Here is a 57,671-nt window from a genome sequence, read left to right as displayed (position 1 = left end):
CGCTTGAAGATATTAAATATTTTGCTGACAATAATGCTGGTGATATGCTGCAAATCAAAACACCGGATTTAGGCGGAATTAACAATACCATCGAAGCTGTTTTATATTGTAAAGAAAAAGGCGTAGGTGCATACCAAGGCGGTACTTGCAACGAAACAGATCGTTCCGCACAGGTTTGTGTACATCTTGCGATGGCAACTAAACCAGTACAGATGTTAGCAAAACCAGGCATGGGCGTGGATGAAGGCATCATGATTGTATATAATGAAATGCAACGTATCTTAGCTGTTCGCCAGGCTCGTAAGGCATAAATATGAGAATGTTAATGCATGAGCAATTAATGTATGCTAGTTATTTTGCACCCAGAGGACGTAATCGTATGTTTGTTTTGGGGCAGCAGATTAGTGAACGTTATTTGTCGCCATTGGATCGTCTAATTGGCATTGTTGGTGGTCCTGGTGCAGGTAAATCTTCCTTAATTAAAGGTATGTTTCCTGGATTAGAATTAACAAATGATGATGATGGTGTAAATGTACGCCCCTTGCCTTTGCTCAAAAATATTGAAAAAGATTTCTTTTCCAGTCATACCTATCATATTGATATTCGTTTTGAGTTGGCATTTACTCAACTTCATGTATTAGCAGATGCTATTAAAAAAGCATTATCTCATGATAAGCGGGTCATAGTAGAACATTTTGATCTGTTATATCCTGCTCTGGGGGCAAATGCTGACGTGCTCTTAGGTGTAGGCGGCGAGGTTATTGCTGTTCGTCCTAATGTTTTTGGTCCTTTTCCCCAGGAAATTGCTGATGTGGTTGTAAAGACTTTAAAGTATCGTAAAATGGCTCATACTGCTGAAGATTTGACAGAAAGTATTTTGTTGAAAGATTATGGTGCTATCTTGCCTTTTGGTCACAGAGATGTACATCATGGTTTTGTCCTGGAATATCCTGTGGAGATTGATGCCGATCTTAAGGAAGTTGAAAAAAAGGTTAAAGAAATCATTGATGAGGGCTTGAAGGTTTGCTACTCTGACGAGGGGCATATTGAAATTGGTGATGTTTCATGGGCGTGTACGGGACCGCGGACCCATGTGCATAATACGGAAGATATTGAAGGTTTTCGTCTGCTCCATGAGTATAAATATGACCCTAAAACGAAAACCTACCTTATTATTGGCTTGGTAGGACCATTGGAAGAGAATCTTGATGGCTTTTCCAGCATGGTCTTTCATGCATCATTGTAAAAGTGTATAATTAGCTGTAAATGGGTACTGTCTTCTTAAGAGAAGGCAGTACCCATAAGAGCATCAAAATCATAATTGCACAAAGATACATATAAAGAATTTTTCATTAGGAGGTTAGAAAAATGGCAAGTATTGCAAAAACTGCTCAAGCAGGAACCTTAGAATCAAGCGATGTTATGATTACTGTAGCTCCTGGTACCCAAGGAAGCGGTATTGTTATTGAATTAGAAAGTATTGTCTTGGCTCAGTATGGTGAAGATATTAAGATCATCTTAGAGAAAACGGCGAAGGATCAGGGGGTTACGGATATCTATATTAAGGCGGTAGACCGGGGAGCGCTGGATTGTACCATCTATGCTCGGACTTTGGCTGCATTAAGCCGTGCAGGTGCTGTGCTAAAGGAGGAAATCGTATAATGGATTTAAGAAGAAGTATGTTATTTATTCCAGGAAATAATCCGGGAATGCTGCAAAATGGCGGTGTATTTGGTGCAGATTCGGTTATTTTGGATTTAGAAGATGCTGTGGCTCCCATGGAAAAAGATGCAGCCCGGTTTTTGGTTGCCCAGGCTCTGCGCACTGTGGATTATGGAGCTAGTGAAACTGTGGTTCGGATTAATCCTTTAGATACTTTTGCTGCTGTCGATATTAAAGCCATTGTTCCTTGTTGTCCGGATGCAATTTTGGTGCCGAAAGTAGAAAGTGCAGCCGATATTCATCAAGTGGCTGCTATGATTGCCGCGGCGGAAAAACCAGATCAAGCGCCTGTAAAGATTATTGCTCTATTAGAAACACCTTGCGGGATTGTCGAAGCGTATCATATTGCAAAAGCGGACCCGAGGGTAGTTGCTCTTGCTTTAGGTGCTGAAGATTATACAGCAGGTCTGGGTGCTATGCGTACCAAAGAAGGTACTGAGATCTTTACAGCACGTACCATTGTTATCAATGCAGCTGCGGCTGCAAATGTTCAATCCATTGATACTCCCTATACCGATGCCAATGATGAAGAAGGGCTGCTTGCCGATACACAGCTGGCTAAAAGGTTGGGCTTCAAGGGGAAATTGTCCATCAATCCTAGGCAGATTGATGTAATTCATACTGTATTTAACCCTAGTCTAAATGATATTGATTGGGCGCAGCAAGTCATCCATGCCATTCGTAAGGCAGAGGCCGAAGGATCAGGTGTGGCGTCATTAAATGGTAAGATGGTGGATTTGCCAATTGTAAATCGTGCAGAACGCATCTTACATTTGGCAGAATTGTTAGGTTTGATGGGGGGGAAAAAATAATGAAAAATGCAATTGGACGTGAAATACCTGAAACAATTTCTGGCATAGCAGCAATAAAGCCCTTTGCTGGTGCTTTTGCTACCTCACCAAAAATGACACGTCAGGCACCTAAAGTCAAAACCATAAAACCTACCGACCGAAAATTAGTCGATAGTTTAGTCGAAGTGTTTAAAAAAATACCTGTAACTGATGGAATGACCTTGTCTTTTCATCACCACTTCCGAAATGGTGATGGCGTTGTAAATATGGTCTTGGCAACTGCGGCGCAGTTAGGATTGAAAAATCTAACCGTTGCTTTAAGTTCTGTCTTTCCTATACACGCACCGATTATTGAACATGTAAAAAATGGTGTGGTAACGGGTCTTGATACGAATTATATGTCCGGTCCAGTCGCTCAGGCTGTATCGACAGGTTTATTTGATAAACCTGTCGTACTGCGCACTCATGGAGGACGTGGACGAGCGATTGAATGTGGTCAGCTTAAAATTGATGTGGCGTTTATCGCAGCGCCAGCAGCTGATGAATACGGTAATTTAAATGGTGTAGAAGGTCCGGCTGCATGCGGTTCACTCGGTTATGCTTTTCCTGATGCTCAGTATGCAGATTATGTAGTAGCTGTGACGGATTATATAGGTGAATACCCTCTATCGCCTATATCCATACCTCAGACGAGGGTAGATTATGTAGTAAAGGTAGAATGTGTAGGGGACCCTAAAGGCATTGTTTCAGGTACAACTCGTATTACCAAAGATCCAGTGGGACTTAAAATTGCTGAAACGGCAGCAAAAGTAATTCAAGCTACTGGACTTATAAAAAATGGTTTTGCATTTCAAACAGGAGCAGGTGGTGCTTCCTTAGCAACGGCTGCTTTTGTCCGAAAAATGATGGAGAAAGACAAGGTTGTGGGGAGTTTTGCATTAGGCGGCATTACTGGATATATGGTGGATATGCTGGAAAGCGGTTTGTTTAAGAGATTGATGGATGTCCAGGGGTTTGACTTAGAAGCGATTCGTTCTTTATCTACCAATCCAAATCACTTAGAAATTGGTGCTGATTTTTATGCAAGTCCATTTAATGCCGGATGCGCCGTTAATCAGCTAGATGTGGTCATTCTAGGGGCTACAGAAATGGACACTGACTTTAATGTGAATGTAGTTACGGGTTCTGATGGTGTTATTATGGGTGGTTCAGGCGGTCATGCGGATGCAGCGGCAGGTGCGAAAGTTACGATCATTGTAGCCAATTTATTACGTGGACGTTTGCCCATTATTGTGGATAAAGTACTTACGGCCACGACTCCAGGTGAAACGATTGATGTTCTTGTTACAGAAAGAGGTGTGGCAGTAAATCCTCTTAGAGCCGATTTAAAAGAAAAATTCCTGGCAGCAGGATTGCCGGTTAAAGATATACAAGAATTAAAACAATTGGCAGAGAAAATAGCCGGAGCCCCTAAAGCAGTAAAGACAGGCGAAAAGATAGTTGCAGTAGTAGAATATCGTGATGGTACGATTATCGATGTTGTGCGCCAAGTGGAGGGCTAGTGATGTTGTGGGGCACTATGGAAGAGCGGGTAATCAATCTTAATAATGCTAGACAGGTTAGTGCCGTGAGAGAGTTTCTCTCTAGATTTTCCTTAACTTTTACTGAACAAGTAGACTATACCATTGCCTTATATAAAGAAGATTCTATTGTAGCGACAGGTTCGTTTTCTGGAGAAGTATTGCGTAACATTGCTATTGATGAGTCGCTGCAGGGGGAAGGTCTGACGTCAGCAGTCGTCAGCCATTTAATGCAGGAAGCAGGACGGCGGGGAATCTATCATTATTTTATTTTCACCAAGCCTGACAAGGCGCATTTATTTAGTGCATTAGGATTTAAAGAAGTTGGGCGGGCAGATCCATATGCAGTACTTTTAGAAGCTGGTATCGGGTCGATTGATTCGTATTGTAAGGCGATGGCTGCTTTGACAGCCCATCTGCCTTCGGGAAAAAGAGCTGGCTTAGTAGTAAACTGCAATCCTTTTACTTTGGGACATCAGGCGGTAATTGCCAAAGCAGCTAAAGAAAATGCAGCTGTGGTGGTATTGGTAGTCAGTGAAGAGGGATCTGTATTCCCTTTTGACATCCGCTTTTCTCTGGTTAAGCAGGGATTAGCTGACTATGATAACGTAGTCGTGCTGCCAGGAGGTAAATATATTGTGTCGGCTGCTACGTTTCCTGGCTATTTTACCAAGGGAGACGAAACGGTAACAGCTCAGACAAGGCTGGATGCTACTATTTTTGCTAAGCATATTGCACCTGCCATGGGAATTACTTGTCGGTATATGGGGGATGAACCTTATTGCTTAGTGACAAAGGCTTATAACCAAGCGATGCTCGATATTTTACCACAGCATCGGATTGATGTGCTGGAAATGCCAAGGATTTCTGTTCAAGGAAATGCTGTGAGTGCCTCTAGGGTTCGAGAACTCTTAAGGCAGGAAGGATGGGAGGAGATTCGTACTTTAGTACCGGATACGACCTATCAATTCCTTCGCTCTCCTGCAGCAATTCCTATTATAGAAAAAATACAAAGTAGTATATCGAGACATTAAAGTATATATTGAAATAAATAAGATAGTCTGTCAGGAATGAATATAGAGATTTGATTGGTATTATATAATGCCGTTTATCCCTATATTCTATTTCTGACGACTAACATGTGTATATATAAACACCTTTTAATGCATGATAGATATGTATTTTTTCTTATTTGCAAAATAGAAAGAATTTTGCAATAAATCAAAAGAATAATGTATACAAAATACAATTGCCATGTTATAATCAAGTAAAAGAATAGTGGAGGTGCTGTTTTGTGCGCATTGAGCATGATTTTCTAGGAGAAATACAAATACAAGATGAAGTTTACTATGGAGTACAAACGACTAGAGCCTTAGAAAATTTTATTATTACTGGTCATAGAATGAATACTGATTTTATTGCATCTTTTGGTATTGTAAAAGCCGCAGCAGCCAAAGCTAACATGAGAACTGGCCGTATGCCAATCAAAATTGGCAATGCAATTGTGCAAGCAGCGCAAGAGATCATTGAGGGAAAGCTGCATGATCAATTTATAGTGGATTGCATCCAAGGTGGAGCAGGAACTTCCATGAATATGAATGCTAATGAAGTCATAGCGAATCGAGCACTTGAAATCTTAGGTGAGGCAAAGGGAAATTACGCGCTTATTTCACCTAATAATCATGTAAATATGGCGCAATCTACTAACGATGTTATGCCAACAGCTATGCGTATTTGTACCATTACAAAGGCCAAAAAGCTGATTGCTGCATTAGAAGATATGGCAGCTACTTTTACTGTTAAGGGAGATAACTTTAATCATATCTTGAAAATGGGACGTACCCATTTGCAAGATGCCGTACCTATTACATTAGGACAAGAGTTTTATGCATATGCAGAGGCCACAAAACGGGCAATCAAACGCATTAGAGAAAATGTTAGGAATATGCATTTTGTGAATATGGGTGCCACAGCAGTTGGTACTGGTTTAAATGCTGAGCCAGAATATATTGCCTTTGTTGTAGAAGAACTTTCTCGCTTAACAGGTGAAGAAATTCATTCAGCCGATAATTTAGTAGATGCTACCCAAAATACAGATCAAATTGCTGAATTTTCCAGTGCCCTCAAAGTTACGGCTTTGGCTTTCTGTAAAATTGCCAGCGATTTAAGACTCATGTCATCGGGGCCTCGCTGCGGTTTGGGAGAACTTTCTCTTCCTGCAAGGCAGCCGGGGTCATCGATTATGCCTGGCAAAGTAAATCCTGTCATACCCGAAGTTGTGAATCAAGTGGCGTATCAAGTGATTGGTAATGACTTGGTTATTAGTTTAGCTGTAGAAAATGGGCAGTTTGAGTTAAATGTTATGGAGCCAGTCATGGCATATAATCTCTTTAATTCTTTAACGATTTTAACGAATGTAGTAAATACATTAAATCATAAATGCGTGAAAGATATTGAAGCTAATGAAGAGCGCTGTCGTGAGATGATTGATAAGAGTGTGGGAATAGTGACTGCGCTGTTACCTCATATTGGATATGAGCAATCTTCTGCAATTGCAAAAGAGGCTTTAAAAACAGGAGCATCTGTTAAAGAACTAGTTATTTCTAAAGGCTTATTAACAGCTGCTCAACTAGAAATTATTTTATCACCAAGTGAAATGACACAACCTGGTATCGCTGGAAAACAATTCTTAAAATAAATGAAATGAATATGGTGAATTTACGGTCAAGAAGTGCATTTTTAGTGTATTTTTTGACCGTAACTCTTATGCGAAGGCTATGTATAGAGTTGCGTTACTATAAAAAAAAGTTATATAACGCAAATATTCTATAAAATTTATATTATTGTGATAGAGTGAGTGGTTTACCTGAAAAGTTTGTGATATAATACACTTGAATATTAGAATAGGGGGATGAGCATGCGTACAATTGAGGTAGAGCAAATTACTCAGGCGATAGCAAAAATGTGCATGGATGCTTGCTATTATTTGTCCGAGGACGTGTATGACGCTTTAGTGTCAGCTGGAAGAAAAGAAGAATCGGCTTTAGGTAAAGAAATTATTGGAAAGCTGGTAGAAAACGCCAATATTTCTAGAAATGAACAAAGACCTATTTGTCAAGATACTGGTATGACAGTAGTGTTTATGGAAGTAGGACAAGATGTTCATTTGGTGGGTGGCAGTTTGGAAGAGGCAGTAAATGCCGGTGTTGCTAAAGGTTACACAGAAGGCTATTTGCGTAAATCCGTAGTGGCAGAGCCTTTGTTTAATCGTAAAAATACTACAAACAATACCCCTGCGATTTTACATACTAGCATTGTGCCTGGTGACAAAGTTAAAATTAAACTAGCACCTAAAGGTTTTGGCAGCGAAAATAAAAGTGCCTTAAAAATGCTTGTACCTGCTGATGGTGTTGAAGGTTTGAAAAAAGTTGTTCTTGATACGGTAAAAACAGCGGGACCTAACGCCTGTCCTCCGATGGTCATTGGTGTAGGTGTAGGTGGTACCATGGAAAAGGCTACAATACTCGCTAAAAAGGCTCTTTTACGTTCTGTCAACAAACGCAATGATCATCCTGAATATGCAAAATTGGAAGAAGAATTATTAGAGATGGTTAACAAAACAGGTGTAGGTCCTCAAGGATTAGGTGGGGTAACAACTGCTTTAGCAGTAAATGTTGAATATTTTGCTACCCATATTGCGGGTTTACCAGTTGCTGTTAATATTAATTGCCATGCCACACGGCATGCTGAAGTTGAACTTTAGGAGGTGTAGAGAAGATGGCAGAAGTAAAACGTATTACCACTCCATTAACAAAAGAAATGGCTCGTTCCTTAAAAGCTGGTGATAGTGTGTTAATTACTGGAACGATCTTTAGTGCTCGTGATGCAGCTCATAAGGTAATGACAGAAGCTCTTGATCGAGGCGAAAAATTACCTGTAGATTTTACAAATCAAATCGTATACTATTTGGGGCCTACGCCGGCAAAACCAGGAGATCCTATTGGTTCAGCTGGTCCGACCACTGCTGGACGTATGGATAAGTATACACCACAAATGATTGAACAAGGTCTTAGTGGTATGATTGGTAAAGGATATCGCTCTCCAGAAGTAGTGGAAGCTATGAAAAAAAATAGTACCGTGTTCATGGTAGCCATTGGCGGTGCAGCAGCTTTGATTGCAAAAACCATTAAAGCCTATGAGGTGTTAGCATATCCTGAATTGGGCGCAGAAGCATTGGCTAAGCTTACAGTAGAAGATTTTCCTGCAATTGTAGCGATTGACTGTAATGGCAATAACTATTACGAAGAAGGTCAAAAGCCCTATCGTAAAATATAATCGTCAATTAGGTAATAGAGCGATCTTGAGTCGGACAAGCTAAGAGAGCTGAAAAGTATTTAAAATGGAAAGGGCCAAGTTGCGCAGGATTTACTACTGATGAAGGAGAGGCCTAGGGTTACTTGGTCCATAGGATAAAACTTTTTTGCTTAGTAAAAAGACATTTGCGAATAAATTCACATTTATGTAAATTTATTAAAGGAAAAAGTGACGCAGTGTCGAAGTAGCTTTATTTGTACAGTGTGTTGGTATGTATTTTATACCAACTATGTAAATATTACAGGAGGTAAAAGCATGAAGAATTTTGATTTTTGGATTCGTCGTATTCATTCTCTATCTGGTGTTATAGCATTGGGTGCATTTTTATTGGAGCATATATTTACTGTATCAACAGTAATGGGGGGCCCTGCGAATTTTGATAAATCCGTAGCGGCACTTGCAGCTATGCCTTTTTTGGTTCCAATTGAAATCATCGCAATCGGATTGCCAATTGCTTTTCATGGTATTTTAGGTGTAGTGTATGCTTTGAAAGCTAAAAATAACCCGCTTCGTTATGGTTACTGGAATAATTGGATGTTCTACTTACAACGCATTACTGCTTATATTGCCTTTGTTTTCATTATCTGGCATGTATGGACATTGCGTATTGTTGGTAAAGCAATGGGCGGTCATCTGATTGGTTATGACTTTATGCATAAAGTATTGTCTGATCCTTTGACTTTCGGATTTTATGTGATTGGTCTATTATCTTCCGTTTTCCATTTTACCAATGGTTTGTTTGGTTTCTCAATTACTTGGGGAATTGTATCAGGACCTCGTGGACAACGTATTGTAAGTGTAGCAACTTTGGCATTATTTGTACTCATCTCTAGTGTAGGACTTACAGCTCTTACACATTTTGTGAAATAATTTAAAGTAAGGAGAGAGCTTAGTGAAAAAGAAAATTATAGTTGTTGGCGGCGGTTTATCCGGCCTCATGGCAACACTTAAAATTTGTGAAGCTGGTGGAGAAGTAGAATTATTCTCGTATTGCCCGGTAAAACGTTCTCATTCCCTTTGTGCACAAGGCGGTATGAATGCTTGTATGGATACAAAGGGTGAAAATGATAGTGTCCATGAACATTTTGATGATACTGTTTATGGTGGTGACTTCCTTGCCGACCAGACTGCAATAAAAGGCATGTGTGAAGCAGCTCCAAAATTAATTAAAATGTTCGATCGTATGGGTGTTACATTTACTCGTACACCAGAAGGTTTACTTGACCTTCGTAATTTTGGTGGTCAGAAAAATAAACGTACTTTGTTTTCTGGTTCCACAACAGGTCAGCAACTTCTTTATGCACTTGACGAACAAGTTCGTGCATGGGAAGTAAAAGGTGCTGTTAAGAAATATGAATTCTGGGAATTCATTAAAATTATTAAAAATAAAGAAAGCGTTTGCCGCGGTATCGTAGCACAAGACATGAATTCTATGGAAATCAAGGCTTTCCGTGCTGATACGGTTATCCTTGCAACAGGCGGTCCTGGTATGGTATTTGGTAGATGCACTGCTTCGACAATCTGTAATGGTTCAGCAGTATCTGCTGTATATCAGCAAGGCGCTCTTATTGGTAACCCTGAATTTATTCAGATTCATCCAACAGCTATTCCTGGTTCAGATAAAAACCGTTTGATGTCTGAAGCTTGTCGTGGTGAAGGTGGACGTGTTTGGGTATATAAAGATGGTAAGCCATGGTACTTCTTAGAAGAAATGTACCCTGCATATGGTAACCTTGTACCTCGTGACGTAGCATCTCGTGCTATTTACGATGTATGCGTAAATCAAAAACTTGGTATTAATGGTGAAAACAAAGTATATCTTGATCTTTCTCATATTCCAGCAGATTACCTTGAACGTAAATTAGGCGGTATTTTGGAAATATATTCGGAATTCGTTGGCGATGACCCACGTAAAGTTCCAATGCAAATTTATCCATCCGTTCATTATTCCATGGGTGGTATCTGGGTAGATGCAAAACATAACACAAACATTCCTGGTCTTATGGCATCTGGTGAATGTGACTATCAATATCACGGTGCAAACCGTCTTGGTGCAAACTCACTTCTTTCCGCTGCTTATTCTGGTACTGTTTCCGGTCCGGAAGCTATGCGCTGGGCTAAAGAAGGAGAAAGAGGTTCAGAACTTACTGATGAAGAGTTAGCAAAAGCAGCAAAAGAATGTCGTGAAGAGTATGAAGCTATCTTAAAAATGGATGGATCGGAAAATGCGCATGAACTTCACCATGAACTTGGTGAGGTAATGAACAAATACGTTACCATTGAACGTGTAAACAAAGACCTTGATTATTGTTTCGATGAAGTAAAGAAAATTCTTAAACGTTGGGATAATATCGGTATAGGCGATAAATCAAACTGGGCAAACCAGGAAGGTATGTTCGCAAGACAGCTTCGCAATATGATTATTTATGCTTTAGTTGTAACAAGAGCAGCACGTATGCGTGATGAAAGCCGTGGGGCTCACTATAAACGCGAGTTTCCAACCCGTGATGACGAACGCTTTATGAAAGTAACAGTCGCTGAGTATGACCAGGCAACAGAAGAGCCTAAGATCAGTTATGCTGATTTTGATCATTCATTGGTTAAACCCCGTCCTCGTAACTATGCTGTTGCTAAGAAAGAGTAAGAAGGAGGTAAATAATAATGGCAGAAACAAAAAAAGTACATTTCATCATAGAAAGACAAGATGGTCCTAATTCCCAGCCCTATACAGAAGAGTTTGAAGTTGACTATCGTCCTGCGCTTAATGTCGTTGCATCTCTTATGGAAATTCAAAAGAACCCTGTAACAAAAGACGGCAAAAAGACAACTGCTGTTGTTTGGGAATGTAACTGTCTGGAAAAAGTTTGTGGTGCTTGCATGATGGTTATCAATGGTAAAGCACAACAGGCTTGTGCTGCTCTAATTGATCATCTAGAACAACCAATTCGTTTAAGTGCTTCTAGAACCTTCCCTGTTGTCCGTGACCTTATGATTGACCGTTCGGTAATGTTTGAAAGTTTAAAACGCATACATGGATGGGTAGATGTAGATGGAACCTGGGAAGTTCATAATGATGCTCCGCGTCAGAATCCAAAAACTGCAACTACAGCTTATGAAATTTCTCGCTGCATGACTTGCGGTTGTTGCATGGATGCTTGTCCAAATGTAAATCGGGGCTCCGAGTTCATTGGGCCTGCTCCTATTGCACAAGCACATCTCTTTAATCTGCACCCCATTGGTGAATATCAGAAAGAAGAGCGCTTGGATGCATTGATGGAAAAGGGTGGATTGGCAAGTTGCGGCAATAGCCAAAACTGCGTACAAGCATGCCCTAAAGATATTAAGCTGACTGAGTATATTGCGAAACTAAATCGTGATACGAATAAGCAAGCACTTAAGAGCTTGTTTAATAAGTAAGCTAGAGGCCATTAGCAAGTTCTCATGTATCCGCAAAAGTAAGTAATTTACCACCGGGATATATGCAGATTTTTAGAAAATATTATTGACATAATAATTAAATTATGTTATTATATTATTTGTGAGTTGGCTGTAGCCGAGAATAATGCTCGGCTACAGTTGATTTATGAGTAGACATAAAAATACTTTCAAAAAAAAGTATTTGACAATCTCGTTGGAATATATTATAATAGATAATGTGATTAACGGGGCGTGGCTCAGCTTGGTAGAGCACCTGGCTTGGGACCAGGGGGTCGCAGGTTCGAATCCTGCCGCTCCGACCATCAAAATTAGTATCCAATTTATGTGCGGGTGTAGCTCAATGGTAGAGCGCTAGCCTTCCAAGCTAGTTACGAGGGTTCGATTCCCTTCACCCGCTCCATTTATTTCAAAAAAATATGTGCTTGTAGCTCAGCTGGATAGAGCAACGGCCTTCTAAGCCGTGGGTCGCACGTTCGAATCGTGCCAGGCACACCATTAAGAAGTTGAAAGTTTGCATACTGTGCAAGCTTTTTTTTATTGTCTAAAAGTGCAATACAACACCTCGAAGATGCAGCGTTAGAATTTAAATTTAATTAGACTTCTATATTGGAAGGTCATATTTCTTTTATGTAGTGGTCATAATAACTATATCTGTAAATGGAAGTTTGATAATGACATTAACAGCTTTTTGATGCTTGTAAGTAAGTTGCTTTTACAGCCTGGTACAGATTAATAGCGAGCAAGGAGGGAATGCTAGTGGATAACAAAATTAACAGATATAAAAACAACGATAAAGTATCTTTTGAGAAGCGAACATTATTTGGAAGCTCTTTAGTGAAAGGAGTTATTGTTAGTTATCGATTCCTGAATTACAACTGGATATATTTAGTAGAATGCGGCAATGATAAAAAATTGATTGTTGTTCCAGAAGATGAACTCTGGTTATTAGAAGAGGGTAGTGGAGAATCATATTAGCAAAGCTAAAAAAACTTAATTTCCTAGTAAATAATGCTGAAGAAAAAAGGACTTAATGAGCAGCAATGAATGCTCGTTGCTGTAATTCGCAATTGCTCTATTCTGTTCTATTGATTTTATTTTAAATATTCTATATAATGTTAGTACATTTATAAACGCTATTTGGAAGAGATGTATATTAAATTTTATATTATATCCTTGGATATCTTTAGATCGTAGTAATCTATATAGATAAAGAAAGGAAGGTGGAGTCTGTATAGAAGGCTCTGCCTTTTTGTTTAAACGAAAGCATAGTAAAGACAGTGGCATGTCTATTGTACAAGGCTTTTTGGGCGGAAAGATATTATATCGAAACATTAGGAGGTACTATTATGAGAATACTAGGGTCCATTTTCGTATTGCTGGCATTGGTATGCAATCAGGCTTTTGCCATATCTCTTATTAATAGAGATGAAATTAAAGCAGCACAGCATTATGGGGAGAAGCATGCTCATATGGAATGGGAAGAGTTCTTATTGCCATGGATTTCTTATGAAGAAAAAACGCCAAGGCTTAATGAATTTTCCGAAAAGGCGTATTTATATACAAAGTTTTTATTAATTGCCACTGATGCGAGAGAGAAACGTTTGAAAGGAGTAAGCCCTCAGTTAGAGGACAGTGAAGATATCTTAACAAATTATAATGGTTATCTGACCTTTAGCGTGACTTTGTATGGTTCTCAGGAGAAGTTTGGTCAGAACGCTATTGTTACTTTAAAGCAAGGTGATGCCTCCATAAAAGCATATCAGGTTGTTATACCTCCTTTAGCAGAAAAGATGGCAAAAAGTACTGAAAAACCTACATATAGATTACAATGCTATGTATATTTTTTAGAAAAAAATATAGTCTATGATAAACCTGTTATATTATCAATTTCTACAAAGGATAAACAGAAGCATAATTTTTATTTTGATTTTGCGCAGGTGAGATAAAAAACTGAAAATGTAAGAAACTATAAATAGATGTATTCATGATTCAATTATTGCGGGGCGCGTAATGATGTACTAGCGGAGGGAAGAATATGGATGATACTACAATTCTGGAAGTTCATTTGGATAAAATTATATATAATACTTCTCAAGTCGTAGAAAGATGTCATCGTTTGGGAATCTCAGTATTGGGAGTAACTAAAGGGTTTAGCGCTATGCACCAGATTGTATCAGCTATGGTGGAAGGAGGCGTTGATGGCTTAGCGGATGCTAGGCTTGAGAATATCATAGAACTTCGCAAACGAAATTTTAACCAGGAAATAACCTTATTGAGGCTTCCACGGTTAAGTAATATTGAAACGATTATTCGATACGCCGATACGAGTATTAATTCGGAAATGACAGTAATCCAGGCTCTATCGGAAACTGCCGAAAGTTTAGGAAAAAGACATAATATAATTTTAATGGTAGATGTAGGGGATCTTCGGGAAGGATTAATGATTGATCAAGTTCTTGATGCTGTGATGCAAATTTCTAGTTTGAAAGGAGTACGTTTATTAGGCTTGGGGACCAATATGGGATGTTTTGGTGGAATCTTACCCAGTCCAGAAAATCTAGGGGTATTAGTTACATTAGTAAATGTGATAGAGAAAAAGGTAGGAATCAAGTTAGAAGTAATTTCAGGAGGTGGAACTTCCAGTTTATCTTTGGTAGAGAAGAATAATGTTCCGGTGGGAATTAATCAATTGCGTATTGGTGAGGGTATTTTATTAGGTACGGATACAACTCATAATCGCAAAATACCTTGGTTGCTGCAGGATGCCTTTCTGCTTAGAGCTGAGGTGATTGAGGTAAAATGTAAGCCTTCTGTTCCGACTGGGGATATTGGTAGAGATGCATTTGGGAATATACCTCAATTCATCGATAAAGGAGTACGGAATCGAGCGATTTTAGCTTTAGGCAAACAAGATGTGGATGTAGAAGGGATTGTTCCAGTCAAGGAAAGTATAAAAATTATGGGGGCAAGTAGTGACCATTTAATTCTTGATATTACAGATTGTGAGGAGCAAATAAAGGTAGGAGATGATGTTGAGTTCTCCTTATCTTATTCTGGATTGCTTTCAGTGAGTGATTCTAGTTATGTTACGAAAAAATTTAAAAGGGGGATATTATGATTGAGTTGGTGCAAAATGTTGAACCGGCTTTGATAAATCGACTAGTAGAGCTAGAAATAAGCGCCTTTGGTGACGGTGGATTAAATAAATGGCATTTGGTTCCATTCATCAGGCATGGGCGTGTTTTTATTATTCGCAAGGATCGAGAGATTGTTGGCTTGATCCAATACATGTTAGATTGGGGGCGCCCTCAAAAAGCATATATGGTTGGCGTATCCACGGATAAAAATTGTCGGGGGCAAGGGCTGGGAACCAGACTTCTACAAGAGAGTTTTAAAAGCTTGCATCAAGAAAATATTACAGAAATTGAATTAACAGTAGATCCGAATAACGTTGCAGCAGTCGCAATATATGAAAAAAAACTTGGATTTCAGATTATAGAACGTAGAGAGAATGAATATGGGACGGGGGAGAATCGGTTAGTAATGAAACTAACACTTGCAGATTTTATGGATAAAAATATAAAATAAAAACTGTTGACATAATTGGTTAAAACCATTATACTATTTAAGTAAGGCAATTACACAATGACTCCGTAGCCCAGCTGGATAGAGCGTTTGACTACGAATCAAAAGGCCGCAGGTTCGAATCCTGCCGGGGTCACCATAGCTATTTCAAAGGTTTTACGACTTTTCGTAAGGCCTTTTTCGTTTTTATAGCAGTTTGACAACAACGCGGCCGAACTGCCTTCCTAAACTCGCGTTCGCATCCGGACTTACGGGGGAATGGAAAACAAAGCACGAGCCTCAAGGAACGGGGCAACCAACCGCTGTCAATGGGTTCTATATGCCTAGTAGGATTTTAAGAACTTTTTGGCTTACATTTGCGACAAGATATTCCCGCGGAGGCTGCCAGTTCCGGCCTTGATGTAAAACTGTTTGCACAGCCCGTAAGATTGCCGCGGGGTCACAGCCGGCAAGCAGATTGCTGCCAGCTTCCAAGGTTTCCGGTCGTTCGGTCACATCCCGCAGCGTCACATTCGGTGTTTTATAAAGACAGCACTCCTCCTGAACTGTGCCGCTATCGCTCAACACACAGTAGGCGTTTTGCTCCAACAATACGAAATCAAACAGACCTAATGGTTCCACGATCTGGATGCCTGTTCCTATAAAGGTCCTTTTCTGTTTTACCAGCTGGGAGCGGGTGCGGGGATGCAGAGTGCAAATCAGCGGCAGCCCATATTCCGCATAGAGTCTATGCAGGGCTGTGATGAATTTCTCTAGACGATCCCCATCGTCGACATTTTCCGTCCGGTGCAGGGTTACGAGAAAATAACCTTGGGCGGCAACACCCATCGCCTGAAGCACCTGGCTTTGTAAAATATTGTCTGCGTAATGGCTGAGAACCTCCCCAATGGGATTGCCCGTAACATAAATACGATTGCCGTCGATGCCTTCCCGCAGCAAATTAGCCCGGCTTCGTTCCGTGTAAGGCAATAGAATATCGCTGCAATGATCGACAATCCGGCGGTTGATTTCTTCCGGTACCCGGTCATCATAACAACGGTTGCCTGCCTCCATGTGGTAAACCGGAATGCGCAGCCGTTTGGCGACCAGCGCCGCTAAGGCGCTGTTGGTATCTCCCAGTATCAGTAGGCGATCGGGTCTTTCCTTTAACATTACCTGTTCACAACCGCGGAGTATCTCGCCTATTTGGCCCATCGCGGTCTGCGCTTGACAGTCCAGCAGATAATCCGGAGGACGCAGCTTTAGTTCAGTGAAAAATATATCACTCAAGGTCCGGTCAAAATTTTGGCCGGTATGCACAAGAATATGCTCACAAAGGTCGTCCAGGAGAGGAATAATCCGGCTTAAGCGAATAATTTCCGGACGTGTACCCAAAATGGTCATAATCTTCATCACAGCAACCCCCTTCTTTTTTCAAATGTCTATGATCTAAGATTAAAATTTAACCTGGGAGGTAATTAAAACTATGGATTACGAAATAGTTTTAATATCAAACAGACCTCACCTTAGTCAGGGAGCGCAATCATGTTTAGCGGGCTTGAATAGCAGGATATTTGATGACACAAGTTAAACCTCTTTTCATTAAATTTTGAGGGGGGAAGGGTCAATGAACCCTTCCCCTTTATTGCTTTTGGATAAATTTTACTTTTCCCGCCAGGATAATTGTGCCTGCCGTTTGCGGCAAATTGTTAAACCAGGAGCAACGGGAATCGTCATTAATTCATAGGCGCGGGTGTCCTGTGCCAAGATTTCTATCGCCTGACAAGCGGTTCCGCACCAATTGGGGTCCATCATAGCCTCGTCTTTCGGATGGGTATCGTGCAGCAAAATGAGACCGTGGGGAGCCACAAAAGGGAAAAAATTCAGAAAGTCCTGCAACACCGCCGCCTGCGAATGATCGGCATCGATGAATAGCATATCAATCTGCAGAGGCTTTACCGCTAATTCCCTGGCAAAGTCCTGTGTTGTCCCCTTAAAAAAGCGAGTTTTTGAAGATTGTTGCATGGCTTGCCCGGCTTCTGTGCTGATATCCACGCCAACTAATTGCTCCGCAAAAGGGATAATGCGGTTAAAAAGATAACACCGGTATAACCCAAGCTCCACGTAGACCTTAGGCTGTATGACACCGGCCAAATGAACAATAAAGTCTTCATGCCAGTTTAATTTCACGAATTTTTCAGCCTCCTTGACTTGCTCATATTTTATAATGCCCCATTCTCGGCCTTCATTTCTAACGATTTGACCAATACGGGAAAAATAGAGGTTTTTGTTATATTCCCATTCGGGCGGACCACCATTCACATAATAGCCGTCTGGCCGGGGGTGGTACAAGTGCACCGTGGACGCATCGGTCTGACAATAATTGCAGCCGTTGCTTAATAAGCGTTGGATAAAATCATTGTCATCATAGGCCATGCCTACAAAGTCCTCATCGTATCCCCCAATCGTAAAATACTGGCTGCGATGTAAGGCCATTAAGAATGGCAGCTTGACATTTAAGTCAATGCATTTGTCATAGATATCAGGGTCAGAGGTTCCATCATTGTTATTTATATATTCCAGAAAAGCTCCATCACGGTCATCTTTGCCCACTGGAATACCCAGTAATTTGGGATTATCTAAGATGGGCGGCACAAGTTTGGCGATGGTATCATTGTTATGAAACATTTCCGCGCAGCCGATGATCAAAATATCCCCGGAAGAATGCTTTACGCCAATATTCATCGCAAAACCGGGTACCCGCCACACCATCTTGCCGTTTAGATTTCTGTGCCCGGTAAATACATACTTCAAATTAAGTTTTTCCTTAAACTCGTTACAAACCTCTTCGGTCTCATCCTGTAAACCATCGTTAACCACAATGACTTCAAAATCAAAGGGTATGGTCTGGCGGGTTAAGGAGCATAAACCCCATCTTAACAAGTGCACTCTTTGAAATGTAGTCATAATTATGGATATTTTAGGCCGGGTTATTTTCCTTTTGCGGTTTTGTTCGGCCATCCTGCGTTCCTGAAAGACCGCGGTCAGCAACCGGTGCCATTTTTCCATGGCATCGGGTGTATCGGGAATTACGTCAAAATCATACTCCGCATAGGAATGCGCGGTTTGCAAGGAGTTGGTCACAAGTTTGCTTGCTTGCTGCAAAGTCGCCTCCTGTTGGTCGGTTGCTGCACCCGCTGACCGGAGATCATCCTGCAAAAAAGCGATGGTATAGCGATTGGGATCAATGATATCCATATGCGTGGCGTTTTGAATAATGACTTCCACTTCCGGATAATGTTCCTCCAGATAGCTTTTGGAATGGGCGGCATAATTGTCCTGGATGCCAGCCAGAGGTGCGTCAAGACCAACAGAAGAAGGCAAGGCCTTCAGCAGGGCACCTCCAAAGTCTTGTGCTGCTATTGATCCCATGACAAGGGCAACTTTTACTTGGCTTGGTGTAGTTTCCAAGGTTTCCAGACTACCCAATTCGCCCCACTGGAAATGATAAACAATGCTGTCAAAGGCTGTTTGATGTTTGATTCCAACGGCCTGGAGTTTCAGCATCAAGACCGTATCGCCGGCGATGCACGCTTCTCCCCGCTGGGCAATGACCGGCTGATAAAGATCGCTGCCCAAAAGCACCTGTCCTTCTGGGTAGCCTCCGACCCGCTGAAAATGCTCCTTACGGATCAAGAGAGGCATAAACAGGCCGCCGTCCGCTATTTTGGCTTCTGCCAATTCACGGGCATACTGTTGAAACTGGCTTTCTTGATAAGACGAATAATCCCGGCCAAAGTTCCTTTCCATACCGTATTGACCACTGGGCAATCTTCCAGATTCCACCAAGCGGGAGACGACGCAGTTTGTTCCGTTATAAGCCTGCCATAGATGATCAAACCAACCTGGAGTAAAGGCCATGTCGGAGTTAATGAAAACGACGAAATCTCCTAGGGCCTTGTCGGCAGCAAAATTATAGGCCCGGTAAACATTATTGACGTACCACTCCTCTTGTTGCTCGGGAGTGTTCGTATAAATATAGTGCGGTATATAGTTATCCCGCAAATGACTAAGCACGGCATCGTTGGCGTCATTGGCGACAAAGAAAAACTCTTTGTCAGTCATGTCCGTATATCTAAAGACCTGCTCATAAACGAAATCCAACCATGCAACACTTTTATAGACTAAACACACGATGGAGAATTTTGGCTTAAACACTTCTTTACGGTATTGTTCTACATAGGCCAGGGCCTCAATGAATTTCAAAGGTTTTGGCGCTTCATCATCTATCCACAAACCTTCCGGGAATAGCTCACAGGGAACCTTTGCCAGCGTCAGGCTTTCTTCACTGATCAAACGGTCAAGCATATCATAGCCGCGTTGTCCGTGAGATCTGTAAACCAGATATTTATAGGCCAAGTGCTGCTGCGAAGCGAATCCGTAATGCAGTACCTGAATGTCTTCCGCCCAGGCCATGTGTTGAATTGTCACAGGATGAGGTTTTTGATGGAGCCCCGGTTTTGGCTCACTAAAGCAAATGCCGGGGACGACCCGCCATAGACGGCAAAACCAGCCCAAGTCAAATAAACTGTCTAAACGTCGCCAGGAATGACTGCGCCACAGATTCAGTTCATGAAAGCACACGCCATCCAGCTGTCGTTCTTCACAGGTTTTACACCAGTTTTGTAGACAATTTGCGGCATTGGCAGTCAAAACTTCGTCTGCATCCAGCCATAAGATGAAATCCGGGTTTAGCTTTAGGGCCTCCTGCAGCAGGAGCTGTTTATGGTTTTGCTCATTAACAAAATCATTATTTGCAGCGCGCAGGACATAGGGGGTTTGCTGCAACATATATTCAAAGCTGCCGTCGGTACTGCCGTCATCATAGACGACTAAATCATCCACTAGGGGTTTTACATACGCTGCAAACCGCTCCAAGTTACCTTTACACATCTCATTATAGATCTGGCAAATACATACGATCTTATATTTTTTCATCGCAAAAATTCTCCATCTGTTTTATCCTCCTGACCAATCAACAAACGGTGTTTTGTCAATAAGGCCAACGTTTCTGCAGAAGTCATGACAAAATCACCGGAGCTATATTCTTTTGATAACGCCTGTAGCCCCGGATCTGTTTTAATCAGTTCGGGAAGCATCGGCTTGATTGCGTAATAATTGCCACGATCATAGGTCCGCCAGGCCTCTTCTTCCGAAACGAGAATTTCATGCACCTTTTCTCCCGGACGAATGCCAGTATATTTTATAGATATATTTCTGTCTCTCATCATGGCTTTGGCCACATCGACAATACGGGCCGCGGGAATTTTCGGTATATATATTTCACCGGGCTGAGCTCCTTCGAGGGCGGCAAAAATGGTATCAACCGCACTTTCCAGGGGCAATAAGAACCTGGTCATTTCCTTGATCGTAATTGTAACAGGGCCGCCATGCTTGATTTGCTCATGGAACAGGGGAATTACAGAACCCCTGGAGGCTAGCACATTGCCATAGCGTACACAAATAAACCTCGTCTGGGGAATGGTCACATTGGCAGCAATAAATAGCCGCTCTTGGAGGGCCTTGGAGATACCCATGGCATTCACCGGCTTGCAGGCTTTATCCGTAGAGACTCCAACCACCGTTTCTATGGAAAGCTTATGTTCACGTATCGCCCGGATGATATTTTCCGCGCCAAGCACATTGGTCAATACCGCTTCATAGGGAAAGTACTCACAAGAAGGCACCTGTTTGAGGGCGGCGGCATTTATGACAATGTCCGCATCCCTTAAAACGGAGCAAACGGAATGATACTCACGGATGTCCCCGATTCTGAACTCAATTAGTCGGGCAAAATTGTCATAAACCACCTCATCGGTAGCTTTGCTTTTGTGTTGGTATTCTATCCGCATAGCGTGCTGTTTCGCTTCATCTCGCGAGAAGATGATAATCTTCCGAGGGGAACCGAGTTCCTTTTGTAAGAGCCGATGAGTTAACACTTTACCCAGTGAACCCGTACCACCGGTAATGACAATCACTTTATTATCGAATAGCGTCATGTTTATTCCCCCTTGACCGTATCTTTTCGTTTGGATTTTTGCGAATAATCGTTATACATGTCACGTACCAGTTCCGGCCAAGTTGGCGGGTTATAGCCCGTGAGGGAGAGAAACGTCGAAGAGTCCAATGATCGATCAAGTCGAATACTGTCCTCCGGTTCAATGGTAATTTTCTTTTCATACTGGACACTGATGAGTTTCAGTAACTCATATTTTGAGATTGGATTGGCGGATAGGTGGTAAAGCCCCGTCAGTTCCGGACGGGGAATGATGTAATCCCTGATAATGCGTGAAAGTTCAATGGTTGGGAAGCCGGAATAAAGGACCTTTCTAAAACCACGCACCTTTTCTTTTTGGCTCAGGAACCATTCGACCAATCCGTAGTTTCCTTTCAATTCATGCCCGATTATAGAAGTGCGTAGGGTAATACAATGCGGGTAAGTTACCTCACCAAGATATTTTGTTCGTCCATAAAGATCATCGGCATTCGAAACATCCTGTTCCGTATAAACTCCTTTTTCTCCATTAAAAACGCAATCCGTACTGATATGAATCATGCGCGTACCAGTCGCGCCGCACAGCAAAGCAATACGGTGCGGAAGTAATGCGTTAACGGTAATTGTTGTGAGTGGATCTTTGGCCTCCGGCACTTGTTTAATGATGCCAATGCAATTCACCAGGATGTCTGGCTTCACTTCGGCAAAAACATTTACAAGACTCTCTATTTGCTGCACATCTACATTACTGCGTACCTTCTTCATCATATCCGGAGGAAGCCAACGCGATAATTCATGCGCAGAGCGGACTGTAGTATAGACATCAAGATTCACAGCCTCGGAAAGAAAGCGAAACAAGGCATGCCCTAGCATCCCCGACCCTCCCAAGATCAGTACCTTTCTCATACTATTTTCACAACCTTTAAGAAAAAGTTCCTACACTTTTTTGTGTGTAGGTGGGCGAATAAACAATATGTTCAGTATTGTTACTCAATCTATTTTATTCAGGGCGTGCCCAGATGTTCTTATACCTTGTTATTTATTAATCGATCAAAAATATTATGCTATCATACGGCAATAGCTATATCTATCTGCAAAAGTTGGTCATTTAGGAATTAAAATATAATTCTGAATTAAAAGACTATTGTTGTTGCTTTCTGTAGTTTTGTTAAAATGTATATGTTATAATAACAAGCAATATTAAAAATTGGTAAAGTGTAGTTTTCTTTATTGTAAAAAGAAGGGAATTTAAGAATTTATTAGAATAGTAGTAAATGGTTATAAAGCTCTCATTATAGAAGAACTATCATTAAATAAGTTGGAAATGTAAAGAGGAGGATCATTTATGTTTGGGGGAAATAGTTTAAGAACAAAATTAGTTATATTTTTTATTTTATTTGCCGTTATTCCTGCGGCTGTTGGTGGAGCAATCAGCATATATAAAAATATAATTACTACTAAGGAGGTAGCGGTAAATAGCAATAATAATACTGCTTCACAGATTGCAAAGCAAATTGAAATTATGTTAGATGACTCAAAAGGGATGACAGAAGGACTGGCAGCTAGCCCTACAGCACGTTCTTTGGATGGCGCTGTTTTACGCGATATGATTATAAATTTTCAACAAAAAAATCCTCAGTTTGAATTGATCTATGTAATGGATGCAAGCGGTATGCAGGTTGCAAGAACAGCTGGTACGTTAGCGAATCGTGCAGATCGGCCTTATTTTAAAGAAGCAATGAAGGGGAGTACGTTTTTCACCGATATTTACATATCTTCTTTTACTAATGCTCCTAGTATAACAATATCTGTGCCAATTAAGAATTCAGCAGGAACAATTCTGGGAGTGTTTGCTGCTGATATTGGTTTACAAAGCCTCTGGGCAATTGCAGATAATGTTAAGGTGGGAAAAAATGGTTATGTTGAAATCGTTGATCACAATGGTGTAGTGATTGCTTATCCAGATCATGAAAAAGTCCTGAAAAAAGAAAGCTTTGCAGCAATTGAATATGTAAAAAAAGTAATAGAAGGTCAAACAGGATCAATAGAAGCTATTTCAAGCCGTGGTGACAAGACGATTAGTGCTTTTACTTCAGTACCTAAATATCAATGGGGAGTCATTGTAAATGAACCGCTAAAAGATGTTTATGATGGGGCTATCACAGCGTCATATATTATTATTGGGATCTTACTAATTTCTCTAGCTTTGGCTGCGGTCACAGCGTTTTATATAGCTCGCAGTATTGTTACTCCGCTGCAGAAAGTAGTTCATTCAGTTGAATTAGTAGCGGGAGGGGATTTATCACACACATTAGTTGCAGACGGAGTTTTGGAAGTGAATCAGTTAGTGCAAGGTGTTAATCAGATGACGGTTGCTTTGCGGAAAATTATTTTGCATGCAGCTTCAGTTGCCGAATCAGTAGCTGCCTCTGCGGAAGAGTTGACGGCATCTGCTACTGAAGTAGGAAGAGCCTCAGAAGAAGTAACAGCCACAATTCAGGATGTAGCTCAAAGTGCTACCACCCAAGTGCGGTTATCTGATGAATCTTCTTCTATTATGATAGAAATGCAAGCGGGTATTGCGGATGCTGTTCAAGCGGCCTGTGAAGTGGCTGGCGTTTCAGAAAGAAGTGAACAGTCAGCTGAAGGTGGCCTTAAGCAAGTGAATCATGCTGTTCAGTTGATGAATAATATTCGTCAAGATGTGGGTGATGCAGCAGAAAAAATAAATATTCTTGGTGAGAAGTCAAGGCAGATTGGACAAATCGTTGAAGTGATTACGAATATTGCAGGACAAACCAATCTGTTGGCGTTAAATGCTGCGATTGAAGCTGCAAGAGCAGGAGAACAAGGACGCGGTTTTGCAGTGGTAGCAGATGAAGTGCGAAAACTGGCTGAACAATCCCAAGAAGCTGCAAAAGAAATTGCTGAGATTATCGGTGCAATCCAAAGTGAGACAGTGCAAGCAGTAGATGCAATGGATAAAGGCAGCAAAGAAGTAGGAGAAGGCGTTAAGGTGGTTTCTGCTTCAAAAGTAGCATTTGAGGAAATTTATGTAGACGTAAAGGAAATGCGAAGGCAAGTAGATAGTATTTTAGCGCTGATGGATTCTCAGTTAACTGGAAGTGGACAAGTTGGTCAATCCATTACTGGCATTGCCGATGCATCGAGAACCAATGCTGCTAGCTCTCAAGAAGTAGCAGCAGCGAGTGAAGAACAAAATGCCTCTGTGCATGAAATCGTAGCAGCTGTTTCTGGTTTAGCAACAATGGCTAGTGAGTTACAAGAAGTAGTGCATAAATTTAAAGTATAAGATTGGTAAGGTACAACGCTGCTATTATGGCTGTGTTGTACCTTTTCGTATCAATCAATTCTCCCTTAGTAAGATATCGTAAGATTAGTTTAATGAAGTTGTTGTAGAAGATATTTAGTGTAAAATTGAGAATTAGAAAGAATAAAAGACTTTGTGTGAAATAATTATATAAAATGTCCAAATATGGAGATTGTATATAATTATAATATTTGGTATACTAATAAAGTTGTTGCGAGGCGATGAAGAAATTAATTGATTGAAAAAAATAACTTTTTAAAAAGTGCTTGACATAACAAGGTGGACATGATACAATAAATCTTGTCGCTAGGGGATGTTGAGAGAAAACATCGCAGATAATATGGTGGCTGTGGTGAAGCGGTCAACACGGCGGATTGTGGTTCCGTTATTCGAGGGTTCGATCCCCTTCAGCCACCCCATTCATTAACTCTAGTAATAACGATATAGGGGTATAGCCAAGTTGGTAAGGCACGGGACTTTGACTCCCGCATCCGTTGGTTCGAGTCCAGCTACCCCTGCCATTATGGTTCACTAGCTCAGTTGGTAGAGCACCTGACTTTTAATCAGGGTGTCCCGCGTTCGAGCCGCGGGTGAGCCACCATTTAACTTAATTATGCGGGAGTGGCGGAATGGCAGACGCACCAGACTTAGGATCTGGCGCCGCAAGGTGTAGGAGTTCAAGTCTCCTCTCCCGCACCACAAGAAATACAAGGCTTTCAGGATTTTACCTGAAGGTCTTTTTTATTGCTATAAAATCGCCTTCCTATCTCCAGTTCACCGTGTAATCTTAAATCAACGCTAGCTCAACAATGAATTGTGTATAATGCAATGTACATTAACGCCAGCGCAAGCAGGAATGGGGCTGTACACAATTCTATTAACATACATGAATGGAAGATTGCATATCATCATATCATAATAAGGATAGGACAAATAATGATTGAGGTGGCAGTGATGGATGTAGTCGAAATATTAAAAGCGCTGGGTGATGGGACTCGGCTGCGAATTTTGCACTTATTGTACAAGGAAACCTTATGTGTCTGTGATTTGGAAGCAGTGCTGAATCTCAGCCAGTCCAATGCTTCGCGTCATCTGATTAAACTCAAACATGCTGGGCTGATTGCCAGTGACAAACAAGCCCAGTGGGTCTATTACAGGGTGGATAAAACCAGCCTGGAGCGGTATCCCTTTGTGCGGGAGTTACTAGCCAAAGAACTGGAACAGCAGCCGCATTGTCAAAAAGACTTTGTGCGGCTCACGAAATACCAAAGGCAGGGCGGCTGTTGTGAGACAAGGGTGAAAATGGAGGACGAATAAATATTGTAACGATTATATGATTGAAATAAAAATGATGCAGTTTTGATCATCACTGCTGTTCAGAAATTAAGGTAGAAAGCAGATGCTATATCTATCCTCTACCATTTGATCGAACAATCAAATTTTGAAAGACTTTATGCTATATTGAATACTTTTGCTATGCTTATTTTGGAACTATCCGTATTATTTATAGGAATCAGTTTTCTGATTAATTTACTTCAAATCTGGATTCCCTATGACAAAATCAATACGTAGGCTTTCTGGGAGAAACCGGATCATGGTACAATAATGAGTTAGTTATTTGAGAAATAGAACCGTATTGGAAAAGGGATATCCTTTTGTAGTACGGTTCTATTGCTTTACATAGTTATATATTATCGCGATTGCAGAACATATTACCGTCGCAAAATGTTTATTATGGTCGCTATCGGCTTGCACGTGCCAGCATAAATTTTGCAGTTAGGTAGTATCTAGCTAAAATTAACACAATGTTAACAAAGGGTGCGTTGACTAGAAAAACAATCGTAAGGTATGATGAAAACATATTCAAGAATTTAAATATGATGTGCTAAGGCAAAAATACGGCAGACGGTTAGAGGTAACAAGACCATAATAAACATAACGAGGAGTGGGCATCATGAAGAAAGCGAAATTGGTGATTATATGTACGCAAAACAGCGCACGCAGCCAAATGGCAGAAGCCTTTTTTAAAAAATATGGTGATGATATGCTGGAGGTTCACAGTGCAGGTTTTGAGCCTAAGGAAGTGAATCCATATGCGGTGCAGGTCATGAAGGAGATTGGCATTGACATTAGCGGCTAGCATTCCAAGAGTATTCGGGAGTTTTTAGGGAAAATGTCATTTGGCTACGTCATTGCTGTTTGTAAAAAGGCTGAAGGCAGGTGTCCCGTGATATTTCCAGGAGCACGACAGTTGATATCCTGGCCCTTTGATGATCCGGCTGCATTCGAGGGAACAGAAGAAGAAACGCGGCAAAAGTTCCGGCAGGTGCGTGATGAAATTGAAGAGAAGGTTAAGGAGTGGTTACAGGAGTACCGTGGTCAGCAGGATCATCTAAAATAAAAATGCCATCAGTAGGCAAACCTGGTGGTTTTATGAGGGGAGTTATTATGAAAATTATTATCATCGGTGGGGTAGCTGCTGGCACTTCCGCAGCAGCCAAAGCAAGAAGAAACAACGAAAATGCTCAAATTACATTATTTGATGCAGACAGTGATGTATCCTATTCAGGATGCGGCTTGCCGTACTTTATTGGAACTGAAGTGGAAGGCCGGGAACAGTTGGTTCCTAGGGATGCCGCATTCTTCAAACAGAAATATAATGTGGATGTGTATACCAGACATCAAGTGTTAGAAATTCAGCCGCAAAGTAAAGTACTTACGGTGCAAAATTTAGTTACGCAAGAAATCTTTCAGGAAAGGTATGATAAACTGGTTGTTGCTACTGGTGCAAAATCCGTTGTGCCTGCTATAGAGGGGGGCAATAAGCCCAATGTATTTTATTTGCGGAATGTAATCAATGCCGAGCGTATCCGTGAACAAGTGCTAACAGCCAATCCCAAATCGGCTGTTATTGTCGGGTCTGGATTTATCGGCCTTGAAATGGCGGAAAACTTAACAGCTAGAGGAATCGCTGTTAGTGTTGTGGAAATGGCAGGGCACGTTATGCCTGCGTTAGATCAGGATATGGCGGTATACATAGCCGATCATCTGGTTGAGAAGGGCGTACAGGTAATCGTCAACGATTCAGTGATTCGCCTGGAAGGAGAACCTTCCGTCAGTAAAGTGATACTAAAAAGCGGCAAAGAAATTGACGCGGATTTTGTGATAATGGCTGTCGGGGTAAGACCCAATGTAGAACTGACTCAAAAGGCAGGTATTAAACTCGGACCAACAGGAGCCATCAAGGTCAATCGGAAGATGCAGACCAATATAGATGATATCTATGCGTGCGGTGACTGCGCAGAAAGTTATTCTTTAATGACCGGCAAACCGTTGTATCGGCCGTTAGGTTCTACTGCCAATAAAATGGGACGAATTACTGGTGATCAGATAACCGGCGGTGATTTGGAGTTCCGGGGAATCTTGGGAACAGGTATATTTAAAATGTTTGATATGGTAGTTGGTCAGACTGGTCTTACGGAAAAGGAAGCAAAAAAAGAAGGCTATGAGGTTGTCGTCTGTCATAATATTAAACCAGACAAGCCCGAATATTATCATGGTAGTGAAATGGTCATTAAGGCGGTTGCCGATAAAAACACTGGCAAGATTTTGGGGGTGCAGATTGTCGGAAGATCTGGCGTCGATAAACGAATTGATGTCTTTGTGACTGCCATTACTTTCGGTGCGAAAGCAGAAGATTTGTTTCACCTGGATTTAGCCTATGCACCACCATTCTCCACAACCAAAGACCCGGTAATGTATACCGGAATGATTTTGGATAATGCCATCAGGCGCGGCAGAGGGCTGATGACTCCGGCTGAGCTACAGGAAAAAATAAAAAATGGCGAAGAAGTGAAGATTATCGATGCTAGAGTGACCAAGCAATACGAAAAAGCCCATGTCGAGGGTGCAGTGAATATCCCACAGGAGAATATTCGTAAAGCACTGGATTCCCTTGATAAAGAAATGGTTACAGTTACTTATTGTAACAAAGGGGTTACTGGGAATGCCGCTCAAAATATTCTGATCAATCATGACTTTAAGAAAGTATATAACTTGTCGGGCGGCTATAAAAATTATAGCAAGAATGGCAAAAAATAAAGCAGTGGTTTAAACATCATATAGTAACGATACAGAAGTAGAAGGAGGGAGCTAATCACTCCCTATCTTCTTTATGACGAAAAAAATAGAAATGAGAAGAGAGGAGGGTATCATCATGGAGGGCGTAGCGTTGATTTTTAAAGCACTGGGGGATGATATTCGCCTGGAAATTGTACGGATGCTGATTGATAAGGAACTTTGCGTATGTGATATCCTAGCGGCTTTCGATAAATCTCAGCCTGCTATTTCACATCATCTAAAAATCTTAAAACAATCCGGCATTATAGTGGATAGCCGCGACGGCAAATGGGTTTATTATCGATTGAATCCCGAAGTATTCAATCAAGTTGAGGTCTTTCTGCAGTTGTGTAAAACGGCAACGAATGAACGGTATAGAACTTGTAGCCCTAATTAAAATGCAATAAGGCATGAAAAATTTTAGTTGTCGATTGCTGCTATGCCACGGGATTGCTCTCTAATGCGAGTAAGTTTAAAAATGAACGCTAAATTATTTATTGACATTCATGAGTAAAATCAAATATACTCATATACGAGAGGAGGTTTTGAAAGAAATACTGGCTAAGGAACTGGAAAGAAATAAGCAATGACAAAAGACTTTGTTAGGCTGATAAAGTTCACAGAGCATGGATGATAGTTAAGAGCCCACTGTCAAAATTGATGGCGAGTGAATTTTTTTGAGTACATGCATAAATTCAATTATATTCATATAATAAAGTGAGAATATTTTTATCTAAAACAAATTTAAAAACTATGAGGAGGTTTATTTCAATGTCTACAGAAAAACGATTGGATTTTTTTGAAAGGTATTTAAGTTTATGGGTGGCACTATGTATTGTGATTGGTATTGGTTTTGGCAAGGTGTTCCCTGGGGTGGTTGATTCACTGAGTAAAATGGAAATCAGTCATGTGAATTTACCTATTGCTATTTTAATCTGGCTGATGATTTATCCCATGATGCTAAAAATTGATTTTTCAGCCATCCTGAAAGTCGGCGACAGACCGAAAGGACTATTCATCACTTTGTTTGTCAATTGGTTAGTAAAACCTTTCAGCATGGCACTGTTAGGCTGGTTCTTTTTTAAATATGTTTTTATTGGTTTGATCGGTGAGCAAATGGCCAATGAATACCTTGCTGGCACTATTATTCTAGCGGCGGCACCTTGTACCGCTATGGTTTTTGTGTGGAGCTATCTGACAGATGGTGATCCAGCTTATACACTGGTCCAGGTGGCCATCAATGATTTGCTCATGCTGGTTTTATTTGCACCGATTGTTATGTTCTTATTAGGGGTTTCCGATATTATCGTTCCTAAAGATGTCTTGTTTATGTCTGTATTGTTGTATATTGTCATTCCGTTAGTAGCGGGTTATATTACCAGACGTGTCTTGATTCCTTCCCGTGGTGAAGAATGGTTTAATGACAAAATATTGACTCCCTTAAAACCAGTAACCATTATTGCCTTGCTGGTAACCTTGGTTATTATCTTTGCTTTCCAAGGAGAAGTCATTACCAATAATTGGTTTAGTATTATTCTGATTGCCATCCCAATTATTATTCAAGTTTACTTTAATTCCTCCTTAGCCTATGGTTTAGCCAGGTATTTTAAAGTGCCACATAATATTGCCTCGCCTGCGGCACTCATCGGGGCTAGCAATTTTTTTGAATTGGCGGTTGCGGTTACTATTTCCTTATTCGGCTTAACGTCAGGTGCGACACTGGCCACTGTTGTCGGCGTATTGGTGGAAGTGCCAGTCATGTTGTCAGTATGCAGCTTCTGCAATCGGACTCAGCACTGGTTTGATTTTGAATCAAAGCCGACAAAAGAAAAAGCCTAGAGACTGTTTCTAATATTGGTAGTCCCACACTGTTTGGCAATATCTGAGGATCGGATGAAACTGGAACCTGCTATTTCAAACGTAGCATTGCTCCTAACGCAATTGGTTTCTCAACGAGAATGTCAAAAATAAACGATGGGGTCTGGCTCTTTATGTGACTGAGAAATGCATATTGGATTATATGGACAAAATTAAAGCCCTAATATATGATTGTCTATGAATATAGACATATACTAGGGATGCTAATACTTTGTTTGATTTGATAGTAAAGGAGGTAGTCACATTGAGTATAACACGAATCGTAAAAGCATTAGGGGATGGAACCAGACTTAGGATTGTGAATTTATTACGAGTTGAAAATTTATGTGTATGCGAGATTGAAGCCATACTCCAAAGTAGTCAGTCTAACGTGTCTAGGCATTTGGCAAAACTTCGCGATGCGGGTATTATTTATAGTGAGAAAAAATCACAGTGGGTATACTATGGCATTAACGTAGATATAATAAAAGAGCATTCCTTTATAAAAACTTTATTAGATGAAGACTTTGCCAAACATCTTCAATATCAACATGATATAGCTACGCTAAAAACGTATCGTGAACAGAACTTTGAATGCGGGCCGCTAGAAATTACAAGTGCATAACAATTGTAATTATTAAATACTATATGAGTATATTTTGATATAGGCATGTATGCTTATCGTAAGTCAATAAATTAAAGGGGCGATAAAAATGAGTAAAATTGAAATTTTTGATCCAGCAATGTGTTGTGCAACAGGAATTTGTGGACCTGGTATAGATCAAGAGCTTTTAAGAGTGGCTACGACTGTGAATACTCTTACTAAGAAGGGCGTTACGATCATTCGCTATGGTCTTTCTAGTGAGCCACAAGCCTTTGTCGATAATAAGAAGGTAAATGAGTATTTGATGAAGGAAGAAGTGGAAGTTTTACCGATTACAATCGTAGATGGAGAAGTGGTTAAGACCAGGAGCTATCCTACAGCGGATGAATTTGCTCAGTGGTCAGGCGTATCGAAAGATGAAATAGCCGCCGCTGCTGCTGAAAAAGAGAATGGCTGTGGTTGTGATGAAGGTGGATGTTGCTAAATAGAAAGCAGGAGGACATTTCATGTATAAATTGTTCAATCCAGATAATATAAAGCTGACAAAGTATTTATTTTTTACCGGCAAAGGTGGGGTCGGAAAAACTTCGACAGCCTGCGCCACTGCAATTACCTTAGCAGATCAAGGTAAAAAGGTTTTATTAGTCAGCACCGATCCAGCATCGAATTTGCAGGATGTTTTCGGTATCAGCCTTACAAGTAAAGGCACTCCCATTCAAGAGGTACCTAATCTTGTGGTAGCTAATCTGAATCCGGAAGAAGCAGCGAAGGCTTATAAAGAATCAGTAATTGCACCTTATAAAGGTAAGCTTCCAGCAAGTGTTTTACAAAACATGGAGGAGCAGCTTTCCGGGTCTTGTACCGTGGAGATTGCAGCCTTTAATGAGTTTTCTAATTTTATTACCGATGAAAAAACACAAATAGAATATGACCATATTCTATTTGATACGGCGCCAACGGGTCATACCTTACGGATGCTGCAACTACCATCTGCATGGAGTAATTTTATTAGCGAAAGTACCCATGGGGCATCTTGTCTGGGGCAATTGTCGGGTCTGGAAAGCAAGAAAGAAGTATATAAGAATGCTGTTAACACCCTTGCTGATGGTAAAATGACAACATTAATTTTAATCTCTAGACCTGAATATTCTCCACTGCAGGAAGCAGAACGAGCCTCTAGAGAACTGAAGGAATTAGGGGTTCATAATCAGCTATTAGTTGTGAATGGTGTCCTGGAATTAGATGTTGAAAATGATGAAATCGCAGATAAGCTATATGCTAAGCAACAAGAGGCATTACGGAATATACCTGAATCTTTACGTGATACTTTGACCTATAAAATTCCATTACGCGCCTATAATATAACAGGAATTAAAAATATCAGAATGCTGTTAAAAGAAGATTATTTAGAAAGTCAAAATTATAAGCTAAATAAAGAAGAATTGCCTAAAGTCAAAGCTTTAATTGAGGACCTTTACGCATCGAAAAAAAGAGTAATCTTCACTATGGGAAAAGGTGGGGTCGGAAAAACTACCTTAGCAGCGGCGATTGCCATCGGCCTTGCTGATAAAGGGGTAAAAGTACATTTAACAACCACCGATCCGGCAGACCATTTGAAATTTGTAGTAGAAGAAGGTCATGGAATTCGGCTAAGTAAGATCGACGAGAAGGAAGAACTACGTAATTACACGAAAGCTGTTTTGGCAAAGGCAAGAGAAACAATGGCAGATGAAGACATTGCATATGTAGAAGAAGATCTTCGCTCTCCCTGCACACAGGAAATCGCCGTATTCCGTGCTTTTGCTGAGATTGTAGATAATGCGGATGATGAGATTGTGGTGATTGATACGGCACCTACCGGTCACACGTTGCTTTTGTTAGATGCTACACAAAGTTATCATAAAGAAATACAAAAATCCCAAGGCGATATACCAGAAGCCGTGAAAAACTTATTGCCGAGATTACGAGATGAAAAAGAAACAGAAGTAGTTATTGTAACCCTCCCAGAGGCTACTCCCGTATATGAAGCAATGCGATTACAAGAAGATCTAAAAAGAGCAGGTATTAATAACAAATGGTGGGTTATTAATTCAAGTTTATTCATGACGAACACCCAAAGTCCATTGTTAAAAACAAAATCCTTAAATGAAATTCCATGGATCAATAAAGTGGATGAAATATCCCACGGAAACTTTGCTGTAATTCCATGGAAAGGCGAAGAAATAAAAGGCGAAAAATTAGTAGACTTAATCAGATAAATGGTAAAGAAACGCTAATGAATTAGATCAAAAGGGGCTGTCTCAAATTTTTATTTTGAGACAGCCCCTTTTATGTAGCTATGGTATCAGGATTGTGTATTATACATACCTTTGCTTTGCATGTATTGGAAGATCCCTTGACCATGTCCTTGTTCTTCTTTTTGTATGTGGTTAAGAGCTTGACGTGCATTAGGATCAGCAAATTCGAAGATCGCCGTATCATAGGCTCCAGAGACAAATTTTTCAGTCATTAACATATCCGTACAGAGAGTACTGTCGCTTTGACTAATAGCTCCCTGAGAGGATGATGAGGTTGTAGTTGGGGTGCTTTGCACGGATTGCTGGTTTTGCTGTGAAGTCATATTGGGAATTTGACCGTTTAGCATTTGGTTGACAGTATTTAGGTGCTGCTGCTCTTGTCCAGCGTAGGAGTTAAACAACTGCTTTAGAGCTGGATCTTGGGCTTGGTTAGCATAAGACTGGTACTTCTCTATACAGATCTGCTCATGCTTTTTTTGATCTTCCAATAAAGATTTTTCCTTTTGGGTTAACTGTAGCGTCATATATATATCACCTCCTGCTACTATTTTGTTTCATAACTTGAATTTTATTCATGATTGTAAAAGAAGGTTAGTTATAAAAAGAACACAGAGAGCACAAAGAATATCGAGAGTAGAATTTTCTGCCGATTTCTTCGTCTGTGGCAATATGTAAGGCTACCACATCATTGCTAATGCTTTTAGCATAACTTAAGAGTTTCAGCTACGACACTGGTGGGGGTAGCGATGAGAGCGAGTAGAAAAAAAAGTTATAAGCGTTTAATTTAAAAGGCACCGGAAGTATCCGGTGCCTTTAGAGTGTATATGCTTATACTTAAGGGTAGAGGGGAAGCTTTGCATAAGAGGTTTTAATCGCGACGAGGCCAGCACTGTTGACGGGGCCAGCACTGTTGACGGGGCCAGCACTGTTGACGGGGCCAGCATTGTTGACGAGGCCAGCATTGCTGACGAGGCCAGCATTGCTGACGAGGCCAGCACTGTTGTTGACGGGGCCAGCACTGTTGTTGACGGGGCCAGCAAGAAGATGACGGACCGCACCCTACAATAACGACTCGTTCATCATCGTCATCGTCATCCCAGTCAGTCATTTCTGGTCGATCCCACTTAGGTCTTTGTTCGCTATTATCATAATAATCATCATCATCGTCATAATACATATTTTTATCCTCCTTTTTAGTCTAACGATACTCGCTATATCGAGGTTACCACTCACCGGTATAAGGATTATAGGAACAGGCAGCAGGAGGGGCCAGCCATGACTTATTGGAATCGTTGCCTTGGGCTAACGGGCGACAATCCGTGCAAGCATAGCGATATTCACAGTCCTTACATTTTTGGATTTGATTTTTGGTCGTATGCCAGCATTGTTGTAGTGGGTGATCCGTAAGTACATCAGCTAATGAATGCGTAAGAATATTGCCGCATACTTGATTTCTTGCAAAGATGCAAGGTATGACATCACCTGTGGAGGTAATCGCAATTTTTCCTGCTAGGCATTGGCAGTAGGTCTGAGAAGCCGTAAAAGAAGCTTCGTCAGTGTAAAAGGGCGGTTTAATAGGCGGCTTGGTAAAAGTAGTTGGAAGTAAATGTTGATCATCTCCTCTGCCGGTGGGGCGAATCACATCGGGATACGCATCGGGCATGCCCAATTCTTCATAAAGCTTAAGAATATTGGGTACTTCGTGTTCGTTGGCTTTCATAATAATAGAAGCAATGCGTAAAGGAATCTTAGCTTCTAATATTTTCTTGATGGCAGTCATGGTTTTCGTAAAGCTATTAGGATGCAAGGTTACGCTGTCATGGACGGAGGCGTTATTAGCATAAATGGTTGTAGCGATATTTACATTATATTGTTTAAAGAAATCGATACAGCTATCATCAACTAATGTAGCGTTTGTAAAGATTTCGATATATTCATAGCCGATTTCATGAGCCTTGATGACTAGGTCACGCCACTTAGGGTACAGTAATGGCTCACCGCCAATAAATTGAATATCAGTAGCTCCTGCTGCTTTTGCCTCTTCTATAAGGGAGAGCCAGCGGTGATGAGGTACGAGATCCAATTCCTTGCGTGAAGGGCCACTTTCTGAGTAACAGTGTAGACACTTGCTGTTGCAGGCTGCTGTTAGTTCTAACCACAGAAACTCAAGTTTTGCAGGGCAGTCTGGTAAGGAGCGCTCTGGCAAAGAAGTAGAAGATGTTTCATGAAAAAATCCTAAATCTTTTTGTTCTAGCTTATTTAAGAAATTCATGTATTGCGTGCTTTCAGTAGATGACATATCCCAAAGATCCTCCAAGGCGTTGCTTTGGCAGGCGCTGAGTAGTTGTGCTGCACTTTGGTTAATGGAATGAACCTTTCCTGTTTTAAAGTCGTAGATTGCACCACGAGCAGCACCTTTCACTAATTTGCAGTGTTTTTGTAAGTTATAATACAACAGATCAGCCTCCTTTTATGGTGGATTTATTACATAATATGCAAAAACGGTATCTTGGTGTGTATCATCTTATAAAAAACAATCACATGTTGACAAAAAATAAAATTACATATATAATTAATAAGGCTATTGGTGACAGTAAAATATAATATGCGGAAGTAGCTCAGTGGTAGAGCATCGCCTTGCCAAGGCGAGGGTCGCGAGTTCGAATCTCGTCTTCCGCTCCATAGAAATATTGAACTCGGCAGTTATTGCTGGGTTTTTTGCATATATCTTGTTTTTGTTATTTACTTATGGTATCATATGGGGTATGACATTCTAAAGTGTAGTGATTTATGTCTAAAGTAAAGAATTTATTTGAACTAACATAGAAAACATGTTAAAAATGGTAATACTATTTTTGGCGTTACACATAATGTCGCCAACTAATTACATAGGGAGGATACAATACGAAATGAAAGCAACAATGGAGAAAATAGACAATCATAAAGTGGTCTTTGAAATTGAAGTGCCTCAAGTAGAAGTAGCAAAAGCAGTTGAAAAGGCATATCGTAAATTATCTAATAAAGTAAATATTCCGGGGTTCCGTAAAGGAAAAACACCTCGTCGCATTTTAGAAATGCATATTGGTAAAGAAGCACTATTGGATGAAGCTTTTGAAATCATGGCTAGCCCTGCGTATGCTCAAGCTCTTGAAGATAATAAAATTGAACCAGTAAGCCGCCCTCATATTGATGTTGTTACCTTAGCGGAAGATAAAGATTTACTCTTTAAAGCTACTGTAGTGGCAAAACCAGAAATTGCTTTGGGACAATATAAAGGATTGAAGATTGCTGCAGCAGTAGAAGAAGTTACAGAAGAAAAAATCAACGCAGAAGTGGAAACGATGCGTAATAGTCATGCCAAAATGGTAGTAGCAGAAGATGCAGTTATTGAAGATGGTGATTTTGCTATTATTGATTTTGAAGGATTTGTAGATGGTGTAGCTTTCCCTGGCGGAGATGGCAAAGCCTATCCGTTGCAAATTGGTTCAAACACGTTCATCCCTGGCTTTGAAGAACAAGTAATTGGTGCAAAAGCCGGTTCTGAAATTGATGTAAATGTAACCTTCCCTGCGGAGTATCACGCTGCTGATTTGGCAGGCAAAGAAGCTGTATTTAAAGTAAAAGTTCACGATGTAAAACGCAAAGAACTGCCAGCATTGGATGATGAATTTGTTAAAGATGTAAGCGATTTTAATACGGTAGAGGAATTAAAGGCTGACATTAAGAATAAATTAGAAAAGGCTGCTAGTGAAAAAGCAGATCGTGATTTCCGTAATGAAGCTATTAAGCAAGCTGTGGAAAATGCCACAGTGGAGATTCCAGACGTTATGGTGGAAGACCGTATTTCAAAAATGATCGAAGATTTAGGTGCCAATTTAGAAAGTCGCGGAATGAAGCTTGATGACTATATGAAATACATGAACACGGACATAACAGCATTACGTCAAAACTATCATGAATCAGCTGTAGCGAATGTTAAAACTGATTTACTGCTGGAAGCTGTTGTAAAAGCTGAAGCACTAGAAGTAAGTACTGAAGAAGTTGATGCTGAAATTGCTACGATTGCTAAAGGATACGGCGCTGAAATCGAAGATGTAAAAGCGATTATCAACGGACAAGGAAAAATGTCTACTGTATTTGATTCCATATTACGTAAAAAAGCAGCTCAACTGATTATTGACAGTGTAGAAAAAGAGTAATAGAATAATAAATCAATAGAGGTGTTATGCTATGAATTTTGTACCAATAGTAGTAGAGCAATCAAGTCGTGGGGAACGGTCCTATGATATTTTTTCCAGACTCCTAAAAGATCGAATTATCTTTATTGGTGGTCCCATTGATGATAATGTAGCAAATCTTGTCATTGCCCAATTACTGTTTTTGGAATCGGAAGATCCTGAGAAGGACATTCATGTGTACATTAACAGTCCAGGTGGTGTAGTGACAGCTGGATTGGCTATCTATGATACCATGCAGTATATTAAACCAGACGTTTCTACCATTTGCCTTGGTTCAGCGGCAAGTATGGGAGCTCTATTGCTTACTGCAGGTGCAAAAGGAAAGCGTTATGCACTTCCGTATGCCCGTATCATGATTCATCAACCTTTGGGTGGAACCCAAGGGCAGGCTACCGATATCGAAATTCATGCTAGAGAAATATTGCGACTTAGGGAACTTCTTAACGGGATTCTTATTCAACACACTGGACAGACAAAAGATAAAATTGAGCATGATACAGAACGTGATTTCTTTATGTCTGCAGAACAGGCTAAGGAATACGGTCTGATTGATGCTGTAGTTGTCCGTGGAGAAAAACGTCATGAAAGTCCCAAATAAAGAGGTGATATAGTATGTTAAAATTTGGGGATGACAAAGGTCAACTCAAATGTTCTTTTTGCGGTAAGTTGCAGGAACAAGTTAAAAAACTGGTAGCTGGTCCTGGTGTATACATTTGTGATGAATGTATTGAGCTGTGTAATGAGATTATTGAGGAAGAACTAAGCGGAGAGATTGATATCGAGCTTCGTGATGTTCCAAAGCCTAAAGAAATAAAAGATATTCTTGATCAATATGTAATTGGTCAGGATGCTGCTAAAAAAACATTGGCTGTAGCGGTGTATAACCATTATAAGCGTGTTAATTTTGGCAGTAAAATGGACGATGTGGAATTACAAAAGTCCAACATTGTAATGCTTGGACCAACTGGTAGTGGTAAAACGCTGCTGGCCCAGACATTAGCCAAACTGCTAAATGTACCTTTTGCTATTGCCGATGCAACATCACTTACAGAGGCTGGATATGTTGGAGAAGATGTGGAAAATATCTTGCTAAAACTCATCCAAGCGGCTGATTATGATGTGGAGAAAGCAGAAAAAGGCATTGTCTACATTGATGAAATTGACAAAATTGCCCGTAAATCGGAGAATCCGTCAATTACTCGTGATGTATCTGGGGAAGGTGTGCAGCAGGCACTTCTAAAAATTCTTGAAGGTACTGTAGCGAGTGTGCCCCCTCAGGGAGGACGCAAGCATCCTCATCAAGAGTTTATTCAAATTGATACAACCAATATCCTGTTTATTTGCGGTGGTGCGTTTGATGGTATTGATAAATTGATCAGCGCTCGTACAGGCAAGAAGAACATGGGTTTTGGTGCTGAAGTCAGAAGTAAAGGTAAAAAGAATATTGGCGATTTGTTACAACAAATTCTGCCGGAAGATCTTTTAAAGTTTGGTCTTATTCCAGAGTTTGTCGGTCGTTTACCAGTAGTGGTAACTTTAGATGCTCTAGACGAACAAGCTTTGGTACGCATACTGTTAGAGCCTAAAAATGCTCTAGTAAAGCAATATCAAAAATTCTTAGAGATTGATAATGTGCAACTTGAATTTAAAGAAGATGCATTAGATGCCATCGCTAAAGAAGCGTTGAAGCGCAATACAGGAGCACGGGGGCTTAGAGCGATTATTGAAGGCATTATGTGCAATGTGATGTACGAAGTACCATCTCGTGCAGATGTAGCAAAATGTACTGTAACAAAAGAAGTGGTCTTAAGTAAAGAAGAGCCTATATTAGTTACAGTTGATCGTAAATCTAAGAAAAAAGAAGAGTCGGCATGAAGACGACTAATGGAAAAGGAGAGACATTGTCTCTCCTTTTTTATTTACTGTTTTTTACAGGATAAAATCAAGTTGTTTGCCTATACTAAATTCAGAATCAGAATTGTTGGGGAGGAGGTTTTGGATCAGTGGATTATGCGATAAATATTGTTACAGTAATACAATTCTTTTTTGCAGTTGTCATCGGATTGTATTTTTGGAATTTACTGCGATCACAACAAGGAAACCGTGTAGCAGTTGAACGAGAATCAAAAAAAGAAATTGACAAATTGCAGAAACTAAGATCAATCTCATTAACGGAACCTTTATCAGAAAAAACTCGACCCACGACTTTTGCTGAAATTGTTGGGCAAGAAGACGGTTTAAAAGCATTAAGAGCAGCTTTATGCGGACCTAATCCTCAGCATGTGTTAGTGTATGGACCGCCAGGGGTTGGTAAGACAGCAGCAGCAAGGCTGATACTAGAAGAGGCTAAGCGCAATAGTTTATCGCCTTTCTCATCGAATGCAAAGTTTATTGAAATGGATGCTACGACAGCTCGTTTTGATGAACGTGGAATTGCAGACCCTTTAATTGGTACAGTGCATGACCCCATTTACCAAGGAGCAGGTCCTTTAGGGGTGGCTGGCATTCCTCAGCCAAAAGCTGGAGCGGTAACGAAGGCTCATGGTGGATTGTTATTTATTGATGAAATTGGTGAGTTGCATCATATACAAATGAACAAGCTGCTAAAAGTATTAGAGGATCGTAAAGTGTTTTTAGAGAGCTCCTATTACAATAGTGAGGATACCAATATTCCAAGTCACATCCATGATATCTTCCAGAATGGTTTGCCAGCTGATTTTCGTTTAGTGGGGGCGACGACTCGTATGCCTCAGGATATTCCTCCTGCTATTCGTTCGCGATGTGTAGAAATATTTTTCCGTCCCATATTAGCCGATGAAGTGAGCAGGATTGTGTATAATGCTGCTAAAAAACTTAATTTTCCGATTGAGGACAAAGCCGTTGAAGTGATTAAACAATACTCTACCAATGGTCGTGATGGTGTTAATATTGTGCAAATTGCTGCAAGCGTTGCGATTAATGAGTCTAGGCAGTCCATCACTTGTAAAGATGTAGAATGGGTCATAAATTTTGGACACTATAGCAGACGACCGGAAAAGAAAGTTCCTGATGCCCCTCAAGTTGGCTTCGTCAATGGATTGGCAGTACATGGAGCTGATATAGGGGCAATTACGGAAATTGAGGTAACGGCTGTTTCAGGCACTGGGAAACTTACCATAACTGGCGTGGTTGATGAAGAAGAATTAGATGTGCCAGGTCGTACCATACGCCGTAAAAGCATGGCGAAATGTTCTTTGGAAAATGTTATGACTGTACTTTCCAATTGTTTTAAAATGGATATACATAGCTATGATATCCATGTGAATTTTCCAGGTGGAGGTCCTGTGGATGGTCCTTCAGCAGGAGTGACAATGGCAGTTGCAATCTATTCTGCCATTAAGGGGATTCCCGTTGATAACAAAATAGCTATGACAGGAGAACTTTCCATTCGCGGTTTAATTCGCCCCGTAGGTGGAGTAAGTGCCAAGATCTATGCAGCGGAGCAAGCTGGAGCGTGCCGGGTATTGATACCAAAAGACAATTGGCAAGAGTCCTATCAGGGTTTATCTGTTCAAGTCATTGCAATTGAATCCCTTGAAGAAGCTATCGAACATGCTTTAATGAAAACAGTCGATAGACTCCACAAAGATAATATAATACCTCAGTCTGAAATTTTAGCAGCAGCAGGTATGGAAATTTAAGTTTATAAAGGTGGTAAGGTTATGGATAGAATTGCTTTAATACTGGTCATTGTAGGGGCTCTAAATTGGCTTTTAGTGGGGCTATTTAAATTCGATTTAGTAGCCACGATTTTTGGCGGGCAAACTTCTTTCTTAAGTCGTATTATCTATGTATTAGTGGGCTTATCAGGCATCTGGTCCATCAGTTTTCTAAATAGAGGTAGAAGGTCAGCATAAGATATTGCAGGTTAGCAAGATAGCCTTCTACATAAAGAAGGCTATCTTGCTATTAAAAATTAAAATGTTTTTAATAATACTCTGAATTCATCACCATCCAGGCATTCTTTTTCTAACAATAAGGCGACTGCCGCTTGTAGAGTGGCTTGACGAGTAGAGAGAATGGTATAAACATACTGCTCCGTTTCCTTTATAATGGATGTTATAGTAGCATGTAAAAGATCCTTTGTAAGATCTTCTAAGGATATGATGCCTAATGTTGACATACCATTATGAATAATCTCTTTTGCTAAGTCGATTGCCTGCTTAAAGTCATTGGATGCACCTGTACTACGATTGCCTAAGTTTATTTCTTCAGCGATGGCTCCAGCAAGTGCTACTGCAATTTTATTTTTAATGACATCCAATGTATATAAATACGTATCATCTAATGTTGTTTGTCTTACATAACCTAAGGCATTACTGCGAGAAGCAATGTTAATTGTTGCCACAGAACCAGGTCGTGTGATTTCACTTACTAATGCATGTCCTGCTTCATGGATAGCAATACGTTGTTTCTCCAGTGTGTTCGGTCTTCTATCTAATTTTTCACCCATGATTACTTTATCAATCGCACTTTGAAAGTGCTTAGATGTGATGGTTACCTTTTCTTCACGCAGAGCCAGAATTGCTGCTTCATTGGTTAAGCTTTCTAAATGGGCTCCTGAAAAGCCAAAGGTATTTGCGGCAAGTGTTTCTAATGAGACATCTGCTGCTAATGGTTTATTTTTAGTATGCAGGCTAAGGATATGCAAACGTCCTTTTTTATCAGGCAGTTCTACTTTTACATGTCTATCGAAACGTCCTGGGCGCAGTAAGGCTGAATCAAGGATGTCGATGCGATTGGTAGCGCCAATAATTAATATCTTAACGCTGTCATCAAAAGAGAGACCATCCATTTGTACCAAAAGTTCATTTAGGGTTTGGTCATATTCTGTATTACCTGCATTCTGGCCCCGTTTTCCTCCCAGAATATCTAATTCATCAATGAAAAGAATTGCACTATCTTTACGTTGCTGCTTGGCGAGGGATTTGGCAGATTGGAACAATTGACGTACACGCTGTGCACCAACCCCGACATACATTTCTACGAATTCTGAGCCACTAGCCGAAAGGAAAACGGAATCTGTAAATTGAGCTGCTGCCTTTGCTAAAAGGGTTTTCCCCGTTCCTGGTGGACCATTTAATAAAACGCCCTTTAGTGGACGGATGCCTAGATGGCTAAGACGAGTTGAATCTTTTATAAATTCTACGGCTTCTCGTAATTCTTGCTTTGCCACTTCTTGGCCGCCAATGTCATCAAATTGGATGAGGGAAGAGGCAGATAGTCCCTTCTTATTCACAGCAAAGGACCTCTTTGTAACGTTAGCATAATAAAAGTAGATCCCAGTAATGATGAGTGTTGCAACAAAAAATACTAGGATACCATCAAATCCCTGCCAAAGCATAAAAAGGAGAAGGCCTGCGACTGTACCTATACACAACTCTGTTAAATACATTTATCTCACCTCTTTGTCATCTAATTGTCTGGGGATTACCTGATAGAGATTCCCCGTTGCAGTGGTGAGCTGAAGATATAGATAATTAGTATCTATATATACTTGTACTTTTATATCAGCAGCAATGGCCTTTTCTTGAATGCTGTTATACATGGTGCTAAAGTTTCCTGTGGCGAGCCCTTCAAAAATTTGATGATGAATGGAATAATAAAACTCCTCCAAGGCGGGGGTCTTATGGTCATGAAGGATGAGTTTATATCGTTTGGTCCCGATGTTTGTCTTAATGGTGTGATTGATACTCTCGTAAGTTGTTTGCAGATTATTGATATTGCTAAGGGTCACATGAATTTCTAAAACGGTTTGAGCTTTGTCTTGGTTGTTTAAGGTTACAGATTCCACACCTTCAATTTCTTCTATGGCCAATGTTAATGGTTTCGTCATTGTGTGCTGTTGCCAAAAATAATAGCTGCTGCTGGCAGCAGCGAAGGTGAATAGGACACAGATGATAATAATTGACCAGTTGTATTTTTGCCAATTCATATATTTTCCCCTCTCAAATACCATGATCAAGAAGCCTTGCCCTGTGAAATCGTCACTTTCCTAAAAGAGAATCTTGACTTAGCTCTTGGACTAAATCAATGAATAAAACCTATCTAGTTAACATAATATATTATACTATTGATTACAAATGGTGTAAAAGGTAAAATTCTACTATTTTCTGCGTTTTTTATTTTCTACAAAAAGGATTTTTGCAGGGTAAATAAGAATATTTATAAATGTTAAGGATGAAAATAATAGTAATAGGATAAGGACAATTTAAAGGAGATTAATTTTATGTTGAATAAAGTACGCACCATACCGCTGCTGCCCCTTAGAGGCATCTTAGTTTTCCCATATATGATTATCCATCTTGATGTAGGTCGTGAGAAATCGATTAGTGCATTGGAAGAAGCCATGGTAAATGATCGCTTCATTATGCTCGCTACACAAAAAGATGCGCAGAATGATGCACCAACGCCAGAGGAGATCTTTACATTTGGGACCGTAGCTGAGGTTAAACAACTATTAAAGCTGCCTGGTGGTACGATTCGAGTACTAGTAGAAGGATTGCACCGTGCTGAAGTAATAAAGTATACGGATTCGGAAAACTTTTATCAAGTAGAAGTTAAGGAATTTGATGAGCCAGAAACACGTACTCTGGAAATAGAAGCCTTAACTCGTACAGCCATTGCCCATTTTGAGCAATGGGTGAAGTTGAGTAAAAAAATTCCACCGGAAACTTTGGTTTCGGTTGTAGTCGTAGAAGAACCAGGTCGTTTAACGGATCTAATTGCCAGCCATTTATCTCTTAAAATTGAAGACAAGCAAGCATTGCTTGACGCTGTTGATGTAAAAGAACGCTTGGAGAAATTATGCGAAATTCTTGGGCGTGAGATGGAAATTCTCGAGTTGGAAAAGAAAATCAGTGTTCGTGTGCGTAAACAAATGGAAAAAACACAAAAAGAATATTATTTGCGTGAGCAGTTAAAGGCGATTCAAAAAGAATTAGGTGAAAAAGACGATCGGGCAGCTGAAGTGGAAGAATACAGAAATAAGCTCAAAGAGCAAGAGTTTCCTAAGGAAGTTGCAGAAAAAATTAATAAAGAAATTGAACGTCTTGAAAAAATGCCTGCGATGGTGGCGGAAAGCGCTGTTATCCGTACCTATCTTGATTGTTTATTGGCACTGCCTTGGACCAAAGAGACTGAAGACATGCTGGATGTTAATAACGCTGAAAAAATATTGAATGAAGATCATTATGGTTTAGAAAAAGTGAAAGAACGTATCTTAGAATATTTATCGATTCGGAAATTGACAGAGACCATGAAAGGACCAATTCTCTGCCTTGTGGGGCCTCCCGGTGTAGGAAAAACGTCTCTGGCTCGTTCGATTGCTAAAGCAATGGATCGAAAATTTGTCCGAGTCTCTTTAGGTGGCGTAAGAGATGAAGCTGAAATTCGCGGCCATCGCCGTACTTATGTTGGAGCCCTGCCTGGTCGAATTATTCAAGGGATACGTACTGCTGGTTCAAAAAATCCAGTATTTTTGTTAGATGAAATTGATAAAATGAGTGCGGACTTTAGAGGTGACCCGTCTGCCGCGTTATTAGAGGTTTTAGATCCGGAGCAAAATAATACATTTAGTGATCATTATGTAGAAGTGCCTTATGATCTTTCTAGAGTTTTATGGGTAGTAACAGCGAATGTGATGCATACTATTCCTCGGCCGCTGCTCGATCGTATAGAAATTATTAATATTCCTGGTTATACGGAAGAAGAAAAAGTCGAGATTTCAAAACGCTATTTAGTTCCTAAACAAGTTCGGGATCATGGCTTAACGGATAAACAGATTGTTTTCTCTGATACTACCTTACAAAAAATCATTGGTGATTATACTCGAGAATCAGGCGTGCGTGGCTTGGAACGAAATATTGCTACGTTATGCCGTAAAGTAGCGCGTCAAATTGTGCAAGAAAAACGTACGAATGTGAAAGTAACGGCACAAAATTTGCACACCTATTTAGGTGCCCCTAGATATCGCCATACCCAGGCTGAGCGTCAGCCCCAGGTAGGAGTAAGTACAGGACTGGCTTGGACTGAAGTCGGCGGAGATGTTCTTGCAATTGAGGTTTCTGTTATGAAGGGCAAGGGTAAATTACTACTGACAGGTCAACTGGGTGAGGTCATGAGAGAATCAGCACAAGCAGGCTTTAGCTACATTCGCACTCGTGCTCAGGAATTGGGTATTGATGGAAATTTTCAAGAAGAAACAGATATCCATATTCACTTACCAGAAGGTGGTATCCCTAAAGATGGACCTTCAGCAGGCATTAGTATGTCCACAGCAGTGGTCTCAGCGTTGACTAACAGGGCTGTGCGGAGTGATGTTGCAATGACGGGAGAAATCACCTTACGAGGACGAGTTCTGCCTGTAGGTGGCATTAAAGAGAAAGTATTAGCTGCTCATCGTGTTGGTATTAAGACGATCATCATGCCGAAGGAAAATAAACGAGATATAGACGAGATACCTGCAAATGTAAAAAGACACTTAGAATTCGTATTGGTGGAACACATGGATGAGGTGCTAAAAGCGGCATTGGTGAGCAAAAGTGAGTAGTGAAGTAATAAAGAAAGATATGAATATTACCAGTGGGCAATATATCGCTTCAGCTGTAAAAATTGATCAGTATCCCGAAGGTGAACTACATGAAATTGCATTTATGGGGCGCTCCAATGTAGGTAAATCTTCATTGATCAATTCATTATCAAGACGTAATGGGTTAGCGCGTACAAGTGGCAGCCCAGGGAAAACCCAAACCCTTAACTTCTATAAGTTGATGGCTAAACTCAGTGATACGGATAAACGTGATTTTTTTCTGGTAGATTTACCTGGATATGGCTATGCCCGTACAGGTAAATCCAATCGGCAGCAATGGGCAAAATTTATTGAAGAATATTTATTAAAGTCTCCCAGGCTGCAACTGGTATGTCAGTTAATTGATATTCGCCATGATCCGATGGATAGTGATATCAGTGCCTATAAGTGGCTAATTGAAAATGATGTACCAGTACAAGTGATTGCAACAAAAGCCGATAAACTCAATCGAATGGCTGTAAAAAAGAATGTGGAAGCAATTCGTAAAGGATTAGGAATGAAAGGTGATCATATTATTGCCTATTCTTCAGAAAAAGGTTTAGGACGTCCAGAGTTACTTGACGTAATTGGGCAGATTCTGTTAAAATGAAATATAAATGCAAAGGAGAATAGCATCGGCTGTTCTCCTTTTTGATGGAATAACTTTACAATTCACTGCTGATTTTGAGCAATGGAGTGGACTTGGTGCAATCCAGGTTTTTTTCTTTTAAGGTATATAGAATGGAATTTTACAAGATGGATACGTTTACTTTGTATATATCAATCAGAATGTTATTTATTACTAAGCGCCGTTACACTTACCATGTTATGGCATTCTGACTGTTTCATAGGGTATTTGGTACAAAATAAATAAAAAGGAGTTGTTTATGCTTACTGCATTTGATAAGAGTTTATTGAATATTATTCAAACCGATTTATCTTTTGAGAAGCGTCCTTTCGCGTTAGTGGCAAAAAAACTAGAAACAACGGAAGCAATCGTCATTGAAAGACTAAAGTTTTTAAAAGAGCAAGGATTCATTCGCCGCATCGGTCCTTTTTTTGATTCTACCAAGCTCGGTTACATTGGCACCTTAGTGGCATTGGAGGTAAAAGAGGAGTGTCTTGCCCAAGTGGCGGGCGTTATTAATTCTTATTATGGGGTTACTCATAACTATGAACGTGAAGCAGATTTAAATCTGTGGTTTACGCTATTAAGTCCAAACCTTTTGAAACAAGACGAAATATTAGAAACCATTCGTAATCTTGATGGTGTCGTGCGGTTGCTAAATCTGCCAGCTACTCAGAAGTTTAAAGTGAGTGTACAGTTTTCTTTAACCTAGAAAATGTGAGAGCGGACTTCAAATAAGCTGGAAAAGAGGTGACTTATGCTGGATGAATTAGATAAAAAGATTATCGTGATTATGCAGGAAGACTTTCCCTTAGTAGCTGAACCTTATCGGGAAATAGCAGAAAGGTTAGGGATTGATGAAGATGAACTTTTAGGAAGATTGAAAGGATATCGTCAATCGGGCAAGATTCGTAAAATGGGAGCTGTTCTTAGACATCGGGAAGTTGGTTATGCAGCGAATGCATTATGTGCGTGGATTGTTCCTGAGGAGCGTATTGCTGAAATCGGAAAAATGTTGGCAAAAGATGCAGTAGTATCCCATTGCTATGCGAGGATATCCCAACCTGGCTGGCCCTATAATTTTTACACAATGCTTCATGCTCATACTCGTAAGGACTGTAAGGTGCTAGCGGAAGATATCGCTAAGCGCACAGGATTGCAGGAATATGTCATGTTATTTAGCACAAAAGAATGGAAAAAAATTAGTATGCAATATTTTAAAGACTAATCATCAATGATAAGCGGTAGTAGCAGCACATGGATTGTACATGTGCTGCTACTTATTTTGAGTATTTTAGTATTTAATATAGTGAAAAAAGTAATTTATTATTGAACAGTAAAAAAAGAGGGGATTAATTAGTAGGTGTAGAAAATTGGAAAATAAAATAGAATAAAAATTCTGTATTTTGAGATAATTTCCTTGAAATTGATAAAAAGACATTATTTATTTAGGAGGTGCATAACTTGTAATGATTTATATAAAACTAAACGGGGGATGAGGAGGTGATAGTAATATTACTTGAAGCTCATAAGGCATTATTATATCCTTCATCTAATAGTTAATAAGGTAAAAAGAAAGGGGTGTTACTGAATGAATTGGACGCAAGTATATGATCCTATGCAGAATCTTGCTCTTTCATCATTATTGGCAGCTATTCCTATTATCGTAATTTTTTATTTATTGGCTATTCGACGGTCTCCTGGACAAATTGCTGGCGCCTTAGCGTTAGTTTCTGCTATATTAGTAGCTATTTTTGTTTATCAAATGCCTCCAGGGTTAGCGATTACCTCGGCTGCTATGGGAGCTTTATATGGAATATTTCCTATCTTCTGGATCGTAATTACGGCTATCTTTATTTATAACCTTACAGTAGAGACGGGACAATTTCAAATTGTCAAAGACTCTATTGCGACGATTACGGATGATAGGCGTCTGCAAGCTCTCTTAATTGCTTTTGGTTTTGGTGCTTTCTTGGAAGGGGCAGCAGGATTTGGAACCCCTGTGGCGATTTCTGCTGGTATGTTGGTGGGGCTTGGCTTTAATCCCTTATATGCTGCAGGATTATGTTTGATTGCCAATACTGCTCCAGTAGCTTTTGGCGGCATTGGTATTCCTATCATTGTTGCTGGTCAAGTTACAGGACTCGATACTATGAAAATTAGTGCCATGGTAGGAAGACAGCTTCCGTTTTTATCCATTATTATTCCGATTTGGTTAGTGGTATTGATGTCGGGCTGGAAGGCTGCAAAAGAAGTATTGCCTGCGTGCTTAGTGGCGGGTATATCCTTTGCTGGCGTACAATGGTTTTCATCTAATTATATTGGGCCAGAACTCCCCGATATTTTATCTTCACTTGCTTGCATCGTTGCTTTAACAATATTCCTAAAATATTGGAAGCCAGCAAACATCTGGCGATTTGAAAATGAACCAGCACCGACTCTTGTTGCTGACAGAGCTGCTTTGACTCTTGGCAAAGTTCTAAAAGCATGGTCTCCATTTATAATTTTAACAGTAATGGTCATTTTATGGGGATTAAAACCGGTGGTAGCATCATTAAATACTGTATCTGTTAATTGGATAGTGCCGGGTCTTGATAAACTTGTTACACAGGTTGCACCTATTGCAAAACAACCAGTAGCTTTAGCGGCTCTTTATAAAATCAATTGGTTAAGTGCTGCAGGTACAGCATTATTTATTGCAAGTATTCTTACAGCTGCCGTTCTAGGTGTTGGTCCTAGTCGATTTATTGCTGTTTTTGCGAAAACCTTCAACCAGTTATTGAAACCTTTGATCACCATTCCTTGTGTTCTAGGTTTAGCTTATGTTATGAATTACTCAGGAATGAGCTCTACTCTAGGTCTATTTTTAGCTGGATCAGGCTCCTTGTTTCCATTTTTCTCGCCATTCTTAGGATGGTTAGGAGTATTTCTAACAGGGTCGGATACTTCTGCTAATGCTTTATTTGGTAATCTGCAATCCGTTACGGGTCAGCAGATTGGTGTTGATCCAATTTTAACAGTTGCAGGTAATTCATCAGGTGGTGTTTGCGGCAAGATGATTTCTCCACAAAGTATTGCTGTAGCTACCGCAGCTACAGGATTAGTTGGCAAAGAAGGCGACTTGTTTAGCTTTACAGTAAAACATTCTCTAGTCTTGGCTGTGATTGTAGGTCTCATAACCTATGTACAGGCTTATTGGCTCAATTGGATGATCCCTTAATCTTTTAAAGTATACGAAAAGATACTGGGTTGAGAGTTTTCTCCACCCAGTATTTTTATGGTACTATAGTGAATTTAGCAAGAGAAATTGCCATTTCATATGATAATTTGACATATTGCGTTAAAAAGAATTCTCGAAGGTTGTCATAAAATTAAAAAAAAGCAATAGACGTAAAGACAGATAATAGTGTATTATAGTAACAGACTTTGCGTGTAGGTGATTAAAATAGTGAATAAAAATTCGATGTTTGATGTTGTAAAAAGTGATTTGATGTTATTGGAAACGGAATTACTTTCTGTTATACACTCTCCCGAAAAATTAATAACGGATATTAGCAAACATTTAGTAGAAGCTGGTGGCAAACGATTACGTCCTGCTTTATACTTTATGTGCACCAAAGGCCGAGTAGCTGATATGGAAAAAATAATGCCAATGGCAGTTGCTATTGAATTAATCCACATGGCTACTTTGGTTCATGATGATGTAATTGATAATGCAGCAACTCGTCGCGGGAAAGCAACTGCTAACTCTTGTTGGGGCAATCATTCATCGGTATTAATTGGTGATTATTTATTTGCTAAAGCTTTTTCCCTAGTGGCAAATAAGGTTAGTAACGAAATGCTTAAAGTATTGACAGATGTTATCTGTTCTATGTGTGAAGGTGAAATTAATCAGAATCGAAGTACCTTTCATGCAGATCAAAAAGAAAGTGATTATTTAGGACGTATTGAACAGAAAACTGCGAATTTTATTGCTGCTAGCTGTGAGTTAGGTGGTTTGGCAGTGGGACTGTCTGCTGAAGAAACGAAAGCCTTACGGGAATATGGATACTCATTAGGAATGGCTTTTCAAATCACAGATGATATTTTAGATGTTACTGCATCTTCAGAACAAATTGGTAAACCTGTCGGTAATGATTTAAGGCAAGGGATTGTAACATTGCCTATCATTTATGCTTTGGAGCATAGCTCACATAAGGATGAGTTACGAGAGATTGTCCAAACTAAGAATATGTCGGAAGAGAAAATTAAACGTGGCTTGGCGATTCTTCATGAAACAGATGCAATCGAGTATTCCTACAGCCGTGTTGCAGATTATTTAAAATATGCACGTAATGTTATACCTGTCAACATATTGGGAGAACATAGGGAAGCATTTATTGCAGTAGCTGATTTTGTAGGTTTGCGTAATTATTAAATTTTATGGGTAGTATATAGATAACATTTATGTGAAAGTTTTTGTTATAAATGCAGAAGACTTGGTGCGGGCCAAGTCTTTTCTTTTTAGAGGATTTTAGGTATAATAGGTAAATAAGTTCTACTTAGAAAGGGGTTATGTATCGATGTTTAGTTTCAGCATGCCTGAATTAGTATTAATATTAGTAATCGCACTTGTTGTTTTTGGCCCTGGCAAACTTCCAGAAGTCGGTAAAGCTTTAGGTAGAGGTATTCAGGAATTTAAAAAGGCTACAACTGGAGAGATAAAGCAAGATCCTATAATAAAAGAAGAGAGTAAGACAGAAGAAAAAAAGTGAGGAATACTCAATGTCGGATATAATAAGTACGGATAAGGATGATGATCAGCTTGAGGATGATGCTATTGACAACGGAATGTCTTTAGTGGAACATCTGCAAGAATTACGACGCAGGCTGATTATTATTATTATAGCTGTAGCTGCGGGGAGTCTGATTAGTTATTTTTATGCTGCCGAATTAGTACAGTATATTACGGCTCCTGCTGGTAAGTTGTATTATATGAGTCCGGCGGAAGCCTTTTTTACTTATATAAGAGTATCTGTTTTTGCTGGTTTCCTATTAGTGTTGCCGATTGTGCTGTATCAAATTTGGGCGTTTGTCGTGCCAGCATTAACGAAGAAGGAGCATATGGCTTCTCTTATTTTAGTGCCTTCCTCTGTACTATTATTTTTTATAGGACTTGCCTTTTCCTATGCTCTTGTATTACCAGCGGGAATTAAATTTTTTATGGGATTTGCTACAGAAAATCTTCAGCCTTTGCTATCTTTAGGCGAGTATTTGTCTTTTGTCATCTCCTTTTTACTGCCCTTTGGTTTTATCTTTGAGTTACCGTTATTTATCATCGTTATGGCTAAATTTGGCCTCATAAGTTCGAGCTTTTTAACTGGCAAGCGTAAACATGTTTTAGTGTTATCATTTGTGATAGGTGCTGTTATTTCACCTACTCCAGATATTTTTTCTCAGACTATGGTGGCTGTGCCTGTGATTGTATTATATGAACTTAGTATTTTGATTGTAAAATATCTTTTAAAGAAATAATATTCGTGAAAAGCCAATGAAAGGAAGTTATATATGGCATTTACTGATTTACGTGAATTCATTCATGCTCTAGAAGAGCGGGGCTGGTTGAAGCGCATTCAAGAAGAGGTAAATTGTGACCTGGAGATTACAGAGATCACTGATCGGGTATCTAAAATGTCTGGTGAGAAAAATGTAGCCTTACTTTTTGAAAATGTAAGAGGCTACAATATGCCTGTGCTCATGAATGCTTTTGGCAGTATGGAGCGTATGGCGCTGGCTTTAGGCGTAGACAAACTTGATGATATTGCAGCAGAAGTAAAAGAAATCTTCAAATTACCTTATATTTCTGTACAGAATAAATTAGATTTGCTGAAAATTATTCCTACCGCTAAGCGGGCGATAAACTTCCCTAAGTATGTAAAGAGCGGACCATGTAAAGAAGTGATCATTAAAGATCAGCCTTCGTTAGATAAATTTCCTATTTTAAAATGCTGGCCTGGTGATGCTGGCAAATTTATTACATTGCCTTTAGTATTTACTAAAAATCCTTTGAATGGTAAGCGAAATGTGGGAATGTATCGTTTGCAAGTATATGATGGACAAACGACAGGTATGCATTGGCATATTCATAAAAATGGGGCAGAAAATTATCGGGCTCATCAGACATTAGGTAAAGATCGTATTGAGGTGGCTGTAGCTATTGGTACTGATCCAACTCTTACATATGCGGCTACGGCTCCATTGCCGAAAGATATTGATGAAATGGTATTTGCAGGATTTTTGCGTAAAAAATCCGTAGAAATGATTAAGTGTGAGACGGTGGATGTGGAAGTACCAGCTCATTCGGAAATTGTCCTGGAAGGGTATGTGATGATTGATGAATTGAGAAGGGAAGGACCTTTTGGTGACCATACGGGTTATTATTCCCTTGCTGATGATTATCCTGTGTTTCATATTACTTGTATTACTCATCGTAAAGATCCTATTTATCCAGCTACCATCGTAGGCAAACCGCCAATGGAAGATTGTTTCTTAGCAAAGGCTACAGAACGTATTTTCCTGCCTGTATTGCAAATGAATTTACCAGAAATCATTGATTTGAACCTGCCTCTGGAAGGTGTTTTTCATAATTGTGCCGTAGTATCGATAAAGAAAACCTATCCCCAGCAAGCCAAAAAAGTAATGCATGCGATTTGGGGTATGGGGCAAATGATGTTTACTAAAATGGTTATTGTCGTGGATGAACACGTTAATGTGCAGGATATGAATGAAGTATGGTGGCGCGTGTATAATAACATTGATGCTCGCCGTGATATTGTGATGGTGGATGGACCACTGGATGTACTGGATCATTCTTCGCCGATGCCAAACTGGGGGACCAAAGTGGGGATTGATGCCACAAAAGCCTGGGCTGCCGAAGGCTATACCCGAGAATGGCCGGATGAAATTGAAATGTCAGCAGAAATAAAAGAGATGGTTGACAAGAAATGGAAGGGATTGGGTCTTGAGTAAAATTAAAGCACATCTTGATAATATCGTATTATCGCATACTGTATTTGCCTTACCTTTTTCCTATATTGGTGCTATATTAGCAGCTGGCGGTATACCTACAGGCGGAGAATTCTTCTGGATTACTTTGGCTATGGTGGGCGCACGCAGTGCAGCTATGGCATTAAATAACTGTATTGATTTAAAATATGACAAATTACAGCCAAGGTTTGCAAATCGCCCCATGGTAACCGGGGCGGTTAAGCCTTGGGAGGCAATACTTTTAACATTAGCCAGCTTGGGGCTATTTGTTTGGGCAGCAGCCAATTTACATCCTTTATGCTTACAATTGGCTCCCTTGGCAATACTCCCTTTAGTCATCTATCCCTATATGAAACGATTTTCCTGGACTTGTCATTTAGTTCTGGGTTTGGCTTTATCCATTGCACCCATTGGCTCTTGGGTAGCGATACGGGGAGATATTACCATGCCTATCATCCTGCTTGGGTTAGCTGTTGGGGTATGGATTGCTGGTTTTGATGCTATTTATGGCTGTCAAGATGTTGCTTTCGATAAAAAGCATGGGTTGCATTCCATGCCAGTACGCTTTGGCATACCAAGAACATTGGCTATATGTAAAGCAATGCATGTGATTAGTATTATGGGCTTTTATTTAGTAGGACAGCTCATGAACATGCATGGAATATATTATGCGGGTGTAGTACTCGCTGCATTGGTATTAATTTATCAGCATTCCATTGTCACCCCTACTGATTTTCGCTTGGTGACTCAAGCTTATTTTATGCGTAATGGCTTAGTAAGTATTGCCTTATTAGTATTTACTGTAATTAGTATTCTGGCATAAAGAAGATTGGATTAAGGCAGAAATAATATTTTTTCTACGCCAGAGAGAAAACAGCATGGGGGGATGTTATATGACAGCAACATTATTAGAAGGTAAAGTTTTTGCAGCAGAAATAAAAAAGAGTGTGCACAAGGATGTTGAAAAGTTTATAAAGTCACAGGGGATTATGCCTGGACTGGCAGTAATCATTGTTGGGGAGAATGCTGCCTCAAAAGTATACGTAGCCAATAAGCATAAGGCTTGTGAAGAATTAGGCATTTATTCAGAAGTGATACGTATGCCGGCAAGTGCCACTAAGCAAGAATTATTAGAACAGATTCATGTCTTGAATGAAAGTACTACCATTCACGGTATTTTATTACAATTACCATTGCCTGATGCTTTAAAACATGATGAAGCAGAGCTTTTAAAAGCAATCCACCCTGATAAAGATGTGGACGGATTTCATCCTGTAAATGTGGGTAAATTAGCAATCGGTCAAGAGCATCTTGTACCGTGCACACCTGCTGGCTGTATCAAAATTTTGGAACTTGCCAATGTAGAAATTGCGGGTAAACATGCAGTAATCATTGGGCGGAGCAATATTGTTGGTAAACCAATGGCAAATTTATTATTGTCCCGTCATGCTACAGTAACCATATGTCACTCTCGGACTGCCAATTTACCCAGCATCACTTCCCAAGCTGATATCTTAATAGTTGCAATTGGCAAAGCTCATTTTGTGACTAAAGATATGGTAAAACCAGGTGCTGTAGTAATTGATGTGGGAATCAATCGCCTTGCAGATAAAAAATTAGTGGGTGACGTTAACTTTGAAGATGTAAAAGAAGTGGCAGGGGCCATTACCCCCGTACCAGGCGGCGTTGGCCTTTTGACCATTGCGATGTTACTTAGTAATACGGTAAAAGCTGCCCAGTTGCAGTGTCATAAAGAACATAAATAGACCAATTCATTCGGTAGTGTTACAGCCAAATGATACTTGAAACAAAGCGATTGTATCAAGTATTCACTTTGGCTGTAGTTATATAAGGAGGTATATAAAATGAAAAGTGATGTTGAAATTGCGCAAGAGGCACATATGATACATATTGAAGAAGTTGCCAGTCAACTTGGCATTACGCAAGATGATCTTGAACTTTATGGAAAATATAAAGGGAAGGTATCATTACAGACTTGGGAAAATATTAAAACTCGCCCTGATGGTAAGTTAGTATTGGTTACCGCTATTAACCCGACAGCGGCAGGGGAAGGCAAAACAACGACTACAGTCGGTCTTGGCGATGCGTTACATCAAATTGGAAAAAAAGTGGCCATAGCGCTGCGTGAGCCATCCCTAGGACCCTGTTTTGGCATGAAAGGTGGTGCTGCTGGTGGTGGATATGCACAAGTAGTGCCGATGGAAGATATTAATTTACATTTTACTGGAGATTTTCATGCAATTACAACGGCTCATAATTTATTAGCCGCTATCATTGACAATCATATTCATCAAGGAAATGAATTAGGCTTAGATCCTAGGCGTATTACCTGGCGCCGTGTGATAGATTTAAATGAACGTTCACTACGCTCGATTATTTGCGGACTAGGCGGGAAAATAAATGGTATACCCCGGGAAAGCGGTTTTGATATTACGGTTGCTTCAGAAATGATGGCTATTTTATGTTTAGCCAGTGATTTAGATGACATGAAGGCTCGTATCGGTAAGATTATTATTGGTTATACCTACGGAAATGAACCCATTACTGCTGAAGCATTACATGTCACGGGAGCTTTGACGTTATTGTTTAAAGACGCTATAAAGCCTAATTTAGTGCAGACATTAGAACATACTCCGGCTTTTGTCCATGGCGGACCTTTTGCTAATATTGCCCATGGCTGCAATAGTGTAATGGCGACTAAATTTGCATTAAAACTGGCTGATATTTGTGTTACAGAAGCTGGTTTTGGTGCTGACCTTGGTGCTGAGAAATTTTTAGATATTAAGTGTCGGTTTGCGGGGATCAAGCCAGATGCAGTGGTAATTGTCGCTACTGTTCGCGCTCTTAAAATGCATGGTGGCGTACCTAAAACAGAGTTAGTGGGAGAAAATATGCCAGCTTTAGAAAAAGGCTTGGCGAATTTGACAAAACATATTGAAAATATGCAGAAATTTGGTTTGCCAGCAATCGTTGCTATTAATGCGTTTCCTACAGATAGTTCCCAAGAACTTGAATTTGTAAGACAAAAATGTGTGGAGTTGGGTGCTGAGGTTGCTTTATCAGAAGTATGGGCTAAAGGTAGTCAAGGTGGCATAGAACTGGCCCAAAAAGTTCTCGCAGCTTGTGAGCAGCCTGGCAATTTCAACTATCTATATGATGTGAATGCATCGATCAAGGATAAGATCGCAACTATTGCCAGGGAAATATATGGTGCCGAAGGGGTTAGTTATACTCCTCAAGCGGAGAAGACAATTAAGGAGCTTACAGCTTTAGGTTTTGATAAAACACCTATATGTATGGCTAAAACTCAATACTCTTTGAGTGATGATATGACCCAATTAGGACGACCTACTGGCTTTACCATCACTGTGCGTGAAATTCGAGTAGCAGCAGGAGCTGGATTCTTAGTAGCACTGAC

At 40.1% G+C, this 57,671-nt stretch carries 51 protein-coding genes and 9 tRNA genes (2 of these 60 only partly in view); 52 read left to right on the top strand and 8 right to left on the bottom strand.

Annotated elements, in window-relative coordinates; all coding sequences use genetic code 11:
- The 20 genes from LMF89_RS09690 to LMF89_RS09595 all read left to right on the top strand — a co-directional run.
- Window positions 1-311, top strand: partial view of a methylaspartate ammonia-lyase gene (locus tag LMF89_RS09690; RefSeq protein WP_229534875.1) — the 3' portion only. It extends 940 nt beyond the left edge of the window; 311 of the gene's 1,251 nt are visible here — the last part of the coding sequence; its start codon lies off the left edge, out of view; its stop codon occupies window positions 309-311.
- A gap of 29 nt (window positions 312-340) precedes the next feature.
- Window positions 341-1,246, top strand: coding sequence for a hypothetical protein (locus tag LMF89_RS09685; protein ID WP_007959628.1), 906 nt, complete (start codon window positions 341-343; stop codon window positions 1,244-1,246).
- A gap of 122 nt (window positions 1,247-1,368) precedes the next feature.
- The gene (gene citD, locus LMF89_RS09680; RefSeq protein WP_229534873.1) at window positions 1,369-1,662 is read left to right on the top strand and encodes a citrate lyase acyl carrier protein; all 294 of its coding nucleotides are present in this window, start codon (window positions 1,369-1,371) and stop codon (window positions 1,660-1,662) included.
- The gene (locus LMF89_RS09675) at window positions 1,662-2,534 is read left to right on the top strand and encodes an HpcH/HpaI aldolase/citrate lyase family protein (protein WP_229534872.1); all 873 of its coding nucleotides are present in this window, start codon (window positions 1,662-1,664) and stop codon (window positions 2,532-2,534) included. Before citD ends, LMF89_RS09675 begins: the two co-directional genes overlap by 1 nt.
- Window positions 2,534-4,075, top strand: coding sequence for a citrate lyase subunit alpha (gene citF / locus LMF89_RS09670; protein WP_229534871.1), 1,542 nt, complete (start codon window positions 2,534-2,536; stop codon window positions 4,073-4,075). The genes LMF89_RS09675 and citF overlap by 1 nt, the downstream gene beginning before the upstream one ends.
- Window positions 4,076-4,077: 2 nt before the next feature.
- On the top strand, window positions 4,078-5,127 hold the full coding sequence (gene citC, locus LMF89_RS09665; RefSeq protein WP_229534870.1) for a [citrate (pro-3S)-lyase] ligase: 1,050 nt from the start codon (window positions 4,078-4,080) through the stop codon (window positions 5,125-5,127).
- 260 nt (window positions 5,128-5,387) lie between these two features.
- Window positions 5,388-6,791, top strand: coding sequence for an aspartate ammonia-lyase (locus LMF89_RS09660; protein WP_229534869.1), 1,404 nt, complete (start codon window positions 5,388-5,390; stop codon window positions 6,789-6,791).
- Between the two features lie 219 nt (window positions 6,792-7,010).
- The gene (locus tag LMF89_RS09655; RefSeq protein ID WP_229534868.1) at window positions 7,011-7,856 is read left to right on the top strand and encodes a fumarate hydratase; all 846 of its coding nucleotides are present in this window, start codon (window positions 7,011-7,013) and stop codon (window positions 7,854-7,856) included.
- A gap of 14 nt (window positions 7,857-7,870) precedes the next feature.
- Entirely contained in the window at window positions 7,871-8,428 is a 558-nt protein-coding gene (locus LMF89_RS09650) for a Fe-S-containing hydro-lyase (RefSeq protein WP_229534867.1), read from the top strand.
- A 294-nt stretch (window positions 8,429-8,722) separates the two neighbouring features.
- A complete protein-coding gene (locus tag LMF89_RS09645; RefSeq protein WP_229534866.1) occupies window positions 8,723-9,337 on the top strand; it encodes a succinate dehydrogenase/fumarate reductase transmembrane subunit in 615 nt (204 codons plus the stop codon).
- Window positions 9,338-9,359: 22 nt separating this feature from the next.
- Window positions 9,360-11,111, top strand: coding sequence for a succinate dehydrogenase flavoprotein subunit (gene sdhA, locus LMF89_RS09640; protein ID WP_007959646.1), 1,752 nt, complete (start codon window positions 9,360-9,362; stop codon window positions 11,109-11,111).
- A gap of 17 nt (window positions 11,112-11,128) precedes the next feature.
- Window positions 11,129-11,884, top strand: a complete 756-nt coding sequence (gene sdhB / locus LMF89_RS09635; RefSeq protein WP_007959647.1) for a succinate dehydrogenase iron-sulfur subunit — start codon at window positions 11,129-11,131, stop codon at window positions 11,882-11,884.
- A 246-nt stretch (window positions 11,885-12,130) separates the two neighbouring features.
- Window positions 12,131-12,207, top strand: a tRNA-Pro gene (locus tag LMF89_RS09630).
- A 24-nt stretch (window positions 12,208-12,231) separates the two neighbouring features.
- A tRNA-Gly gene (locus tag LMF89_RS09625) sits at window positions 12,232-12,305 on the top strand.
- A gap of 18 nt (window positions 12,306-12,323) precedes the next feature.
- Window positions 12,324-12,400, top strand: a tRNA-Arg gene (locus LMF89_RS09620).
- A 261-nt stretch (window positions 12,401-12,661) separates the two neighbouring features.
- Window positions 12,662-12,880: a hypothetical protein gene (locus LMF89_RS09615; protein ID WP_229534865.1), complete on the top strand. Its 219-nt coding sequence runs from the start codon at window positions 12,662-12,664 to the stop codon at window positions 12,878-12,880.
- A 371-nt stretch (window positions 12,881-13,251) separates the two neighbouring features.
- Complete coding sequence (locus LMF89_RS09610) at window positions 13,252-13,851, top strand: hypothetical protein (RefSeq protein ID WP_229534864.1); 600 nt, start codon at window positions 13,252-13,254, stop codon at window positions 13,849-13,851.
- 89 nt (window positions 13,852-13,940) lie between these two features.
- A complete protein-coding gene (locus LMF89_RS09605) occupies window positions 13,941-15,023 on the top strand; it encodes an alanine/ornithine racemase family PLP-dependent enzyme (RefSeq protein WP_229534863.1) in 1,083 nt (360 codons plus the stop codon).
- A complete protein-coding gene (locus LMF89_RS09600) occupies window positions 15,020-15,493 on the top strand; it encodes a GNAT family N-acetyltransferase (protein ID WP_229534862.1) in 474 nt (157 codons plus the stop codon). The genes LMF89_RS09605 and LMF89_RS09600 overlap by 4 nt, the downstream gene beginning before the upstream one ends.
- A gap of 59 nt (window positions 15,494-15,552) precedes the next feature.
- Window positions 15,553-15,629, top strand: a tRNA-Arg gene (locus LMF89_RS09595).
- 176 nt (window positions 15,630-15,805) lie between these two features.
- On the opposite strand, the gene wecB is transcribed toward LMF89_RS09595, so the two are convergent.
- From wecB to LMF89_RS09575, 4 genes are all read right to left on the bottom strand, one after another.
- A complete protein-coding gene (gene wecB / locus LMF89_RS09590; protein WP_229534861.1) occupies window positions 15,806-16,882 on the bottom strand; it encodes a non-hydrolyzing UDP-N-acetylglucosamine 2-epimerase in 1,077 nt (358 codons plus the stop codon).
- A gap of 249 nt (window positions 16,883-17,131) precedes the next feature.
- Entirely contained in the window at window positions 17,132-20,467 is a 3,336-nt protein-coding gene (locus LMF89_RS09585) for a glycosyltransferase (protein ID WP_229534860.1), read from the bottom strand.
- A complete protein-coding gene (locus LMF89_RS09580; protein ID WP_007930627.1) occupies window positions 20,464-21,528 on the bottom strand; it encodes a polysaccharide biosynthesis protein in 1,065 nt (354 codons plus the stop codon). The genes LMF89_RS09585 and LMF89_RS09580 overlap by 4 nt, the downstream gene beginning before the upstream one ends.
- 2 nt (window positions 21,529-21,530) lie before the next feature.
- Complete coding sequence (locus LMF89_RS09575; RefSeq protein ID WP_439651938.1) at window positions 21,531-22,430, bottom strand: dTDP-4-dehydrorhamnose reductase family protein; 900 nt, start codon at window positions 22,428-22,430, stop codon at window positions 21,531-21,533.
- A gap of 439 nt (window positions 22,431-22,869) precedes the next feature.
- Between LMF89_RS09575 and LMF89_RS09570 the strand changes: the two genes are divergently transcribed.
- The 14 genes from LMF89_RS09570 (at window position 22,870) to arsA (ending at window position 33,693) form a co-directional block, all read left to right on the top strand.
- Complete coding sequence (locus LMF89_RS09570) at window positions 22,870-24,837, top strand: methyl-accepting chemotaxis protein (protein ID WP_229534858.1); 1,968 nt, start codon at window positions 22,870-22,872, stop codon at window positions 24,835-24,837.
- Window positions 24,838-25,198: 361 nt separating this feature from the next.
- Window positions 25,199-25,274 (top strand) — tRNA-His (locus LMF89_RS09565).
- Window positions 25,275-25,300: 26 nt separating this feature from the next.
- Window positions 25,301-25,376, top strand: a tRNA-Gln gene (locus LMF89_RS09560).
- Between the two features lie 4 nt (window positions 25,377-25,380).
- Window positions 25,381-25,456 (top strand) — tRNA-Lys (locus LMF89_RS09555).
- A gap of 14 nt (window positions 25,457-25,470) precedes the next feature.
- Window positions 25,471-25,554 (top strand) — tRNA-Leu (locus tag LMF89_RS09550).
- A 255-nt stretch (window positions 25,555-25,809) separates the two neighbouring features.
- Window positions 25,810-26,172, top strand: coding sequence for an ArsR/SmtB family transcription factor (locus LMF89_RS09545; protein ID WP_229534891.1), 363 nt, complete (start codon window positions 25,810-25,812; stop codon window positions 26,170-26,172).
- Between the two features lie 637 nt (window positions 26,173-26,809).
- The gene (locus tag LMF89_RS09540; RefSeq protein WP_229534857.1) at window positions 26,810-26,995 is read left to right on the top strand and encodes an arsenate reductase/protein-tyrosine-phosphatase family protein; all 186 of its coding nucleotides are present in this window, start codon (window positions 26,810-26,812) and stop codon (window positions 26,993-26,995) included.
- Between the two features lie 33 nt (window positions 26,996-27,028).
- On the top strand, window positions 27,029-27,256 hold the full coding sequence (locus LMF89_RS09535) for a low molecular weight phosphatase family protein (RefSeq protein ID WP_229534856.1): 228 nt from the start codon (window positions 27,029-27,031) through the stop codon (window positions 27,254-27,256).
- The gene (locus tag LMF89_RS09530; RefSeq protein ID WP_229534855.1) at window positions 27,214-28,956 is read left to right on the top strand and encodes an FAD-dependent oxidoreductase; all 1,743 of its coding nucleotides are present in this window, start codon (window positions 27,214-27,216) and stop codon (window positions 28,954-28,956) included. The genes LMF89_RS09535 and LMF89_RS09530 overlap by 43 nt, the downstream gene beginning before the upstream one ends.
- Before the next feature lie 115 nt (window positions 28,957-29,071).
- The gene (locus tag LMF89_RS09525) at window positions 29,072-29,371 is read left to right on the top strand and encodes an ArsR/SmtB family transcription factor (RefSeq protein ID WP_229534854.1); all 300 of its coding nucleotides are present in this window, start codon (window positions 29,072-29,074) and stop codon (window positions 29,369-29,371) included.
- A 374-nt stretch (window positions 29,372-29,745) separates the two neighbouring features.
- The gene (gene arsB, locus LMF89_RS09520) at window positions 29,746-30,813 is read left to right on the top strand and encodes an ACR3 family arsenite efflux transporter (protein ID WP_229534853.1); all 1,068 of its coding nucleotides are present in this window, start codon (window positions 29,746-29,748) and stop codon (window positions 30,811-30,813) included.
- A gap of 283 nt (window positions 30,814-31,096) precedes the next feature.
- On the top strand, window positions 31,097-31,456 hold the full coding sequence (locus LMF89_RS09515) for an ArsR/SmtB family transcription factor (protein WP_229534852.1): 360 nt from the start codon (window positions 31,097-31,099) through the stop codon (window positions 31,454-31,456).
- An 88-nt stretch (window positions 31,457-31,544) separates the two neighbouring features.
- Entirely contained in the window at window positions 31,545-31,919 is a 375-nt protein-coding gene (gene arsD, locus LMF89_RS09510) for an arsenite efflux transporter metallochaperone ArsD (RefSeq protein WP_007952667.1), read from the top strand.
- Between the two features lie 22 nt (window positions 31,920-31,941).
- Window positions 31,942-33,693: an arsenical pump-driving ATPase gene (gene arsA / locus LMF89_RS09505; protein ID WP_229534851.1), complete on the top strand. Its 1,752-nt coding sequence runs from the start codon at window positions 31,942-31,944 to the stop codon at window positions 33,691-33,693.
- 86 nt (window positions 33,694-33,779) lie between these two features.
- Here arsA and LMF89_RS09500 read toward each other — a convergent pair whose 3' ends face one another.
- Window positions 33,780-34,256: a spore coat protein gene (locus LMF89_RS09500; protein ID WP_229534850.1), complete on the bottom strand. Its 477-nt coding sequence runs from the start codon at window positions 34,254-34,256 to the stop codon at window positions 33,780-33,782.
- 698 nt (window positions 34,257-34,954) lie between these two features.
- Window positions 34,955-36,187 carry a radical SAM protein gene (locus LMF89_RS09495; protein WP_229534849.1) on the bottom strand — a complete coding sequence of 411 codons (1,233 nt, stop codon included), beginning with the start codon at window positions 36,185-36,187 and terminating at the stop codon, window positions 34,955-34,957.
- A 152-nt stretch (window positions 36,188-36,339) separates the two neighbouring features.
- Here LMF89_RS09495 and LMF89_RS09490 point away from each other — a divergent pair.
- The 6 genes from LMF89_RS09490 to LMF89_RS09465 all read left to right on the top strand — a co-directional run bounded on the left by LMF89_RS09490 (window position 36,340) and on the right by LMF89_RS09465 (window position 41,866).
- A tRNA-Gly gene (locus tag LMF89_RS09490) sits at window positions 36,340-36,414 on the top strand.
- Window positions 36,415-36,641: 227 nt separating this feature from the next.
- Window positions 36,642-37,931, top strand: a complete 1,290-nt coding sequence (tig, locus tag LMF89_RS09485) for a trigger factor (RefSeq protein WP_229534848.1) — start codon at window positions 36,642-36,644, stop codon at window positions 37,929-37,931.
- Between the two features lie 31 nt (window positions 37,932-37,962).
- Window positions 37,963-38,568 (top strand): ATP-dependent Clp endopeptidase proteolytic subunit ClpP, encoded by a 606-nt coding sequence (clpP, locus tag LMF89_RS09480; protein ID WP_007930604.1) that lies wholly within the window; start codon window positions 37,963-37,965, stop codon window positions 38,566-38,568.
- 14 nt (window positions 38,569-38,582) lie between these two features.
- Window positions 38,583-39,845 carry an ATP-dependent Clp protease ATP-binding subunit ClpX gene (gene clpX, locus LMF89_RS09475; RefSeq protein WP_229534847.1) on the top strand — a complete coding sequence of 421 codons (1,263 nt, stop codon included), beginning with the start codon at window positions 38,583-38,585 and terminating at the stop codon, window positions 39,843-39,845.
- Window positions 39,846-39,973: 128 nt separating this feature from the next.
- Window positions 39,974-41,650, top strand: coding sequence for an ATP-dependent protease LonB (lonB, locus tag LMF89_RS09470; protein ID WP_229534846.1), 1,677 nt, complete (start codon window positions 39,974-39,976; stop codon window positions 41,648-41,650).
- 21 nt (window positions 41,651-41,671) lie between these two features.
- On the top strand, window positions 41,672-41,866 hold the full coding sequence (locus LMF89_RS09465; protein WP_007930600.1) for a DUF378 domain-containing protein: 195 nt from the start codon (window positions 41,672-41,674) through the stop codon (window positions 41,864-41,866).
- A gap of 59 nt (window positions 41,867-41,925) precedes the next feature.
- On the opposite strand, the gene LMF89_RS09460 is transcribed toward LMF89_RS09465, so the two are convergent.
- Window positions 41,926-43,248: an AAA family ATPase gene (locus LMF89_RS09460; protein WP_229534845.1), complete on the bottom strand. Its 1,323-nt coding sequence runs from the start codon at window positions 43,246-43,248 to the stop codon at window positions 41,926-41,928.
- Window positions 43,249-43,404: 156 nt separating this feature from the next.
- Window positions 43,405-43,944, bottom strand: a complete 540-nt coding sequence (locus tag LMF89_RS09455) for a hypothetical protein (protein WP_229534844.1) — start codon at window positions 43,942-43,944, stop codon at window positions 43,405-43,407.
- A gap of 294 nt (window positions 43,945-44,238) precedes the next feature.
- Here LMF89_RS09455 and lon point away from each other — a divergent pair, with 294 nt between their 5' ends.
- From lon to LMF89_RS09395, 12 genes are all read left to right on the top strand, one after another.
- Window positions 44,239-46,560, top strand: a complete 2,322-nt coding sequence (gene lon, locus LMF89_RS09450; protein WP_007930596.1) for an endopeptidase La — start codon at window positions 44,239-44,241, stop codon at window positions 46,558-46,560.
- Window positions 46,553-47,188 (top strand): ribosome biogenesis GTP-binding protein YihA/YsxC, encoded by a 636-nt coding sequence (gene yihA / locus LMF89_RS09445; RefSeq protein ID WP_007952695.1) that lies wholly within the window; start codon window positions 46,553-46,555, stop codon window positions 47,186-47,188. The genes lon and yihA overlap by 8 nt, the downstream gene beginning before the upstream one ends.
- Before the next feature lie 277 nt (window positions 47,189-47,465).
- Complete coding sequence (gene ahbA / locus LMF89_RS09440) at window positions 47,466-47,918, top strand: siroheme decarboxylase subunit alpha (RefSeq protein WP_229534843.1); 453 nt, start codon at window positions 47,466-47,468, stop codon at window positions 47,916-47,918.
- Between the two features lie 45 nt (window positions 47,919-47,963).
- Window positions 47,964-48,434: a siroheme decarboxylase subunit beta gene (gene ahbB / locus LMF89_RS09435; RefSeq protein ID WP_229534842.1), complete on the top strand. Its 471-nt coding sequence runs from the start codon at window positions 47,964-47,966 to the stop codon at window positions 48,432-48,434.
- 363 nt (window positions 48,435-48,797) lie between these two features.
- Complete coding sequence (locus LMF89_RS09430; RefSeq protein ID WP_229534841.1) at window positions 48,798-50,426, top strand: L-lactate permease; 1,629 nt, start codon at window positions 48,798-48,800, stop codon at window positions 50,424-50,426.
- A 243-nt stretch (window positions 50,427-50,669) separates the two neighbouring features.
- Window positions 50,670-51,623, top strand: coding sequence for a polyprenyl synthetase family protein (locus LMF89_RS09425; protein ID WP_229534890.1), 954 nt, complete (start codon window positions 50,670-50,672; stop codon window positions 51,621-51,623).
- A 145-nt stretch (window positions 51,624-51,768) separates the two neighbouring features.
- Window positions 51,769-51,960, top strand: coding sequence for a twin-arginine translocase TatA/TatE family subunit (gene tatA, locus LMF89_RS09420; RefSeq protein WP_007952705.1), 192 nt, complete (start codon window positions 51,769-51,771; stop codon window positions 51,958-51,960).
- 10 nt (window positions 51,961-51,970) lie between these two features.
- A complete protein-coding gene (gene tatC, locus LMF89_RS09415) occupies window positions 51,971-52,720 on the top strand; it encodes a twin-arginine translocase subunit TatC (RefSeq protein WP_229534840.1) in 750 nt (249 codons plus the stop codon).
- Between the two features lie 33 nt (window positions 52,721-52,753).
- The gene (locus LMF89_RS09410) at window positions 52,754-54,214 is read left to right on the top strand and encodes a menaquinone biosynthesis decarboxylase (RefSeq protein WP_007952708.1); all 1,461 of its coding nucleotides are present in this window, start codon (window positions 52,754-52,756) and stop codon (window positions 54,212-54,214) included.
- Complete coding sequence (locus tag LMF89_RS09405; RefSeq protein WP_229534839.1) at window positions 54,207-55,055, top strand: UbiA-like polyprenyltransferase; 849 nt, start codon at window positions 54,207-54,209, stop codon at window positions 55,053-55,055. Before LMF89_RS09410 ends, LMF89_RS09405 begins: the two co-directional genes overlap by 8 nt.
- 70 nt (window positions 55,056-55,125) lie before the next feature.
- The gene (folD, locus tag LMF89_RS09400) at window positions 55,126-55,998 is read left to right on the top strand and encodes a bifunctional methylenetetrahydrofolate dehydrogenase/methenyltetrahydrofolate cyclohydrolase FolD (RefSeq protein ID WP_229534838.1); all 873 of its coding nucleotides are present in this window, start codon (window positions 55,126-55,128) and stop codon (window positions 55,996-55,998) included.
- Between the two features lie 99 nt (window positions 55,999-56,097).
- Window positions 56,098-57,671 carry the 5' portion of a formate--tetrahydrofolate ligase gene (locus LMF89_RS09395; protein WP_229534837.1) on the top strand. Its footprint extends 94 nt past the window's final position, so only the first 1,574 of its 1,668 coding nucleotides appear in the window; its start codon is at window positions 56,098-56,100; the stop codon falls past the right edge of the window.

The sequence above is a fragment of the Pelosinus baikalensis genome (genome assembly GCF_020819555.1).
In the GTDB taxonomy this organism is placed as follows: Bacteria; Bacillota; Negativicutes; order DSM-13327; family DSM-13327; genus Pelosinus; species Pelosinus baikalensis.
The sequence above is the reverse complement of the archived record's forward strand: the minus strand, read 5'-3'. Positions and strand labels throughout refer to the sequence as shown.

Coding starts and splice junctions, on each gene's coding strand:
- LMF89_RS09410 (WP_007952708.1), top strand. CDS start 52,754: ATGGCATTTACTGATTTACGTGAATTCATTCATGCTCTAGAAGAGCGG.
- lon (WP_007930596.1), top strand. CDS start 44,239: ATGTTGAATAAAGTACGCACCATACCGCTGCTGCCCCTTAGAGGCATC.
- tig (WP_229534848.1), top strand. CDS start 36,642: ATGAAAGCAACAATGGAGAAAATAGACAATCATAAAGTGGTCTTTGAA.
- tatC (WP_229534840.1), top strand. CDS start 51,971: ATGTCGGATATAATAAGTACGGATAAGGATGATGATCAGCTTGAGGAT.
- citF (WP_229534871.1), top strand. CDS start 2,534: ATGAAAAATGCAATTGGACGTGAAATACCTGAAACAATTTCTGGCATA.
- LMF89_RS09570 (WP_229534858.1), top strand. CDS start 22,870: ATGTTTGGGGGAAATAGTTTAAGAACAAAATTAGTTATATTTTTTATT.
- ahbA (WP_229534843.1), top strand. CDS start 47,466: ATGCTTACTGCATTTGATAAGAGTTTATTGAATATTATTCAAACCGAT.
- sdhB (WP_007959647.1), top strand. CDS start 11,129: ATGGCAGAAACAAAAAAAGTACATTTCATCATAGAAAGACAAGATGGT.
- LMF89_RS09685 (WP_007959628.1), top strand. CDS start 341: ATGTATGCTAGTTATTTTGCACCCAGAGGACGTAATCGTATGTTTGTT.
- citD (WP_229534873.1), top strand. CDS start 1,369: ATGGCAAGTATTGCAAAAACTGCTCAAGCAGGAACCTTAGAATCAAGC.
- clpP (WP_007930604.1), top strand. CDS start 37,963: ATGAATTTTGTACCAATAGTAGTAGAGCAATCAAGTCGTGGGGAACGG.
- LMF89_RS09500 (WP_229534850.1), bottom strand. CDS start 34,256: ATGACGCTACAGTTAACCCAAAAGGAAAAATCTTTATTGGAAGATCAA.
- LMF89_RS09655 (WP_229534868.1), top strand. CDS start 7,011: ATGCGTACAATTGAGGTAGAGCAAATTACTCAGGCGATAGCAAAAATG.
- tatA (WP_007952705.1), top strand. CDS start 51,769: ATGTTTAGTTTCAGCATGCCTGAATTAGTATTAATATTAGTAATCGCA.
- LMF89_RS09580 (WP_007930627.1), bottom strand. CDS start 21,528: ATGACGCTATTCGATAATAAAGTGATTGTCATTACCGGTGGTACGGGT.
- arsB (WP_229534853.1), top strand. CDS start 29,746: ATGTCTACAGAAAAACGATTGGATTTTTTTGAAAGGTATTTAAGTTTA.
- ahbB (WP_229534842.1), top strand. CDS start 47,964: ATGCTGGATGAATTAGATAAAAAGATTATCGTGATTATGCAGGAAGAC.
- LMF89_RS09585 (WP_229534860.1), bottom strand. CDS start 20,467: ATGAAAAAATATAAGATCGTATGTATTTGCCAGATCTATAATGAGATG.
- LMF89_RS09610 (WP_229534864.1), top strand. CDS start 13,252: ATGAGAATACTAGGGTCCATTTTCGTATTGCTGGCATTGGTATGCAAT.
- wecB (WP_229534861.1), bottom strand. CDS start 16,882: ATGAAGATTATGACCATTTTGGGTACACGTCCGGAAATTATTCGCTTA.
- LMF89_RS09545 (WP_229534891.1), top strand. CDS start 25,810: ATGGATGTAGTCGAAATATTAAAAGCGCTGGGTGATGGGACTCGGCTG.
- clpX (WP_229534847.1), top strand. CDS start 38,583: ATGTTAAAATTTGGGGATGACAAAGGTCAACTCAAATGTTCTTTTTGC.
- citC (WP_229534870.1), top strand. CDS start 4,078: ATGTTGTGGGGCACTATGGAAGAGCGGGTAATCAATCTTAATAATGCT.
- LMF89_RS09455 (WP_229534844.1), bottom strand. CDS start 43,944: ATGAATTGGCAAAAATACAACTGGTCAATTATTATCATCTGTGTCCTA.
- LMF89_RS09540 (WP_229534857.1), top strand. CDS start 26,810: ATGAAGAAAGCGAAATTGGTGATTATATGTACGCAAAACAGCGCACGC.
- LMF89_RS09600 (WP_229534862.1), top strand. CDS start 15,020: ATGATTGAGTTGGTGCAAAATGTTGAACCGGCTTTGATAAATCGACTA.
- LMF89_RS09575 (WP_439651938.1), bottom strand. CDS start 22,430: ATGAGAAAGGTACTGATCTTGGGAGGGTCGGGGATGCTAGGGCATGCC.
- LMF89_RS09535 (WP_229534856.1), top strand. CDS start 27,029: ATGTCATTTGGCTACGTCATTGCTGTTTGTAAAAAGGCTGAAGGCAGG.
- LMF89_RS09650 (WP_229534867.1), top strand. CDS start 7,871: ATGGCAGAAGTAAAACGTATTACCACTCCATTAACAAAAGAAATGGCT.
- LMF89_RS09605 (WP_229534863.1), top strand. CDS start 13,941: ATGGATGATACTACAATTCTGGAAGTTCATTTGGATAAAATTATATAT.
- arsD (WP_007952667.1), top strand. CDS start 31,545: ATGAGTAAAATTGAAATTTTTGATCCAGCAATGTGTTGTGCAACAGGA.
- LMF89_RS09465 (WP_007930600.1), top strand. CDS start 41,672: ATGGATAGAATTGCTTTAATACTGGTCATTGTAGGGGCTCTAAATTGG.
- LMF89_RS09675 (WP_229534872.1), top strand. CDS start 1,662: ATGGATTTAAGAAGAAGTATGTTATTTATTCCAGGAAATAATCCGGGA.
- LMF89_RS09430 (WP_229534841.1), top strand. CDS start 48,798: ATGAATTGGACGCAAGTATATGATCCTATGCAGAATCTTGCTCTTTCA.
- LMF89_RS09425 (WP_229534890.1), top strand. CDS start 50,670: ATGTTTGATGTTGTAAAAAGTGATTTGATGTTATTGGAAACGGAATTA.
- LMF89_RS09525 (WP_229534854.1), top strand. CDS start 29,072: ATGGAGGGCGTAGCGTTGATTTTTAAAGCACTGGGGGATGATATTCGC.
- folD (WP_229534838.1), top strand. CDS start 55,126: ATGACAGCAACATTATTAGAAGGTAAAGTTTTTGCAGCAGAAATAAAA.
- arsA (WP_229534851.1), top strand. CDS start 31,942: ATGTATAAATTGTTCAATCCAGATAATATAAAGCTGACAAAGTATTTA.
- LMF89_RS09645 (WP_229534866.1), top strand. CDS start 8,723: ATGAAGAATTTTGATTTTTGGATTCGTCGTATTCATTCTCTATCTGGT.